The sequence below is a fragment of the Secundilactobacillus silagei JCM 19001 genome (assembly GCF_002217945.1).
Lineage (GTDB): Bacteria > Bacillota > Bacilli > Lactobacillales > Lactobacillaceae > Secundilactobacillus > Secundilactobacillus silagei.
On sequence record NZ_BCMG01000001.1, the window covers coordinates 172,418 to 230,088 of the forward strand.

Here is a 57,671-nt window from a genome sequence, read left to right on the forward strand (position 1 = left end):
TACCGGATAAGTGAGTGAGTTGTGCAAATGAAGCTTGACGTGATGTCATGCCAAGCTGTTACATATTTAAACCGTGTCATTAGTGTTAACTAGTAAGTAGAATGAGAGGTATTTTCATGGCGAAATATTTATTAAAGCGGATTTTTTATCTGCTGTTAACCTTATTCATCGTCATCACCGTGACGTTTTTTCTGATGAAGTTATTGCCTGGGACACCACTGCAAAACCAGCAAAAACTATCCCCTTCAGAACAGCACCTGATCTTGAAGCAGTATGGGTTAACTAAACCGATTTGGCAGCAATATTTGACCTACGTTGGCGGGGTGCTCCATGGTAACTTTGGGACGTCCTTCCAGTTCAGTGATCAGCCGGTCTCTTACTTGATCTCAAGTCGGATCGGACCGTCACTTTTGTTAGGGACTCAAGCAATGATTTTAGGGGTTGTTCCCGGGATCTTAGTGGGTGCCTTAGGTGCTATTAAGAAGAACACCTGGGTCGATACCACGACCACGATCGTTTCCATTCTCGGAATTTCGATCCCCAGTTTCGTGCTGGCGGTCTTATTGCAGTACTTCATTGGACTGAAATTACACCTGCTGCCAATTGCTGATTGGGGCGGGTTCGCCTACACCGTTTTGCCAACCATTGCGCTGGCCGCGTCGCCGTTCGCGGATACGGCGCGGTTTACGCGAACGGAAATGGTGGATGTGTTAAATTCTGACTACATTGAACTGGCTCGCGCTAAGGGGCTGAGTAAGTGGGGCGTGATCTATCACCATGCCTTGCGAAATAGTTTAATTCCAGTCGTCACCATCATTGGTCCATTGGCCGTTAACATCATGACCGGGTCCATGGTGATTGAAAACATCTTCTCCATTCCAGGGATTGGGGAACAATTCGTCAAGTCGATCTTGACCAACGATTATCCAACTATCATGGCCGTTACCATCGTGTATAGCGTCATGCTGATGGTCGTTCTACTGATTACCGATATCGTTTACGGCATTATCGATCCACGAATTCGAATTTCTGGTAAGAGCAATTAATTAGGAGGCAAAAAATGGCTGATGAAGTAAAACTTCCTGCAGATAGTTTTGAACCTCTTGATAAGTCAAAACATCTCGACAGTGAAAAAATTGCAGCGCCTAATCTGACTTTTATGCAAGATGCATGGCGTCGCTTAAAGAAAAATAAAAGTGCTATTATTGCGATGATCATCCTCGTGATCTTCTTCGTGTTGGCGTTTGGTTCAGCGTTTATTTCACCGCATAATCCGAATGCAGTGAACCCGCAGCTGGCAAACTTACCGCCCAAATGGCCGGGAGTTAACATTAACGGGGTCAACGGGACGCTGGTTCAAGCAGGTAGCCGGGTCAATGCGTACCAGGCTGCTGGTGCCGGTGCCGGCGTGCACTACTGGTTAGGGACCGACTATCTTGGCCGTGATATGCTTTCCCGGATCCTCTTTGGGACGCGAATTTCCCTGACTGTTGCGGTGGTCGCCACAGCGGTAGACTTACTGATCGGTGTGAGTTTCGGTCTGTTTTCCGGCTGGAAGGGCGGCTGGATCGACAACTTCATGCAACGGGTGATTGAAATTATCATGTCAATTCCAACGCTGGTTGTCGTTGTGCTGTTAATTTTGATTTTAAAGCCCGGCATGACGTCGATCACGCTGGCCATCGCGTTTTCAAGCTGGACGACCATGGCCCGGCTGATACGTGCCCAGACGATGGAACTAAAGGGACAAGAGTACGTGCTGGCGGCGCAGACGTTAGGTGAAAGCTCAATCAAAATTGCCTTCAAGCATCTGCTACCAAACCTGTCCAGTATCATTATCATTCAAACGATGTTCACCATTCCGAGTGCGATCTTCTTCGAAGCCTTCCTGTCCTTTGTCGGGATCGGGATCAGTGCACCGCAGGCTTCGTTAGGGACGTTGCTGAATGACGGGCAAAAGAACTTTCAGTTCCTGCCATATCAAATGTGGTATCCAGCAATCGTGCTGTCAGTGATCATGATTGCCTTTAACATCTTCGCTGATGGGTTGCGTGATGCCTTTGATCCGCAAACGAAAGAGTAGGTGAAGTTAAACTATGCAAAGTAAAGAAAACATTTTGGAGGTCAATCACCTCAAAATCAATTTCAAAACCTACGCGGGAACGGTCAAGGCGATCCGAGACGTTAGCTTTAATTTGAAAAAGGGTGAGACCTTAGCCATCGTTGGCGAGTCCGGTTCTGGTAAGACGGTGACGACCCGGTCCATCATGGGGTTATTAGCGAATAACGCCGTGGTTGCGGGTGGTAACGTCTTATTTCACGGTCAAGACGTTTTGAAAATGTCACAAAGAGAACTGGAAAACTTACGTGGGGCAAAAATTGCCCAGATCTTCCAAGATCCCATGACGTCGCTGGATCCCACCATGCGCATCGGCCGGCAAATTGCCGAACCGCTGATGGTGCATAAAGGGGTTAAAAAGGCTAAAGCCATGGCCCAAGCCTTGGAAATGATGAAATTGGTTGGTATTACGGATGCGGAGAACCGGATCAACGACTATCCGCACCAATTTTCAGGCGGGATGCGGCAGCGGATCGTGATTGCCATTGCGCTGATCAATTATCCAGAGATCCTGATTGCCGATGAACCAACGACTGCTTTGGATGTGACCATTCAAGCGCAGATCCTGGATTTGATGCGTGAGCTGCAGGATAAGATTGAAACTTCGATTATCTTTATTACCCATGATCTGGGCGTGGTTGCCGGCATGGCGGACCGCGTGGCTGTCATGTATGCGGGTAAGATCGTTGAATTTGGGACCGTCGATGAGATCTTCTATAATCCAAAGCACCCATACACGTGGGGACTTTTGAGCTCAATGCCTACCTTGGATACCAACGGTGATGAACTGCCATCCATTCCTGGCACGCCACCCGATTTGCTGGATCCACCAAAGGGTGATGCTTTTGCTGCGCGGAATTCGTACGCCTTGAAGATCGACACGGAAAAGGAACCGCCATTCTTCAAAGTTTCGGATACCCACTACGCGGCCACCTGGTTATTGCATCCGGACGCACCTAAAGTCACGCCACCAGAACAAATTATTGAGCGGCAAAAAAAGTTTGCTAAAATGCAGCAGCAATTAGAAGATAAAAAGTTGCACCATAAAGTTGAGGAAACGGAGGAACAGCCATAATGGAACTGGATAACGCTAAAAAAGTGCTTGAAGTCAGCCATTTGAAACAGTACTTCAACATGGGTAAAAAAGACGAAGTCAAGGCTGTTGACGATATTTCCTTCGACATTTATGAAGGTGAGACCTTTGGACTAGTCGGCGAATCCGGTTCGGGTAAGACCACTGCAGGTCGGGCGATTATTCATCTTTATCAGCCGACTAGCGGTTCGATTAAGTTTAATGGCCAAGAAATTGTTGGCCTAAAAGATCACAAAAAGATGCAGCAGTTTCGCCGGGACATGCAAATGATCTTTCAAGATCCCTATGCCTCACTGAATCCACGGATGAAAGTTAAAGACATCGTGGCTGAAGGCATCGACATTAACCATCTGGCGAAAAATGATGACGATCGCAGTAAGCAGGTGGCGGACCTCTTGGCCACTGTTGGTCTGAACCGCGACCATGCCAGCCGGTATCCTCACGAATTTTCCGGTGGGCAGCGGCAACGAATCGGCATTGCGCGAGCACTAGCGGTTCAGCCGAAGTTTATTATTGCTGATGAACCAATTTCGGCGTTGGACGTTTCGATTCAAGCACAAGTGGTCAACTTGCTGAAGAAATTACAGCGTGAGCGGAAGTTAACGTACCTGTTCATTGCCCATGATCTGTCGATGGTCAAGTACATCTCGGACCGCATCGGCGTGCTGCATTATGGCCGGATGCTGGAAGTCGGCACTTCGGATGAAGTTTATAATCACCCGTTGCATGACTATACCAGAAGTTTGCTGTCGGCGGTGCCGGTACCCGATCCAGAGTACGAGCGCACGCGGACGCAGATCAAGTATGACCCGAAGTACGAGGATGGCTCAAAGAAGCGTGAATTAGTCGAAATTGTCCCGCATCACTTTGTCCAGTGCAGTCAGGATGAGATCCCGATGTATCAGGAAAGAGCGAAAGAGATGGGACTGAGTGTTAGAGCGTAGAGCGTGAAAGAACACGGGTTGATTCCAGAGTATAAGGACACAAAAACAGGTTTCCCTGAACTGGGGGAAACCTGTTTTTGTGTCCTTATACGGCCGGAATCAGTGTTCTTGAACGCGTTTCAGCTAGATAAAAGTGAACATCCAACTATTCAAACTGTGCATCATACAGCTTCTTATAAGCCCCGTCAGCCTTCAGCAAACTCTCATGAGTGCCTTTCTCAACCACCTGTCCATTTTCCAGCACGATGATCTGATCGGCATCGTGAATCGTGGACAGCCGGTGGGCAATCACTAAGGAAGTCCGGGATTCCAGCAGATTATTCAACGCGCGCTGAATCGCCTTTTCAGATTGGTTGTCCAGACTGGCGGTGGCTTCATCTAAAATGATGATCGGCGCATTTTTCAGCAAGGCTCGGGCGATTGACAGCCGCTGTTTTTGACCGCCGGAAAGCTTGACGCCCCGTTCACCAACTTGCGTGTCTAGTTGATCAGGCAGGCCCTGGATGAAGGTGTCAAGGTCGGCGAGTTTGGCGACTTGCCAGACCTCATCGTCGGTAGCGGTGGGCCGACCGTACAAAATATTGTTGCGAATACTGCCATCAATAATGAAAATATCTTGGGAAACGATGGCGATATTTTGCCGTAACGACGCAATATCAATGGACTGAATCGGCAGGCCATCAATGGTGATGCTGCCGGATTTTAAGTCGTAGAACCGGTCGATCAGGCGGGTGATGGTCGTTTTACCAGAACCAGACCGGCCCACCAGTGCGGTAGTCTTGCCATAGGGGATCGTAAAACTAATGTCCTTTAACGTGGCGTCATGACTATCGGGATGCTTCGCCGCGTCGTAATTGAAGTTAACGTGGTCCAAAACGATACCCTGGGAGAATTGCGGAAATGGTTTCGGATCAGCAGCGTTTAACACTTGTGGTCTTTCTTGCAGGATTGATTGAATCCGCCCGTAAGAAACCAGGGACTGCTGGAGCTGATTAAGTAGCCGGGTGAAGGCCTGAATCGGGGACTGCACCATGGCAACGTAGCTCAAATAGGCGACCAGTGCCCCAACTGTGAGCTGCCCTTTGATGATAAAGTAAGCGCCTAAAGCCAGCACAATGGCGATTCCTAACGTATTGATCCCGTCAATTAAGGGCGAAAAGATCGCCTGGTTACGGCCAGCTGTGATCATATCTTTGCGGTTGGTGTCCGCGAAGTGATCGAACCGACTTGCTTCAGTATCTTCACTGTTGAAACTCTTAATGAGGTCGATCTGCGTTAACGTCTGCTGCATTTGGTTAGACATCCGCGATTGAGAACGACGAGCGTTCATGAAGGCCGTCCGGATTCGCACCCGAAAGACCCGGTAGACGATAAACATTAGTGGGAAGGTTAGGCTGACCGCCAGTGCCATTTGCCAGTTGATGTAGAAGATCAGGGCTAAAACGCCAATGAACGTGAACAGGTTGCCCACCATGTTGAGCATATTAGCGGAAATTAAGCTTTGCAGGTTATTAATATCACTGGTGAGTCGAGTCATGAGATCCCCGGTCTTGCTGGACTCGAAAAACGTGGTATCCAGTTTTAATAGATATTCATACAACTGGTTACGTAAGTCGGTGATGGCGTTTTGACTCATGATGGTCATGTAGTAGGTGGAAATGTAGTTGAACACCCCCAGCACCACCGCTGTTAGCAACAGGATGACGATGGCTAAAATCAGCCACTGAAAATTACGCTGCGGGATCACTTTATCGATAATGAACTGTTCAATCTGCGGCATGACGAACTGCAGCAGCGTGATCACTGTTAAGGCCAAGATGTTTAGGACCAGTAACCAGCGCTTTTTGAGCACTTTGCTGAACACAAAGCGAAACATTTCAAGCAGTGACCCGTCTGTTTGAGTTTTCTCAGTCTTGTTTGACATGTTACTCCCCCCCGTTATTTGTAATTAATCCGTCCGTTAATGTAGCACAGCCACACCGGTACTTGCAACCAAAAGGGTTTGGAACCAAAAAGGCGACTTTCCTAAATTGCCGGAAGTCACCTTTTATCTTTTTGAAACTCAATCTAATTGATCATCCACGCGGTTATAGTAAGCCACGGAAATGTCATCACCGCGAACTTTCAGCTTAGTGACGGAACCGTTCAGCGCAGAAACGGCGATGTTGATGTCGGGCTGGAACCGTGACACGATGCTGCGGATGGTCGTACCGTGGCTGGCCACTAAGACCTTATCGCCGTCGCTGCATTCGGCCATTAACCGGTCAAAACCCGGTTGTAACCGAGCCCAGTACGTGGCGTTATCCTCAGCGTCATGGTAGGGGTCCAAAGCGGCAATGCGGTCTTTCATGCCCTCAATGGTATAAGCCGTGATCATGGCGTTAAATGTATCGTTGCCATCGGGGCCGCCAATCATGTGCCAGGACTGCAGGTCATCGTTACCTTCAAAATAACCGAAGTTTTCTTCTCGAAAGGCTGGTTCAACAGTCGCTTCTTTAACCGTGCCGCTGTTAGCTGCCAAAATGTACTTAGCGGTCCGCTGTGCACGGAGTGAGTCGCTGGTATAAGCCTTAGTAAAGGGAATCTGTGCCAGTCGTTGTCCTGCATCCTGGGCATCGCGGACGCCCTTATCAGTGAGTGCGGAATCGATCCACCCTTGAATCCGGTGGTATTTGTTCAAAACGGTTTGCCCATGACGGACAAAGTAAACGTCAAAATTAGCCAATGGTTGTTGCCTCCGATAATAGATTATTAGTTGAGTTTACCCAGTTCTTGGCGAATCCGGGCTGAATCTTGCTTGTTACTGGTGAAGAGGATCCGGTCGTTTAATTTCAACGGGGTGTCACCGCTGGGCCGAACGAAACGCTGATCACGGTAAATTTGCGCGATGGTAATGTCGTCAATGAAGGGCAGGTTGCGCACCTGAATATCGACGTATTTGCGGTTGCGCAGCTGAACTTCGTAGACGGATGCCGTGGTCGACGTGATCAGTTCGATGGTGGATGGTGTTTCGATCAGACTTCGCAGCATACTGATCTGCACATCAGCATTACTATAAACTTCCACACCCATTTTTGATAAGGTATCTTTACGTTCATCGAGAATGTTAGGATCCTCGAATCTGGCAATCACTCGAGGCACCCCGTACTGCTTAGCCGATTTGGCCAAGCGATAATTTTCCTTCGAGTTGCTTTGACCGAGAATGATAATGTCGGTGTCGAAAACGTCTTGTTTGACCAGGTCGTCAGGGACTAGGTTTTTTAACAAATGGACGTCAACTTCACTGTTAAAGGCCCGGTAATTACGTTCCTGATCCGTGTACATATGAATATCATAGCCGTTTTCCGTCAGTTGCTGAGCCACGGGCACGGTCAGCAGGTTGGTGCCGATAAAGTGCACGGTGAGCGGTTTAGCATCAGCCGGTTCAACGCTGTAGCGGCTATTGAAGATCAGCGGGCCAATGACGCAGGTGAGAATGGCAGCTAACAGAAAGGCGCCGGACTGCTGGGCAGTAATGCGGTGTAAATGCTGTGCCACTTGCAGGATGGCTAGCACAACGGTCAATGTAGTCGTCGTCATGGCTGTTCCGGCAAAGGCGTTACCTCCTTTGAACCGGAGCCGTAAAATTGGATAGACGGCGATTTTGGCCACTAAATAAGCCAGCAAAAAGACGGGAATCAGAATCAAGGTTTTCGGATCAGCCAGTAGGGTCCGCAGGTTCAATCCCACACCACTCATAATGAAGAAGATCGGGATAAAGAAGCCGTACCCGATGGAGTCTAACCGCACTTTAGTCTCTTCGTGAGGCTGCAGTAACTTGATAACGATCCCAGCTAAAAACGCACCTAAAATGCCTTCAGCACCCACTGATTCAGCAATCGTGACTAATAACACGATGACGAAAAACGACAGCCGGACATCCAATTGAGTCGTGGATTTATTGATGCGGTCAAAGAATTTGAAGAATGGTTGAAACCGCCAAACTAATACCGCGGCGGCCAATAGAATCAGCAGTAAGAGCCACAGTGACTTAGAGGTTGGACTGTAGACCGAAGCATAGAAGGTCAGCCCCAGCATGGGTACCACTTCACCTAACGCCGAAATCAGCAGAATGGTTTGCCCAAAAGGTTTACTCAGCAATTCCTTTTCTTTTAGTGCCGCAATGACGATTCCCAGTGAAATGGTCATAAATAAGATCATGGCCAGCCACAAATCAGAGAACAGTCCCGAGAGTTTCAACAACCCAGCCAGGATGAATGCCATCACGATGATCGTGGCATAGCTCATGAACGCCAATGCTACCGGTGAATACTTGGGGGCGTTGACGGACTGCTTTTGTTCCAGCGGTGTCAGTTCATTGCGCTTGCGGCTGAACAGGCTAAAGTCAATTTCTAGTCCGCTCAGGAACAACAGCACGATCACACCGACGTCCTTTAACATACTCAACGTGGCGTTGCCATGAATAATGTTCAACAGGCTGGGCCCCAAGATCACCCCAACGATGATCTCGATGACCGCGGTAGGCAGCAGGGTTAATTTAAACCGGGCCATAACTAGCGGAATGACCAATGCCGCTAACAGAATAATCACTAATGAAAGTTGATCCATAATATTACCTCGAATTTAAAGGGTTTTAATGAAGCGTGTTTGTTTCTTATTAGATGTAATTAGTGCTATACTTGACTATCGAATTTATGACTGGAGGGCGCTATGGCAGAGACGATTAAACAGCAAGAACAAGCACATTTAAATGTGGTGATTGATAAGATTAAAATTGCTCAGGCTAAATCGCAAGAACGAATCGACAACGCAAAGTCAGATGAATCGGGTATTCGTAATAACCTGGTCAACGAATTGCGGCTAAAGACCGATTCCTACGAAGGCATCATGGAAACCGGCCTGTCCGTTCATCAGCAGCAGCAACAGTTAAATGAGCGTCAAAATAGCTGGCAGCATGCCACCGATGAATTAAATACGTTGAAGAAAATGGAGAAGACCCCCTATTTCGCGCGGATCGATTTTCATGAAGAGGGCGAACCCAAAACAGAGGCGATCTATATTGGACTGGCATCGTTTTCGGATGAACCTGATCGTTTTCTAGTATATGACTGGCGTGCGCCGATTTCTAGTGTTTATTACGATGGTGGCCTCGGCAACGTGACCTACCAGACGCCCGATGGCGAGCAAACGGTCAATCTGAAGCTGAAGCGTCAGTTCCAGATCGTAGACGGGAAGATCAAAACGGTGTTTGACACCGAAGAAGCCGTGGGTGACGCGATGCTGCTGGATGCGCTGAGTGAAAAGTCCGATACCAAGATGAAGAGTATCGTGACCACCATCCAAAAAGAGCAAAACCAGATCATTCGTGATACCAAGTCCGACCTGCTGTTCGTTCAAGGGGCGGCCGGCTCCGGGAAGACCGCGGCCGTGCTGCAGCGTGTTGCTTGGCTGCTGTACCGGTATCGCGGGAAGTTAACTTCTGGCCAAGTGATCCTGTTTTCACCGAACCAATTATTTAACGACTACATTAACCAAGTGTTACCAGAACTTGGTGAACAAAATATGGTTCAAATGACGTATTACCAATACACCGGCCACCGGGTCCCTAAGCTGTCAGTGGAAACGCTGGCGCAGCGCTTCAACGAGGATTACAGTCCGGCTGAGGAACGAATCGACTCACTGAAGGGCAGTCTGGCCTTTTACAATGCCGTTACCGCCTACGCCAACCATTTGGAAAAAGAGGACATGATTTTCCGCAATATCAACTTCAAGGGAAAACCGTTCTTTACCAAGGAAAAGATTCACGACATTTATTACAGTTTTAATGAAAATTATCGGCTATTTAACCGGCTAGACGGCACGCGCGAACAGCTGATCAAGCTGCTTAACCGGCGGATCAGTTCTGAAATGCGGGCCAAGTGGGTCGAACAAGCCGTGCAGGACCTAAGCGCGGAAGAAATGAACCAGATGAAGGGCGAAGATCCTAAAGAGATTGAAGACGCTGACAAGGAATACAAGTTCTATGCCCGTAAGATCGTCATGAAGGCCTTTGCGCCCATTCGCCAAGCAGTCGTCCGTAACCGCTTCTTGAGTATCAACGGGCAAATGATCCATATGCTGCGCAGTATTCCGGCGATCATTAATTTGGCGGACTATGACATCACCAAGGCTGACTGGAAGGCCAGCGTTGAGCGAGCGATTAAAGAACTTAAGCAGTCTAAATTAACGTTGAGCAACATTTCACCCTACCTCTATTTGTACGATAAGATGACGGGCCACAAGGGTGAAAAAGAGATGCGCTACGTCTTCATTGATGAAATTCAAGACTACACGCCATTCCAGTTAGCTTACCTGAAGTTTAGTTTTCCACGGGCTAAGTTCACCCTGTTAGGGGATCTGAACCAAGCTATCTTTACCAAGGAAAACAGCAAGACCTTGCTAAGCGAACTGAGCACCATGTTCGATCCGGAAAAGACCCGGGTCGTGCAGCTAACGCAATCTTACCGGTCAACGGAGCAGATTACCGACTTTACCCGCCATATTCTAGTCAATGGTGAAGCGGTGAAAGCCTTTGACCGTAACGGCGCGCTGCCAGTCATCAGCGTGCAGCCGGACCACCAAGCAACCTTGGACCGGCTGATCAAGCAGCTTAAAGAAAACAACCATGAAAAAGAAACGACGGCAATTATTGGCAAGACGTTAGCTGAATGCCGGAATCTCGCCAAAGCATTGCATGACGCCGGGGTCAAAGCCACTTTGATCCAGTCGGAAAATCAGCGGCTGGCACCAGGCATCATCGTCGTGCCATCCTTCCTGGCCAAAGGTTTGGAATTTGACGCGGTGATTGTCTGGGAAGCTTCTGATCAGACTTACCATGACGATGGCGAACGGCAATTGCTGTACACCATCTGTTCGCGGGCGATGCATCAGCTGACCGTGCTGGCAACGGGGACGCTATCGCCACTGTTTGACACGGTGCCAACGGATGAGTATGTCAGAGAATAGGGCTTATAAGAGGCGTTAAAATAGGTTTAAAAAGCGATTGGATCCGTTAGTGGTCCGGTCGCTTTTAAATCATCACCGGTTATTGCATTTATAATATAGCGCTTACTAGATGGCTCGTGTATAATAGGATTCAATTTAGCATTTACGGAATATAATGAGGCTGACACGAATGATGGATTTGATGAATTACGATGTATTTAGCAAACGCGAATGGCGCGACTTTTATCAGGACGCATCAGTACCATTGACTCAAGCGAGTCTGAGACAGATCAAGGCTTTTAATGACCGTATCTCGCTGCAGGATGTGCAGGATATTTACATCCCCCTGGTTCACTATCTCAGACTGCTGATCAAGCACTTTGATGAGTGGCAGGATTCTAAGGCCGGCTTTTTACGGCAGAAGCCCCGGCACGTACCCTATATTATTGGCATTGCCGGTAGTGTGGCGGTGGGGAAGAGTACCACGGCCCGGCTGCTGAAAGTGCTGCTGAATCACTTTTTCTCAGACCAGCGGATTGAAATGATCACCACTGATGGGTTCCTGTATTCCACGGCGGAATTAAAGAAGCGTGGGTTGATTACACGCAAGGGCTTTCCGGAAAGTTACGACATGAAGGCCCTGATTACCTTTTTAAACGATGTTAAATCGGGTAAGCAGCTGATGGAAGTTCCGGTCTATTCCCACAAGATCTACGATATCGTGCCCAATGAGGTACAGGAAATCGAGCGGCCGGACGTGCTGATCATTGAAGGCATCAACACGCTGCAACTGCCCAGTTCGGAACAGATTTACGTTTCGGATTTTACCGACTTTTCCATTTACGTGGATGCCCGGCCTAAATTGATTGAGGAATGGTATCTGGAGCGGTTTAAAGCCCTGCTGAAGCTGGCGGAAAACGATCCGGATAACTACTATCATTCCTATACTAAGATGCCGTTAAAAGACGCGGTGGAAGAAGCCAAGAGTATTTGGTTCAACGTGGATCTGCCGAACCTGGAAGATTATATTTTGCCGACTCGCAGCCGGGCGAACATGATCATTCATAAAGGTGAGCAGCACATTATTGATCAGGTGATGCTGCGGAAGTCATAATGGTGGCGGGAATGTCTGGTAAACGTAACCGTTAACAAGTTGAATGGGTCGCTTTGATTAAAATGTTCGTTAGAAACCGAACAATTAAAACTTGCTCATTTTGATTGACCGTTATTAGAACAATCTGTATAGTGTAACTAATGGTTTCAAACCCTGTTTGATATAAGAAAGGTGTGAATGGATTGGCAAAGGTGGATTTATCGTCCTTTGATAAGATCATTGTGCTGGACTTCGGTTCACAGTACAATCAGCTCATTACCCGTCGGATCCGTGACATGGGTGTCTATTCTGAATTGATGGCCCACACGATCACGGCAGACGAGGTTAAGGCTCTTAATCCCAAGGGTATCATCTTCTCTGGTGGTCCCAACAGTGTTTACGCTGAGGATGCATTACGAGTCGACCCTGAGATTTTTAAGTTAGGGATCCCCATTCTGGGAATTTGTTACGGAATGCAGTTAATGGCTTACACGCTCGGTGGTCAAGTGAAGTCTGATAACGGCCAATACGGTCGTGCAGCCATCACGGTGACCAGCGATGACGCCAAGTTATTTGCCAACACGCCTAAGGAACAAAATGTGTGGATGAGTCATGGTGACTTAGTAACTAAGGTGCCTGAAGGCTTTACGGATGTTGCCACCAGTCGTGACTGCCCAATTTCTGCTATGCAGGATACGGAACGTAACTTCTATGGCATTCAGTTCCACGCCGAAGTCCGTAACACAGATTACGGTAACGAAATTCTGAAGCACTTCGCCTTTGACGTATGCCACGCTGAAGCGAACTGGTCAATGGATGACTTCATTGATCTGCAGATCCAGCATATTCGCGAGACTGTTGGCGATAAGAAAGTGCTGTTAGGCCTTTCTGGCGGGGTGGATTCTTCTGTCGTCGGTGTGCTGTTACACAAAGCCATCGGTAATCAGCTGACCTCCATCTTCGTGGACCACGGTCTACTGCGGAAGAACGAAGCCTCCCAAGTGATGAACAGTTTGAAGGGTAAATTTGGTCTGAACATCGTTGAAGTCAACGCTGCTGACCGGTTCTTGTCCAAGCTGAAGGGTGTCAGTGACCCTGAAAAGAAGCGGAAAATCATCGGTAACGAGTTCATCCAAGTGTTTAACGATGAAGCTCAAAAACTGAACGGAATCGACTTCTTAGCGCAAGGCACGCTGTATACCGACGTGGTTGAATCTGGGACTGATACCGCGCAAACCATCAAGTCGCACCATAACGTTGGTGGCCTGCCAGAAGACATGCACTTCCAGTTGATCGAACCATTACGGACCTTATTCAAGGATGAAGCCCGTGAATTGGGTGAAAAACTCGGCATGCCTTCAGAGCTGGTTTGGCGTCAGCCATTCCCTGGTCCTGGTTTAGGAATCCGTGTGCTGGGTGAAATTACACCTGAAAAGTTGGAAATTGTCCGCGACAGTGATTACATTCTTCGAGATGAAATCAAAAAAGCCGGCTTAGACCGCGATATCTGGCAATACTTTACCGTCTTACCAGGTTTCCGTTCTGTCGGTGTCATGGGTGATGGCCGGACCTACGATTACACAGTCGGTATTCGGGCCGTAACCTCTATTGATGGGATGACCGCAGACTTTGCACATATTCCATATGATGTGCTGGCGAAGGTTTCTACTAGAATCGTAAACGAAGTGAAACACGTCAATAGAATTGTGTATGACGTTACGAGCAAGCCGCCGTCGACAGTTGAGTGGGAATAAGGTTCCTGCTCGGTAAATTGAATTTAAGATTGTAAAAAGCCCCGATTTATTCGGGACTTTTTGTTTACCTAAATTTTATAGTTGATTTTGACTAATAAAGAAGTGACAGGGGAAAATAATGAAAATTAAACGTATAGTTTGGATAGGTGCCATGATTGCATTTTTAGGTATTGGTTTTTCAGTAAATTCACAGACTGCACATGCTGTAAGGTATTCTTGGAGAAACAGCCATTGGGTCACAATTACGAAGGATGTTACAGTATTAAAAATTAGAACAGTTTATCCTAGATCATCAAGTTATTCAGTGGACAGTTATACAGCTCAACGTGGTGAACATTACAAGCTAGCTCATTGGGGTGTTGATTTCTCGTGGGTTTTACAATCAGGAAAGTTTAGGGGAAATTCTAAATATATTTATGTAGTAGATGCCAGTGAAAATGGTGGTTGGTTCAAAATGGGAATTCATCATTTGAAGAATTATAAACTTTTACATGGCTTTCGAATGGCAATCAATGACGATTATAGTTTCAATACTAACTATGATACAAACTCACATACGACTTTTTCGTTAAGACGACCCACTCAGAAATCTAAAGTGATGTTTGAACCGCGGACGCATGCGATACCAACTCACCATAAGTGGACAGTCTATAAGGAACATAATGATGCTGAGGTAGATTATCAATATTATAATGGTTCTTGGCATAAGGTCGCATCACGGAAGGCTACAATATGGTATTAAGAAATAATTTCTAAATTAAGTTGATTTCTGAATCAGTAAAGAATTGATATCGCATTGTTTTATTTGTTTTGGTGAGATATTTATTAAGAAGGATGTTGAACTTGCTACAGTCTCTATGTCGATGGATTTGTTAAATGATTAGCACTTTCTGTAGTGCTTTTTTAGTACTAGCTATTTTTCCCAACTTTCCATAAGTGTATGATTATTAAGTGGGAGGGCGATAATTTTGAAAAAATTAGTTCTAGTTACATTGTCTTTAATCGTAGGGTTAGTTGGTGGTTTATCAGCAGTCGGTAATACGGCTAGTGCGTCAAGCTTACAAAGGGGTTTACCACGGGCTTTACGGAATAGTAAATGGCAATCAAAGTCTCGGTACATAAAAGGATTACATGAATATCGATCAGCTACATTAGTTTTTCATAAAATGTCGATTGTTCATTATGGGCCTCAAAAGGGTGAACCGGTCGATATTTATGGTTTAAGTTACAAATATGCTGGCCATCATATTTATGAATTGCATGGTCATCTTGAGAAGCAAGCGGTAGCGTTGGGACTACATTGGGCTGGTGAAGTTAAAATTTACAGCAGCCATAAAATCAATTACGCAGATTGCAATATAACGGAAGATGGCCAGATTTTTACCAACAATCTTGCAAATACAGTCTATAACCGAAAATAACTCTTAATTTATGTACTTAATGGAGCTTTTATATGTTTTCTAATTCCGCCGAAAGATACATTCACTTCAAGATCTAAGACGATTTTAGTTCACTAAAGTATAAAAAGTTTGGGTCAGTAAGTTCATGTTGATAGAGAATGTTTTCCAGTTTTAAAATTAAAAGGAATCCTGAATTTTCAGGATTCCTTTTTATGTGGGATGATATAAACAATTCTTGTAATTTGTAAAATAAACAAGTCGTGAATAGTTGTTACTACTCTGAGTCGTGCCCAGTTACACTAATTTTTTGAGCTACAAGCGTAGGTACAGTATTTGATCCACCAGCTTGAGTATCGTAATCTTCACGATCACCCAATACACCATTAATAGTTACGTAGTCATCTTTGACTGCGTCAGTGGTATCAGGATAATAGATCATGAATAAATCATTTGAGTAGTCATCCGTATACACAAGTAAAGTGGTAGCGCCATCGCTTTCGTTGGCTTGAAGCACTTCGGCATTTGTAATGTCGTATGATTGCCCATTGTAATCATCTGATTTAAGTAGCTCACCATAAGATAACTTATTTCCGGCTGCTTCTGTAGCATCATAATCTGAAGCTGAAATACCTGCAACGGAGTCATTAGTAAAATCACCAGTGTCGTCATCATCTGAATCCTCATCGCTAGAATCCTCATCTTCATAATCTGAGTCATCATCCGAATCTTCTGTATCGTCAGAACTTGAATCGTCTGGAGTTGAATCATTAGAACTGCTGTTATCATACGATCCCGCAGCTTCAGTGGTGGAACTAGAACTATTAATAGCATCTTTTGCTAATACGAAGGCAAAAAGAAAGAGTGCGGCAATTAGAACTATTGCCAGTCCATGTTTATACCATGGCTTTTTAGGCTTGGCTTTTTCCGGAATGTAAGGCTTAAATTCATTATGAAATTCTTTTTTGGGTGTTTCAGAAGAAGGTGTAACGATGTTCTTCGCACCAGTTTCGTCTTGATTTATCTTTGTGTCATTGTTTTGAGGATAAAATACTTCGTTTGGTCGTTCGTATTGTTTCTCGAGTGTTACAGATACTTTTTTTAAGACTGGTTGCTTGAGACCACAGTACGGACAAAACTCGGCTTCGTTAGGTAACTCCTTACCGCATTTGACACAAAATTGTTTTTCCACTATATATTCCCCTTCATATAAATAAAATAAGTGCGCTTATCTTCAAACTAGTTGTAGCAGTTAATGAGCGTTTCATCTTGTCTCCCACATGAATCTAGGCTTGTAGGTAGGGTTAGATAAATTTAAGTTATTAAAACAGGATCAAATATTTTGAACACGTAGATTTAAAGTTGAATTTTTGTTATCACTCCCAAGCTTATGAAATGTACGGAAACGGTTTTTGAAATTAAAAGAAAATATTGAAGGAGTGTTGACATAAAAAGTCTGAGCTTAGCTTTCTCCAATTAAATTTAAATGTTAACCAGCCAATACTGATTGTTATGTATTTTACACATTTCATTCTTCTTTAACACATCCACAATTAACGTAAGTATAAGTATAGCAAATCTTAATCCATTTTTGGACAAGTATTTGATATTCCAGAAGTAAGTGATCTTATTTTTAGTTAAGACGAGTGTTATATCGTTAAAGAGGGAAATTAGGATACTAAATCTTATATTTTTATTTTCTGCTTATTCTTGGTAGTATTAACTAATAAAAAAGATACACAAAAATGTGTATCTGAGCAATATCATTTAATAATAGGTTGATGCATTATAAATCGAATCTTTATGTACTTAAACCTGTACCCGCAACAAACTGTGTACCCAATTATCATACAAACGGATGCTGTCATTTTGCCAGGTATTAGTTGGTTTAGATGCCGAAAAGTAGTTTTTAGGCATCTGAATTGGCAGTCCCTTCTCACGGTCACGATTAAATTCATTAAACAAAGTGTTGGTTTCGTACTCTGGGTGACCACTAAGATAGGTTGAACGTGTCTGTTTGGATGCTAAAACTACCGGACCGGCTTCTGGGTCACTAGCTAATACATCCAGTTGCGGATCGTTAATGTGACCAAGGGTGGCATGACGTGATTGTGGCATTGATAACTGATTGAACCCAGCTGTCAGTTCAGTCTGCTGGTCAATTCTGCAGCGATAAACACCGAATAATTTTTGAGAGATAATCCGCTTATTAATACCAAAATCAGCATAGATACCGGCTTGGGCGGCCCAGCATTCAAAGATTGATTCACGGACATGATCGTGACGCCAGTTGAGGAGGGTTTTGAATTCATTCCAGTAGTCAACTTGTTTATATTGAAGTTCTTCTACCGGTGCGCCGGTGACAACCATGCCATCAAAATGATGGTCGTAAACGTCAGCCAAAACGGCGTAGAATTGCTGCAGCTTAGCTTCTGGTGTGTGCTTGCTATGATGAGTTGCCATCCGCAAAAAAGTGACTTCTACGTCCATTGATAAATGGCTAAATAAGTGCACAAATTGCCGTTCAGTTTCCAGCTTATTTGGCATCAGGTTGACCACCAAAAGTTTAACTGGTTGATTGGTGCAGACTGTATTGTCTACGTGTTGTTTTAAAAAGCCATTTTTTAATTGCACTGTCATATGTCATGTCCTCCTTTGAATAGAATAAATAAAAAACGTCTCTAGCTGTTAAATGCAGCTAGGGACGTTTTTACGCGGTACCACCCATCTTTGCAGTAGTCTCACAACCACTGCCTCAAGAGTACGAATACTCAGCAGATATCGGTGCCCCGTGGCGGTAGCCTTCACGACCCCGTCAGTCTCCAAGTTCATCTTCGTCATGCCACCCGGTCCTGTTTCAGCAATATCAGGACTCTCTTTCTCTAGGTGTTATGACTACTCTTCTCATCGTTGATTTATTATTGATCTATTTTTCTAACTATTTTCTAATCTATCACAGAAACCGTTTTCGGTCAAATGTGAGAAGCAACCAATCATCCTTTCCTATTTCTAATTGACTAATTTCTATTATTCTTATTATGTTATATTTAATACAAAGTTATTTTTATGTTTATTTTGAGGGAACTGATTAAATCTATTTAATCTTGTTTCCTAGATTAGTATTAACGGATTATTATTTTTGATTTTATCAATATGACCAATAAAGAATCTTAATAAGAGGTTACTAAAATGGATTATGAAGAGATTTCTAAAGCACTTATTAAATTTCGGGATGAACGACACTGGCAAAAATATCATACTTTGCCAGCTTTAGCGAGAGCTATGTCAATTGAAGCTGCAGAGGTAAATGAACACTTTCTTTGGAAGGATAGTCAACCAGACAAAGAACTGTTTAAGAATACAGAAGATATTGAATCCTTAAAAATGGAAATAGCTGATACACTCACATATGCTTATTATATGTGTGAAAAATTGGGAGTTGATCCTAATGATATTGTGTATGAGAAATTACAAATAAATAAAAAACGGCATTGGAAATTCTAAAATTGGTTAGGAAGTATGATTATGAGCGAGGTTGCAGCACCAGTAATAAAAGAAGCTCAGTATAGTCCGTTGGGGTTAAAGGCGTTCACGGACGAGATTAAAAATACCTCATTAGGTGAACTATTACTTGACTATCCGACTGTCTATATTATTTATAAGAAAAATAAAAAAGATATGTATGATGTTTACGTCGGGGAAACGAATAACATTCGGCAAAGAACGACTCAACATTTGTTAGAAGATCCGAAAACTAGATCTGATTGGGATGCTTTTAGAGCTGATAAAAGCACTAAAATGATCGTTATTGGGCATGATAGGTTTAATAAGTCATTAACTTTAGACATTGAAAATAAAATGATGCTTTATATGTCCGGAGTTAGTAGTGTGGGAAACTTAAATAATCGCCGAGAGAACGATCAAAATAAATATTTCACGGAAAATGACCGTGACGATATCTTTTCTAAGGTTTGGCGAAAACTAAGAAAGCTTGATAATAGACTATTCCCACTAGAACAAATTATCCGTGATTCAGCATTATTTAAAGCGTCACCCTTTCATAAACTAACGCAAGAACAGTTTGATGCTAAAAATCTAGTTCAAGATCGCATCACAAAGGTTTTGTTGGCAGGTGAGGAAGATCAACTCATTTTAGTTCAAGGTGAGGCTGGTTCAGGAAAAACGGTTCTTCTCAGCACAATTTTTTACCAGATGTTTCAATATAGTAAGAGTAAAGATCATTCTCAATTTAGTGACCTTAAGATGAACCTGATTGTTAATCATGATGAACAGCTTAAGGTCTACAAAGATATTTTAATTAAGTTAGGCATCACAGATAGTAAGGATCAAGATACTGTATCAAAAGCAACACGGTTTATTAATAATCATGATTCAAAAAATAAAGTTGATATCGTATTAGTTGATGAAGCCCATTTGCTTTGGACTCAAGGAAAGCAGGCTTATCGAGGTAAAAATCAGTTAGATGATATTATGGCTAGATCAAAAGTTACTGTTGCAATTTTTGATCCCAAGCAAGTTCTAAAGACTGAAGAATATCTTGAAGAAACAGACATTGAGAATATTCGAAATAGGTCTAAAAGCCAAGGTAATTTCATTGAATTAAAAAATCAATTGCGGGTACAAGCAGATAATCAGACCATTGATTGGATTCGCGCAATAACGGATTCACGTAGACAGATATTGCCGTTTCATGCTGATTCAAAGAGGTATGATTTGAAAGTATTTGATGATGCTGCGGAAATGTATAGACAGATCAAGCAAAAAAATGCAGATCAAGAAAATAGTGGCATCTCACGACTGGTTGCAACGTTTGACTGGAAATATACTCAGAACAAACGTAAAGACGGTAAATATTGGATGGTAAATGCAGGCAATTTGAGTTTACCATGGAATCTTCAATTGAAGGCTGAGCGTTCAATTGAAAAATTAGCGTGGCCAGAACAGAGTCAAACCATTGATGAAATTGGGTCAACCTATACGATTCAAGGCTTTGATCTGAATTATTGTGGCGTGATTATTGGACCTTCTGTTACCTATCGTGATGGGCGAGTGCAGTTTGATCCTGAGAAGAGTAAAAATAAGAATGCAACTCGTCAAAGATCTCTAGCGAATGGGGAAAAGGTTGTGGTGAGTGACGAGTTGTTGGCAAATGAACTGAATGTGCTGCTAACTCGTGGGGTTAATGGCTTATATATTTATGCGGTTGATGATGCGTTGAGAAATAAGTTATTTGAAATATTTAGCGCTAAATAAACTAAGATGAATCGAAATGGAAGATAGATCTGTCCTATTTCGATTCATTTTTATTTTTCTAATTAATGTATAAAAAATTATTGTAATTCCTCTATGCATAGGGTATGATTAATTTTAAGATAAATTAATATATGTATAATGGCTTTTTAGATTAATGTAGTAGGTATTTTGTCTAAATTGTTTATTTAAAAATTAAGCTTATCGGTGTTATATGTTTTAGAAGTACGTTAAATCAATGAGGTCAATTTTTTTTGAAGAATTAAATTTATTATACTAGTGTTATATTGTAATAAATTTTTTACGTAGATAACTTAAGGGGTACACCAAGTGGATTGTCCAAATACTGATCGACATTAAAAGCTGAAAAACTTAGGGGTTGTTTTTAAAGTGGCAAAAAAGATTCAGGGTGCTGATGGCAAGATGTATAAACAAGTGAGTACATCTTCTAACGCTGGTGAAGGACGAAAGCGGACTTTAGAAGTGGTGTTAGGCGTTATTAGCTTGGTTTTATCTATAGTTTCACTAGCTTCGGGATTTGGCGTGGCAGCAGTAGCGGATTCATTTGGTGGTGGCGGTTCATATACAATGGAGCTTTTCTTTGGTATTTTACTATCCATCGCAGCTTTTATATTAATATTCTTTCTTAATAAAAAGCATACTTTAATCAGCATTGCTATTATTGTTCTTGGTATTGTGCTTTTATTCTCTTGCGGTAATTTTGGTGTTCTTGGTGGTATTTTTTTCACTATTACTGGAATTATTGCACTCTTTAGAAAGTAGGAAAAGTTAATGTCTAAAAAGCAATTCGTTGATAAAGATGGTAATAAATTTGTGGAAGTAACGCCATGGTATAAAAAATGGTGGGTATGGGTAATTGCAGTACTTGCGATTTGTATTATTATTTGGGCTATCGGTGGGTCAGGCAATGACTCAACTAATAAATCTAATACAGCTTCTAAAGTTGCAGCACATAATACGACTAGCGAAGAAAAAGGTAAATCTCAACAGGGTGCAGCTTCGTCAAAAGCATCATCATCAATTACAGTGGATGATGACCAATATGATATTTCGGATAAAAAGGCTTACAGTGTTGATTATACGAATGAAAACTGGTCTGCTGCTAAAGTTAGCGTTGATAAAGTAACTGTCTACAAGTTAACTAAGGAACACAAATATGATTCAGCTAATGATGGGAAATTTAATATTTCTGGTTTTGTTCGTTTACACTTTATTATTTCCCCAACTAGGGATATTGACGCTTATCCTACGCAAGGTACTGTAATCTATAGTAATGGCGAACAACATGAGGCTGACTCTATGGAAAGCTGGGATGGTGAGATTGCTAAAGGCGTTACAAAATCGGGTAATGTCACATTGCCAATTCAAAAATTAGAAAATGTTAAATCATTAAAGACAGTTAGATTTAAATTTGATACTGATTATGAAACTAATAATGACGACGATGATAATTCTGATCACACATATGACTTCACTATAAATCTTCAATAGTTAATTAGCTTCCTGCTTCTTGGGAGGCATACATATGTCCAAATGCTGATGACGTAAAAAGCTGATTTGATTTCATAAAGGGGATATTAGATTTGGAATATGATGCGGGTCTTGATATCGGTAGTAATTCAGTAGGTTTTGCGGCTTTAGATGAAAACGCACATTTGGTAAGAACTAAGAGTTCAGAGGTCATTGGCGTTCGCTTGTTTGGTACAGCGGCAAAGGCAGAAGAACGTCGAAGCTTTCGTACTACTCGTCGCCGCCTCAAACGTCGTAAATGGCGTCTCGGACTTTTGAATGAAATTTTTAGTCCGCATTTAGCTGAAGTAGATGAGAACTTTTTACCTCGCCTTCGCCAATCTAATCTGGTAAGCTCAGATCCTTTAAAATCGGGAACAAAAAGTTATCTTTTTGGTACAAATGATGATCATCAATTTAGAATAGATAATCCGACTATTTATCATCTTAGAAAGAAATTAATGGAGGAAAAACATCAATTTGATTTAAGAGAGGTTTACTTAGCAATTCATCATATTGTTAAGTACCGTGGTAATTTTCTATATGGTACGCCGGTATCACAATTTAAAACTGGTGAATTAGACTTACAAGGTAATTTTCGGCGGTTAAATGGTTTATTTAAGCAACTAATGCCTGAAACACCCTTTAAACTAAATCTTACTCACTTAGAAAAAGTTGAATCTATTCTTCATGATGATTCTCGACAAAAGTCAGATCGTCAACGTGAACTTTTAAAAATGGTTTATGCACAGTCAGAAGATAAAGTTGAAAATAATATTAATAAAGAAATTGCTACGAATTTATTAAAAGCAATTTTAGGACTCAAAGTAAAATTCGACGTGATTTTTCAAGTTAAATTAGATAAAGATACCAGCAAAGATTGGAGCTTTAGTTTAGCTGATGCAGACGTTGAGGATAAGCAAAATATGTTGTTTGAATCACTTGATAGCAACCAAGTTGAAATCTTTAACATTCTTTCAAGCTTATACAGCAGTTGTCTTCTCACATCAATTTTAAGTGATGGAAATGGTGGTACTTTTGAAACGGTATCGGATTCAATGATACACAGATATGAATCACACAAGGAGCATTTGGAATTACTTAAAACATTTGAGAAACAATTAAACGAAAAAGATGCTCATAAATTAAAGAATCTTTATGACGAATATATTGATGGTGTTAAAGGCAAAAAATTATCTCAAGAGGATTTCGGAAAAGCAGTTAAAAAACAACTCGATGAATCAAAAATTGCTCAAGAAATTGAAGCTGAAATTGATTTAGGTAAATTTATGCTTAAACAGCGAACTCGAGAGAATATTGTGATTCCACATCAACTTCACCAACAAGAATTGGATAAAATTATTGAAAATCAGTCTCAATATTATCCTTGGTTGGCAGAACTTAATCCAAATAAGCAACGTCGTAAAGATGCTAAATACTTACTGGATGAGTTAGTTGCTTTTAGAATCCCATATTATGTTGGTCCACTAGTAACACCTGAAGATCAAAAAAAGGGTAGTAATGCTAGCTTTGCTTGGATGGTTCGTAAAGAGCCTGGCCGAATAACACCATGGAATTTTGATCAAAAAGTTGACAGAATGGCGTCTGCTAACCAATTTATTCGGAGAATGACCTCTACCGATACATTTTTACTTGGAGAGCCAGTATTGCCCTTAAATAGTTTGCTTTATCAACGTTTTATGGTTCTTAATGAATTAAATATGATTAGAATAAATGGGCAGCGTATCACTCTTGTACAGAAGCAAAATGTGTTTGAAACATTATTTAAGAAGCATAAAAATGTGACGATGAAAATGTTACAGACTCACTTTCGAAGTGAAGGAGAATATAAAGCCAGTGAAAGCATTGAGATTACTGGTCTAGCAGATCCGCAAAAATTCAATAGTAAATTAGCAAGTTACTTAGACTTTAAGAATATTTTTGGCTCTCGAGTTGATCAAGCTAATTTACAAAATGATTTTGAAAAATTTATTGAATGGTCAACGATTTTTGAAGATGGTACGATTTATCAAGAAAAATTGAAAACTGTTGAATGGCTGACTGATGAAGAACGGCAGAAGCTTGCACGATTGCATTATAAGGGATGGGGTTCATTATCCCATAAATTGCTTGCTAAGTTAGTGAATGCACATGGCGAACGAATGATTGATGAGTTGTGGAATACAAATCAGAATTTTCAACAAATTCGAACACAAGATGATTTTCAGCAAGCAATTCAGCAAATTAATCAGGGAAATTTAACTGAAAATTCAGTAAATAACCAAATTGATGATTTAAGAACTTCTCCTGAAAATAAGCGAGCAATTCGACAAGTTATTGCAGTTGTTGAAGATTTAAAAAAGGCCATGCATGAAACAGTACCTAGACGACTTTTTGTCGAATTTTCAAGGGATGAGGAAAATCTCAATCACACTCGAACTGTTAGCCGTGCTGAACAGGTTAAACAGGCCTATCAAATAGTTGCTCAAGAAATTAGTGATCTACCAGAATTTAGGAAACAAGATGCTGATGAAAATGGGCGAATGGCAGACAAAGTCTTTTTGTATTATATGCAGATGGGCTGCGATATTTATAATGGTAAGAAAATTAATATTGATGATTTAGAAAATTATGAAATTGATCATGTCATTCCACGATCCTTTATGTGGGATAACTCATTAGACAATCGGGTATTAACAAAATCTATAATTAATAAGCAAAAAGGGGATCAGCTTCCTCAAAAGTTATATGGTCAAGCTCAACATAATTTTTGGGTTAAATTAAACCGATTACATTTAATTTCTAACAAAAAATTTTGGAATCTAACGTTAGACGATTCACGATTAACTAAATATGGTATCCAAGGATTTATTAATCGCCAACTTGTGGACACCCGTCAAATTATTAAGTATGCAGTTGAAATATTGGCAAATAAGTATCCCAATACTGAAATCGTGACAATTAAAGCAGATTTAAATCATCAATTTAGGCAGAATTATCACCTCTATAAAAATCGTGAAGTAAATGATTATCATCATGGTTTTGATGCTTATCTTTCAGGCTTTATTGGACAGTATTTGCTGAAAACGTATCCTAAACTACGTGGATACCTTGTTTACGGTGACTATTCAAAAAAAATATCAGATGATTTTCATCTTAAAAATTTATTGTCAGGTTTTTTTAAGCAATTTAAAGCTGAAGATAAATTGAAAGATCAAAAGGAACCAGTTGATTTATCAATTAATGATCAAAAAGATATTTTTGATTATTTAGTCCATGTTTATTTCTTTAAAAAAGTTTTGATATCCAAAGCGGTTCACTTTGATACAGGGGCACTTTATGGGCAAACGCTTTATAAGGCAATTGATGATACTAGCCATGGTAAAAAGGGTCAGCATAAAACTTTAATTCCTGCTAAGACAAACCGACTAACAACTCTGTATGGGGGTTACACTAAACGATTAGAAGCCTTTATGATACTGATTAAAATTGAAGACAAAAAAGGTTCAATATACCAGCTAAAAGGAATTCCTGTACTCAATCTTTCTGAAATTAAGCAAACATCTAAAACAGAGTTAAAAGCGAAAGTTAAACAGATTCTTTTAGACGTTGATCCTAGGCTTCAATCTAAATCATTTGAGGTATTACTACCTGTTATTCAGAAAAATCAATTAATTGTGGATGAAAAAAAGCGTTTCACAATGGGGAGCAGTACTGTTATTCATAACGCTCAACAACTTGTATTAAGCTGGTATAGTTTAAATATACTCCGTAAAGCACCAAAAAATTTACATGAAACTGACAGTGTAGATTTAATGAATGTCTACGATGAAATTTTAGAACAAGTCGATCATTACTATACTTTATTCGACAAAAATCGTTTTAGAGAAGGCCTGAGGAATGGCAGAGAAAAGTTTGAAAAATTACCGGTGAAATCTGTCTATAAAAAAAATAAATTAATAAAAGTAGGTAAAAGAGAAGTTTTGAGTAGCATTTTACAAGGGTTACATGCTAATGCTACTAAGCCTGATTTAAAAGTTATCGGTATAAAAACACCATTTAGTTTTTTCCAAAATAAGAAGGGATTTAAATTATCCCCCAATGCTCAAATTATTTATCAATCGCCTACAGGTTTATTTGAACGCAAACGTCGAGTAAGTGAAATTAAATAGATAATAAAAAAGAAGCTACCGAATAAACGGTAGCTTCTTGAGCATAAGCTCTTAGAAAGATAAACTTTGCTTTCGCATTGTTTGATTTTAACTTAAGTACGTCAAATCAATAAGGTCAAGATGGAGTGGTTAACTCCAAATACTATTGTATATGATTAATTAAAATAATCAAGAGGTGATTTTTAATGAGTTGGCGGACAGTTGTAATTACGCAACATTCAAAGATTTCTTATTCTGGAAGACGAATACTGGTTCAGACTGACAGTGATAATTTTGAAATTCCAATTGATGATATTCAAGTGCTTTTAATTGCGACAACTAGGGCAGTTATTACTAGTGCAGCTATGGCTGAGTTAACTAAAGAACAGGCAAAAATTATTTTTACAGATAATTCTGGTGAACCTGTGTCAGAAATGGTTCCTTTATATCCAAACAATCGAAGCAACGAAATATTGAATGCACAGATGGCATGGTCATCAAATCGCAAAGGAATTCTCTGGACAAAGATTGTTAGTGAGAAAATGAAATTGCAAACCTTTGTTTCGGAATCTTTAGGTAACAATGTAGAAGAGCTTCAAGATGAAATCTCTAAATTAGAATTAAATGATCAAAGTAATCGTGAAGCGGTTGTTGCACGAAAATACTTTAAAGAAGTGTTCGGAAACGATTTTTCAAGACATAATTTTTCACCCGTGAATTCTGCATTAAATTACGGATACTCAATTATTCTTGCGATGGTTAATCGAGAAATAGTAAAAAATGGGTATCTAACTGAGCTTGGAATTCATCATTATTCAACAGAAAATAACTTTAATTTAGGCTCAGATTTCATGGAACCTTTTCGCCCGATTATTGATTTTTGGGTGGCTAACCAAAAGTTTGAAGAATTTACACAAGATGTTAAGTTTGGATTAGTAGAACTTCCTAATTTGGAGATTAGATTTAATGGTGAGTCCATGATCCTTAGAAATGCGCTTACAAAGTATGTCTCAAATTGCTTGAAATTTCTTAGTGATAAGCTTAAGACTGTTGAAATAGGGGTGGAACTACCAAATGAGGTACAGAATAATGCGCTTAATGATCATGTTTGATTTACCAGTAGAGACCAGTGAAGATAGACGAATCTATCGTAAGTTTAGAAAAGCACTTTTGAATGAGGGATTTTTAATGATTCAGTATTCAGTTTATGCCAGAGTTTGTGTAGATAGAAATGCGGCAAATTTTTTGGAGAAGCGTATATCTTTAATCGCACCTGCAAAGGGTTTAGTTCAAACTCTAATGGTGACTGAAAAACAATATAACAGTATGCACTTCCTGACTGGTAATTTTAAGAAAGATGTGCGTAATTCTTCCGAAAGGACAATTATTATATGAAAATTACAATGTATCCTTTTAAGCCCTTTGAAGTTAATAATGGTCAAGTAACCATTATTCAAACAGCCAGTTCTAAAGTGTACGTGAATTTAGTAAAGCTATTTAAGAATGAAGATGATAGAATTGGGTTAATTACTCAAAATGATGAGGAGGTGAGTTTAGCTGCCAATACGGAATGGTACGGTGACCCACTTATGAATGATTTAGATGCTTTGTTTAAATCCAAAGTGCAACGTAAGTTAACGACTTGGATAGATAACAATAGTAGAGAGGATTTGATTCAACTAACAAATCAAATGAATGATGTCATGACAGATGTTTTGTTTGGCATGGATCTACCGATTACAGTTTCCAAAGAATGGGATTTGTTAAAATGTCTTAAGTTTTTAGGAATTCAATTTACTGAGTTAGCTCGCAACAATCCATATGATATAATTGAAGCAATTTTAAAAATATCACATGATTTAAAAGATTCACAAGTAATTTGTTTAACCAATGTATTTCACTATCTTGACATGGAGCGGTTCTCCGAATTAGCCAATTTAGGGAAGACGTTTGGCTCAAAAATATTTCTAATTGATTTCTCAGAAACTAACCAGCGTGATAAATTTAAAGATTACTGCTATTACTTTATTGATGACGACTTAGTAGAATGGCATGATTGAGTAATTATTAAAATATTATGTTGAAAATACGGTTTTAGAAGTACGTTAAATCAATGAGGTTAAGAACCCACCGCATAGTCCACAGCGCATTAGACCAGTTTTAGAAGTACGTTAAATCAATGAGGTTAAGAACAAAATGATAAGGAGAACAACAATGAAACTAGTTTTAGAAGTACGTTAAATCAATGAGGTTAAGAACTTACATACATATAAATTGAACGATAAGTCCGTTTTAGAAGTACGTTAAATCAATGAGGTTAAGAACTAGCGATATTGAGGGGTGGTTAAGTTGACGGTTTTAGAAGTACGTTAAATCAATGAGGTTAAGAACTTTGTCATACGCTATAAACGCATTCAGCGCGTTTTAGAAGTACGTTAAATCAATGAGGTTAAGAACCGGCGTGACCCTAACACCGGTAAAGCGCTTGTTTTAGAAGTACGTTAAATCAATGAGGTTAAGAACAACCAACTACGAAATGATCTTTTTGCGATTGTTTTAGAAGTACGTTAAATCAATGAGGTTAAGAACTTGAAAAACTATCAATATTGTTTACAACAGGTTTTAGAAGTACGTTAAATCAATGAGGTTAAGAACCGGAACACTACTTAGAATTAATGAATGAGGGTTTTAGAAGTACGTTAAATCAATGAGGTTAAGAACTTAATTTTTACACCAGCATTAACAGAGCGCGTTTTAGAAGTACGTTAAATCAATGAGGTTAAGAACTCTTGATTGGCATTTCTAACGCCTCCTGTAGTTTTAGAAGTACGTTAAATCAATGAGGTTAAGAACACGATCAACTGGTTACATGGTACTGATTTTGTTTTAGAAGTACGTTAAATCAATGAGGTTAAGAACTGGCTGTTAGCCCTTGAACTTGACCTTAAGGTTTTAGAAGTACGTTAAATCAATGAGGTTAAGAACTGCCATTTTTGACGGCATTGCCCTGGACCTGTTTTAGAAGTACGTTAAATCAATGAGGTTAAGAACAATGACCTTTTCTTGAACCTGTGGAGTACCGTTTTAGAAGTACGTTAAATCAATGAGGTTAAGAACAGGCAGTGGCAGCGTTTCATCAAAAAATATGTTTTAGAAGTACGTTAAATCAATGAGGTTAAGAACATTCCACAAGCATACTGGGACGGCTTAAAGGTTTTAGAAGTACGTTAAATCAATGAGGTTAAGAACATTCTAGAAGATTTATATAACTATGCTTTAGTTTTAGAAGTACGTTAAATCAATGAGGTTAAGAACCTAAACAGGATGCACCTCAACCAGTTGAAAGTTTTAGAAGTACGTTAAATCAATGAGGTTAAGAACAATTAAGTAGTTTAATGACCTGCTCAGGTCAGTTTTAGAAGTACGTTAAATCAATGAGGTTAAGAACTGATCCCTTTTAGTGCGTATTGCAAATTAGGTTTTAGAAGTACGTTAAATCAATGAGGTTAAGAACCAGATCAACTTTAGGTATGGCAGCAATTGCGTTTTAGAAGTACGTTAAATCAATGAGGTTAAGAACCAGAGAAATTGCTCGGGCCTGTTCAACTGAGTTTTAGAAGTACGTTAAATCAATGAGGTTAAGAACACTCATCAGGTTTTAGATCAGTTTGAAAAGGTTTTAGAAGTACGTTAAATCAATGAGGTTAAGAACAACAGCGCCAAGAGTTTAAGGGGCATTGATGTTTTAGAAGTACGTTAAATCAATGAGGTTAAGAACTTACAATTGGCTGATGGTACCTATATCAGTGTTTTAGAAGTACGTTAAATTAATAAGGTTAAGAACTTTGGAGAAATGACACACGACCTATTTTTTTGTTTTAAAGGTACATTAAATCAATAAAGTTAAGGATATCGATAACTTTATAACTTTTTTAAGCTATAAGCATAATTATATTTTAATGTAGGAGAGAAAAATGTTTCTATCAAGAATTAAAATAACCGACAAAAAGCTACAGCAAATCCAAGAGCATATCACCGTAGAGCCTTCTCACAACTGGGATAAACACGTTTTGCCCGGAGAACTGCAGCCGTCAGTTCCGCGGGAGCACTACTGGCAATTCGAACGGATGAACAAGCACTGGTATCTATATATGTTGAGCGAGGTTGCGCCAAAGGGTGCGAAGGTGGGACCAACTAGTATGGCAACTGGGTTAGCTTCTAAAGCAAACGAGCATTTACTAGATTCTTTACTAGCAGATCAACCCATCAGATTTCGGATTACCGCCAACCCACCGCGCACTGGTGAAAGTGATGAAAAATTAGATCCGCAGGTAATCGTTGCAGAGCAACGGGAATGGCTGCTTAATCAGCAAGCCCAAAATGGTTTCCAGATTCTGAGACAGATTTCGGTCCTCTCTAACAAGGACGAGAATGCTTATGTATCTGACGTTGCTAGTTCCAATCGACCAATTTTAGGCCGTCAGCAAAATGGACATAGCGAGGCTAGTCGTGTGACCTTTGCAGGCGACTTGGTGGTTAAAGATTTGCTGGCATTTGAAAAAATGACGCTGAACGGAATGGCCAGCAGCAAGAATTTCAACTTTGGGTTACTGACCTTAATGCCGGGAGCTTAAGATTTAAAATATACTTAATATTCAAATTCTCTTCAAAAAGACTGGCGAATTTTCCGATGAATGGTAAGATAAAAATGGCAAGTTATTTATAAGGTAACAGCAAACTTGAAATTTTTTACGTGGGCTGGTGTTATTCATTTAAATAGTGAAATACCACTAAGCTACATTACCATTCAAAGGAGACCTCATTTATGAAATACTTACTGACCGGTGCAACCGGCAACCTTGGCAGCAGAGTCATGCAGGATTTGATCAAGATGGTGGGTGCTGAATCACTCACGGCAGCGGTTCATACACCCGCTAAAGCAACTGACCTAAAAACTCAGGGGGTTAATGTCGTTGCCAGTGATTATCTGAGTGTTGACACGATGACCAAAGCTTTCACCGGCCAAGACGTTGTCATTTATATTCCTAGCCGAACCTACAGCGTTTTGCAACGGATTACTGAATTCGAGAATTCAATCGAGGCGCTGAAGGCAGCTAAAGTCGAAAACGTGATTTTCGTGAGCTTCTTTGCGGATCAAGAAAACAATCCGTTCCAGATGTCACCATATTATGGTTATGCACCACGGAAATTAGCGGGTAGCGGCCTACACTATGCGGTCATCAAGAATTCACTGTATGCTGATCCGTTAGTGCCCTATTTACCAGAACTAATTGAACGCAAGCACCTGATCTACCCGGTTGGCAAGCAAGCCATGAGTTTCATTTCATATGACGATAGTGCTGAAGCCATTGCGTCCTTGGCTGCCCGTGCTGATTTACGCGGTGCTGGTCAGACGTATACGGTCACTCAGGAGAAGAGTCTAACCATGCCAGAACTTGGTAAGATCATGACCGCAGTCACCGGTCATGAGATCGGTTATGAACCAGTAACCTTGAAAGAGTTCGGCCGCATCTACGCACCTGAAGGCGATGGCGAAGAACTGGCCAGCATGTACGCTGCTGGCGCAATGGGCTTATTCAGCCACGCAACGACTGACTTTGAGACGATTACTGGACATATGCCAGAAGATATGACGAGTTTCTTAAAGCGTAATTATATCGAGAAATAACAGATATTTAGCTAATCAAAAAGCATTCAGCTCAAAATTGAGTTGGATGCTTTTTAGCGTTGATGGACTAATTTAAATGGAGTGACACCTTTAAAATTCCGATTATGTTTGTATTGACCGTAAGTTTGAACTCTTAGCTCGTTACCTTGGCGATCATACATGTAGTCTTCTTTATAGCCAGCATGATAGGAATTGCGATTAACGTGGCCTTGAATCCGGTAATATTCACCGTACTTGTGCCACTTTAAATTATTCGCTTTAAATGCCGTGTAGCCAGATGGTGTGTAGGTGATCGAATGAGCGGTGATCAGCATTCCGCCACCGGATCGACCGGGTACTGATTCCGCAAAGTAGTTACCCTGCAGACTTCGGGGTGAGCCTAGGCCAAAGCTGGTTAATTTAACGACTAAAGCGACAGCAGCAACGAGGATCACAACTATTCCAATGATTTTTGATAATTTCATCACGCGACACACCTCTATTCAAAACCGATTATAAGATTAATTGCTGGATTCGGCAATATGATGGTGAAGACAATAAAAAATGGTATCAGCGATTGCCAATACCAAAATTATCGATCAAGTTAACTTAAAAATGACTTCTGTTGAAACTCTGGATTCGGGTAGTGATAAAAGCCTTCGCCAGATTCAGCGCCAAGCTTGTTTTCAGCAAGCCGTTCTTTGAGCTTGGCAGTAATCGTTGCCGCAATCTGACCATCTTCATCGCCCGCCTGAGCTAAGGGGACACTGATGGCAGTTCGCAGACCAATCATATCAATAATCGCAAACGGTCCCATTGGTGCGCCGGTGGCAATCATCCAGGTTTTATCGATGGTCATGGGATCAGCGACACCCTTTGCCCAAAGCGACATCCCGGCAACCATCAGTGGTGTGAGCATCGAGTTAAGGACATAACCCGGCTGTTCTTTCTTAACTTCAATCGGCACCATTTTAATATTGCGCGCAAACTGCACGATTGTTTGGTAGGTGTCAGTACTCGTTTGTTTCGTCCCCATAATTTCAGCCGTATTCATGACCCAGATATGGTTGGCAAAGTGCATGTTGAGAAATTGTGCTGGCCGACCAGTAAATTTTGCGAATTGGCTGGGGAGCATGGTTGAAGAATTGCTGGCAAAGATCGTGGCCTTAGGTGCAGCATCGGCAATGGTTTCGTAAAAGTTTTGCTTAGTGGTGAGATTTTCAGGAAGTGATTCGATTATTAGATCAGCCTTAGCGACGGCAGCATTTAAATCTGTTTCATAGCTGATATTGGCTAAACCAGCGTCAAATTGGGCGTCGCTGATCTGTAAATCATGCAGATAAGCCGGACGCAACTGTTCGATTCGTCCCTTAGCTGCCTGAATGGAACTATCGCGACGGCCATATAAGGTGACGGCAAAACCGCTGAAAGCAGTTTGATAGGCGATTTGGCTACCCAGAACTCCGCCACCAGCAACTGTAACGTTTTTGATTGTCATTTTAAAAACTCCTTTTTAATCAAGTTGACTACGAGTGAGTTGATTCTTTGATAAAACTATCACAAGACAAAATGATTTTATCAAAAATTGACGTGCTGTGGGAGAGTCAGAATTCGCAAAACTGTGTCATTTTGCCATCAGTGTATCCAGTGTGAGGTCGTAGTTAGCTAGGATACTATTGGTGAGCCGGGTCATAATGACCGCCATTTGCGCCGGTGAATGGGCATCATCTTCAGTCAGCCAGTTAATGGCGACACCAATATGCGCAGAAACGATATAGGTCGCTATTGTCTTGATTGGCGCACTTTCGTCAAGGTGTTTCGTCAGTAACCGAGAATAGTTATCGGCACCTGATACCAAGATTTCACGTTCAAAGTTTTGCCAACGCCCCTCTAAAATGAATGATTTAAAGGCTTGACGATAGTCAGCGAAGTGCTGAAAAAAACGCGTGTAATAGGAGATTGGAGTATCGTTGCTGTAATCATCTTTGAGGAATAGATTCAATAGATAGGATTTCACCCAGTCAAAGAACCTAAACTTATCCTGAAAATGGCGGTAGAAGGTCGAACGAGAAATACCAGCCGTCCGGATCAAATCTAAGGTAGTAATTTTAGTGAGCAGCTTGTCATCCAGCAAAGTGACTAAAGCAGTTAATAATTTTTGAGAGCTTTGAAGCATGTCGACTAAGTCCTTTCGTTCGCAAATGATAGCTCTATTTTACTTCAAACTGGTTTAAGTATTGGGGATAATTAAAAATGTTAAACTAAAAACTATGCAATCGCATAGAAATGTGCTACACTACTTTTGGTTTAAAAATGAAGTATCATTTCTTAGACATTAACAGGAGGTTTTATTAATGAAACTCATTACAGTTGAAGAACATTACGATACAGACGAAAATATCAAACAATTTAAGCAGTACTCAAAAGTGAAGAACAATAACCCTTACCAAGATAAACTCAAACCCAATTTAGTTGATTTTAGTAACAAGGTGGCCTACATGGACGAACATGGTATCGACTTCCAAGTCGTTTCCGATGCCGGCAATTCCGCACAGGTGCTGCCTGACCAATACGCCGTTCCGGGCGCCCACGCGCAAAACGAAACGTTGGCTGAAAAGATCAGCCAATATCCTGACCGTTTTGCCGGGTTAGCTACTTTACCAGCTAACGTGCCTGACAAGGCTGCTGAAGAACTGGAATATGCAGTGACTAAACTTGGCCTAAAGGGCGGTATTATTAGCGGCAGTATCAATGGTCAATTCTTAGATGATCCTAAGTTTGAAGCCATTTTTGCTGCCGCCGATAAGCTGGGAACGACCCTTTACTTGCATCCCGGTGTCATTTCTAATGATCAAAAAGCCATGCTGTACGACAGCAAGTCTTACTCCAAGATGGCTGCTAACATGATGGCTGGCGCAATGTGGGGCTGGCACATGGAAGCCGGCATTCAGGTCATGCGAATCATCACGGCTGGTTTGCTGGAAAAATATCCGAACGTTAAATTGGCTACTGGCCACTGGGGCGAATTTATCCCGATGTTTATGGAACGCATCGATGGCTTTAGCCCAATCGTGACCGACCTGCCGCATAAGTTCTCCGACTACTACAAGCGTCAGGTTTACCTGTCACCATCCGGGATGTTTACCGCACCACAGATGCAGATGGTTTTGACGCAAATGGGCGCCGATCACATCATGTGGTCAGAAGATTTCCCTTACGTTCAATCAGGGGACACTGTCCGGAAATTCTTGGAACAAGCTGACATCACTGACGAACAGCGTGAAGCAATTGCTCACGGAACAGCAGAGAAGCTGTTCAAGCTATAGAGGGTCGCGATGATTGCAGATAAAAACGACGCGACAATTAGTAAGCAACTGCACACCGCGTCTAACATTGCGATTCGGGTACTCGAGAAGCGCTTGAAACCGTTGGGCGTCAACAACAGCCAATTTTTCTTTATTTTAAAACTGCACGATGATCCTGGTATCACTCAAGATCAACTAGTTCGGGCAGATAGCCGCCACCAAAGTAACGTTAACCGGGAGATTGCTAAGCTGGCCGACATGGGTCTGGTTGATAAGCAAAGATTACCAACTGATGGCCGTAAATTCGTGCTCAAACTGACTGAGGCTGGCGAAGAACTATATCCCAAAGTTAAAGCTGCATTAGATGCACAAGAGGTTGCTTTGAGTGACTGTTTAAGTGTGACGGATGGCCGAGTGAGCCAAGCTGATTTCTTAGCGGTACTGGAACGAATTACAAAACTTGACTCGTAAAAGGGAGGATATCGATGACAAAAACAGTGATCATTACCGGTGCTAATTCCGGATTAGGTTTTGAAACAACTAAACAGATTGCAGAAAAGGGTATTGAATATCAGCTGATTATGGCCTGCCGGAATATGACAAAAGCACAGGCAGCCAAGCAGGAGATTCTAAAGGACATTCCTGACGCTAATATCACCTGTCTTGAGTTAGACACGTCTTCATTAGCCAAGGTGCGAGCCTTCGTTGACGCATTTAAGCAACTGAACGTGCCACTTTACGGTTTGGTCTGCAACGCCGGAATCGCCGGCAGAACGGTGCACCAAACGGATGATGGCTTTAGTGACATTTTTGAAACCAATTATCTGGGTCATTTTCTGCTCACGCAATTGTTACTGCCGCTGATGGCTGATGATGGCCGAATCGTGACCGTCAGCAGCGAGCGCCACGATACACCACTGAAGGGCGTTGCTTGGCCTGGAGTGGATGCTTTGGCTTATGGTGGTAATCCACAGGTGGATAGTATGAGCTACCCGTTCTCTAAGTTATGCATGATCTTGTTCGCTTATGAACTGGACCGCAAATTGACTGATTCTGGCAAACACATTGCGGTCAATACAGTGAACCCAGGTCTAATGATTGAAACCGGACTGGCCAAGAACAAGTCACGTTTCACACCGCAGGCACTGGCCAAATTCGCCGATATTCTTGGAACTGCCAAGGGTTCAGCAACGATGGTCACGAATTTGATCTGTGACGATAAATTTGCTGACGGACCCGTAAGATACTTTGATCGAAGCAGTGATAAACCGGTCGCATCATCTAAGCTGTCCCATGATAAGCAGGTGCAGCAAGAGCTCTGGGACTTTAGTATGAAGGCTGTTGGCTTGAGTAAATAACAAAAATGAATGGAACTAAAAAAGCCTGACACATTTTTTGTGTCAGACTTTTATTTATAAGCGGATCATTGTGCAGTATAGCCACCATCCGCAGCAATCTCCGCACCAGTCATATAACTAGATTCATCGGAAGCCAAAAAGGCCACCACGTTCGCGATTTCTTCTGGTTCACCGATGCGTTGCATTGGCACAACTTTGGCGGCCATATTTTGCTGGTCATCAGAGACGTTGGCCTTATTTTGAATTAATGGGGTGTTGATGACGCCAGGATGAACGGAGTTGACCCGAATTTTTTCGTGAGCTAACTCAAAAGAAGCATCCTTCGTCATGCCACGAATGGCAAATTTACTGGCACCATACGCGATGGATTTGGGCATACCCACAAGGCCGCCGATTGAGGAAATATTTACGATCGATCCGCCACCGGCCCGGCGCATGGACGGCAGGATGGTTTTCATACCATAAAAGACGGAATACTGATTCACTTTGATCACTTTGTCATATTCTTCTGGGGTCATCTCATCAATGGTCTTCATGATACCCATGCCGGCATTATTGACTAAAGCGTTAATGGGGCCAAATTTGGCTTCTCCATCGGCAACGACTCGTTTCCAGTCGTTAAAGCTGCCAACATCCTGTTTCAAGAATAAACTATTGGCGCCTAATTCGGCTTGAACCTGTTTCCCAGCCTTTTCGTTTAAATCAGTCATGATAACCTTGGCACCGGTTTTAATAAACTTTTTGGCGCTGGCTTTACCCATGCCACTAGCTGCACCGGTAATCAGCGCGGTAATATTACTCATATCAGCCATTTTAAAAATCTCCTTAGTTAAATTAATATTGTGAATAATGTTTCATACTCATTCTATACAAAATTTACCAAATGGAGGAGGGACAGAATTTGCCAAAAAGTCCCATTATTTGGATGAAAAGTGAATAAGCATATTTATTTGCGCACGCAACTAATTGGTGCTAGAATCATGGTGGATTTACGATCAGAACAGGAGGCTAGAGATGTCATGGTAAAACTAATCGGGGTTGAAGAACACTTTCTCAGTCCGGCAGCGCAGTCGGCGCCTAAGCCGGATCAGTCCAGCAACAAGTCAGGTATCGATGCCCGTGTTGGCCAAGCTATTGGTGGTGGTTTAGCACAGTACTCAGCTGATGAGCAACTAGCGGAATCAGTTGACAAGCGAATCACCTTTTTAGACCAGCACGGTATGCAGATGCAGGTGTTGTCAGATGACGGGTTGGAGAATACGCCAGCCAAGATAGCGGTTCCGTTGGCCCAGCAGATGAATGCCCAGCTGGCTGACATTGTGGCTGCTCACCCAACTCGGTTTGCGGGTTTTGCTGCGTTACCGCTGCAAGACGTTGATGCGTCGGTGAAAGAACTGCACCGGGCAGCTAAAAAGGGTCTGCATGGTACGATGATTCATGGCCGAGTCGGCGGTAAATGGTTGGATGATCCGGTGTTTAAGCCGTTGTGGCAGGCAGCTGCTGACCTGGATATGCCGGTATATATTCACCCGGCAATTACTAACCCGCAAGTGATGTCGACTTACTACCTCAGTGATCAATATTCGTTAGCTACTGGTGGGGCCTTAGGTTTACCAGGTTTTGGCTGGCATACTGAAACCGGTTTGGAATTTGTCCGGCTGGTCCTCGCCGGTCGGTTTGATGAATTTCCCGGGTTAAAGATTATGATGGGTCACTGGGGCGAAGTGGTTAGCTTCTTCATGCACCGCATGGATGAAACTATCATGCCAACGCATCCGAATATCAAATACGATATTTCCGATTATTTCCATCAGCACCTATACGTGTCACCCAGCGGGATGTTTGATCAAAATCAGCTGAACTGGGCGGTATCGGAATTTGGCGTGGATCACGTCATGTTTTCAACCGATTATCCCTATGAGCCAACCGATAAGATTCAAACCTTTCTCACGGATTCAGCGTTATCCGCCGCTGACCAGCAACAGATTGGCAGTCAGACGGTGACGGACCTGCTGCATTTATAAAGAAGGGGTTGATCAAGTGATCGATACCGGTGATGATTCGATCGTTAAATGGCTCATAATTGCTGGCCGTCAAGTTAGTCAGCACCTTGGCCAGCAGCTGGCTCGACTTAATGTGAGCGCCAGCCAGTATTACTATTTGCTGAAGATTCACGATAATCCAGGGCTAACGCAAAAGGATTTGATTGAAGCTGAGTTTATTAATCCCAGTAACGTCACTCGGGCAATCAAGCAGCTAGTTGAACAAGGGCTGGTAGATCGGCGCAGATCGATCAAGGATAAACGGGCGCAAGTACTGCAACTGACACCGGAAGGTCAGCGGATTTATCCGCAGATCAAGGCTATTTTAGATCGTGAAGAGGCACTATTTCGTCAAGTAACTAAAAAACAGTTCCCTAATTTTGATTCTGAGCAGTTGGCTACAATATTGCAATCATTTGCTCATCTTCATGAGGGTACTGATCAAACTAATGAATGAAAGGAAGTCGCTAAAATGAAAGCAATTGTCATTGAAAAAGCCGGCGGACCAGAAGCGTTACAGTTAAAAGAGGTACCGACACCCAAAGTTAAGCCGGGCTGGAGCTTGGTTCGGGTTAAGGGTTTTGGTATCAACCGTTCTGAAATTTACACCCGGAAAGGTGAATCACCAACCGTTAAGTTTCCACGGGTTTTAGGCATCGAATGTGTCGGTGAAATTGCCGATACCACCGATGCTAAACGGTTACCAGTTGGCCAGAAAGTAGCCAGCATCATGGGCGGCATGGGCCGTGATTTTGACGGTGGTTATGCTGAATATGCATTGCTGCCTAACAAACAGATCTACGCTGTGAATACTAATTTACCATGGGATGAATTTGCCGCCATTCCAGAAACTTATTTCACTGCTTATGGTTCACTGAAGAATGCCCATATTGATGACGCCAAGACGTTACTAGTTCGTGGCGCCACCAGTGGGGTTGGTAGTGCCGCTATCAAATTAGCTAAGGCCATTAATCCGGACATTACAGTTAGTGGCAGCACTCGTAATGATAAGAAGTTCGATAAACTTAAGTCAGTTGGCTGTGATAAGCCAGTTTTGGATAAGGATGGCAAGGTTCAGACGGATGACCATTTTGATGCCATTCTGGAATTGGTTGGGGTTGCGACCCTTAGTGATTCATTATCACATCTACAACCAGGTGGCTATTGCTGTTTGACTGGTGGTTTAGGAAATCAATGGGCCGTTAAAGAATTTGATCCCTTTGTTATCCCAACTGGTGCTAGTCTGACGGTCTTTGGTTCTGGGGCTGAAAGTAATGATGCGGCCTTTAACGATATGCTGAGTATCATTGAAAATCACCATATTGATGTGAAACCAACTAAGACGTTTGATCTCGCTCACACTGGTGATGCTCAAGCAGCCCTGGATTCAACCGATAGCTTTGGTAAAGTAGTTGTTCTTCCCTAACATAATGAAAGAAGGTTTCTAATGACAGCGTTAACGATTGCTGGTAAAACTTATCCAGATTTACAGATTCCAGATGGTTATAAAATCGTGGTCAATAAACTCGTCCCACGTAACGATGAAAAGGTGCATCTGCTGCGCTACCAGCCGGCAGATTTACCAGAAGAAGCACTTGGTCGAGAACACGTGACGGTTATTTACAAAGACGATGGCGGTATTTATTCGTATAATGCCCTTACTCAGCCATTAACAGGTGCGGTACCCAGTGAAAAACAGGCCTTTGCGCTTGCGGAAAAACTGTGGCAGGAAGTCGCACCTAAATACCGGGAACAGCTTGAACCGCTTAGAAGCTTAGCTGGTCAAGAACGGACTTACACGGACGCGGATGGCAAGGCCGTTACGATCCCATTGATCTGGGCAAAGTATGCTAATATGCTGGTTGAAGGCAGTTACGAATGGGTCGGTTTCGGCCCGAATGGCCATCTCGTGGAGTTCGAACGGTATAACTTCTGGGACTATGAAGCTGGCCGCCAAAAGACGGAGATGTGGTACGGTGACGATTGGATCCGTGCTCGTCGTGGTCTAGGCCCGCAGTTGGACGCACCGTTGCCGTTAGCTTAAATTTAAATACTAAAAGGGTTCGCAGTTTGCGAGCCCTTTTTGTTGTTTAAAATGCGGAATTACTATTTCAATTAGGCGGTGATTGACCTATTCTATGGGTGAGAATTGACTGTCAGAATTGGTGATAATAAAGGAGAAAAAATCCATGCCAGAAACTTATCGATTGCAGCTTGGTCCACTTGTCCGTCGTTTACCGATTATGAAATTACCTAATGACGTGACGATTGCTTCGTTTGTGTTATTAGGGGACGCGGAGCTGACGCACTACGCTGCTGAAAGACTGATTGAGCGGGTTAAAAACGTCACTTTTGATTATTTTGTTACGGTAGAAAGTAAGGGGATCCCGTTAGCCCAGGAAATGACGTGGTTAAGCGGGCGCAAGCAGTATTTTGTCTTGCGGAAGGCGGTGAAAGACTACATGGTCTCACCGCTGAGTGTACCGGTTGAAGCCATTACGACTTCGGCTGATCAGCGACTGGTCTTGGATGGGACGGATGCAGCTAGATTGAAAGGCAAAAAAGTGATTATTGTGGATGATGTCATCAGTTCTGGCGGTTCACTGCAGGCAGCCGAACGGTTACTTCAGCAGGCTGGTGCAAAGGTGATTAATCGGTTAGCAGTTTTGGCAGAAGGTTCCGCCAAGAATCGGCAAGATATTAGTTATTTAGGAACATTGCCGTTATTTTAGAATGTAAAAGCTGGGATTGAATTCAATCCCAGCTTTTTTGTCTCTAATTTAAAGGTTTAGGTGCAACGTTTGGAACCGTCGACTTTTCTCGTGAAGCGAAGAAGCCGAAGACGGCACACCAGACGATGCCTAGAATTGCGGGAATCTGGTTATTGGCGTCTAAGAATAAGCTCAGATAAACGATCCCGAAGAAAACGATCAGCAGCGGATCAATAATTTTATAGGCCGGCATCAGGAAACCGTTTGGCAAAAAGTCAGCGGATTGACGGTAACGATAATGAGCTGCAATGGTCAGCGCGTAAACGATCAAGTAAAGGTCACTGCAAGCGGCCGCAATCAAGGCGAAAACGTTTGAAATTCCTGGTAACAGACTGAGAAGCGGTGCTAATAAGCAGAGGGTGACCGAAATTAGAATGCCACGGGCTGGCACACCATGACTGGAAATGTGGTTGAAATGTTGCATAAATGAGCCATTGGAATCAAGTGACAGCTGGTAAAAATGGCGCCCAGCTGAATAGATCACGCTGTTAATCGAAGAAGCGGCTGAAGTTAACACAACGAAGTTAACTACCGCAGCGGCAGCGCGTAGGCCAATCAATGAAAAGACCTGCACGAATGGACTTTGACTAGTCGAAAGACTGCGCCATGGATAAATCAACATGATGACGAAGAGGGCACCAACGTAAAAGATCAGGATCCGGAAGATAATTTCATTGATGGCTTTCGGTAGGACCTTACGGGGGTTCTTAGTTTCAGCGGTTGTGATCCCGACAAATTCCATGCCGCAAAAAGCAAAGAAAACCATTGGAAAGGCGCTAATAAAGTTTTTGATCCCATTGGGAAATAGGGTGAATCCTGAAGTGATGTTGGTTAAACTCACAGCACCACTGGACGTTTTAAAGTGAGTGAATAACAGGAAGAAGCCGGTGGCAATCATCGCTAAAATGGCGATAATTTTAATCAAAGCGAACCAGAATTCCGCTTCACCAAAGAGGCGAACGGCAATGAGATTAACACTGGCAAGCAGGGCTAAGAAGATGATTTGAATCAGCCAGCTGGGGGCGTGCGGCAGCCAAAACTGAACGTAATTGGCAATCGCAGTCAATTCGGCCATGCCAACACAGATGAGGTTGATCCAATAGGTCCACCCAGCAAAGTAACCCGTGCGTTTGCCCAAGTAACGACTGATAAAGGCGATGAACGTGTGCTGAGAGGGATCTGCATACAGCATTTCACCCATGCCACGCATCATTAAGAAGAAAAAGATACCAGTAATCATATATACAAAAATAATCGATGGTCCGGTTTTTTTAATGGAAGTACTTGCCCCTAAAAACAGTGCGGTACCAATCGTACCACCCAGTGCAATCATTTGAACATGTCGGTTAGATAAGGCCCTTTTCGTGCCGTCAGCGTTAATATCTGTTTGTTTGTCCATAGACTCACTCCTTTTATCATTAGTTCGTATTTAATCACTAAATGATAGAAAATTCAAGCAATTGATTAAATTTTGATTTGAATCAGCTAAAATATGGTTATTAATATTCATTAAATGTGCTGTAATACCGGTAAAAGAAAATAATTATTCATATACTAATTAAATTTTAATTTTAAATATGGACGTGCATACTTGAATAAATAGTTACATGATGATGTGAGCTTAATCATCTCAATTGGGCCTGCTGGTGTTATCTTTACGCTGTTTCTGAAGGATTCGGCATTGGCTGAATTAAATTTAATATCAAACTTAAAAGCAGCCTTCGAAAGTTTAATTTCGAAGGCTGCTTTTGAGTGGATCAATAGTAATTAATTGTTTGCTGGAACACCGCTATTTAGGCGATCCATGATGACTGAAACGGGTTCAATTTTGGTGATCTGGGAGATACCTAATCCAAATGATGCGTAGCCATGTTTCAGATCTCCCTCTAACATGCCGATGCGCATGCCTTCATAACCAGAGGCCGCTTTGTAGATGTCTTGACGGCTGGCTCCAACCTGATCTAAGCTGACCAATTTATCCGGTAATTTACCAGGAAGGGAGCGGTAGTAGGCCGGCACTGTGCGATACATCACTAAATCATCGGCATCAGCAGTTAGCGCAGCTTCTTTAATATTTTGAGCCATGCGGCTTTCTTTTGACATCATGAAGGCCGTGCCGACGTAAAGGCCTTCTGCGCCTAACGCGAAGACTGCTTTGGCTGTCCGGCCATCAACGATGCCACCGGCTGCCATAACGGGCATCTCACCAGCAGCATCGACGATCATTGGCACGACTGATAAAGTACCAATGACTTTGGTTGGCACGGTACCGCCTTCGTCAAAGCCGGTCGCAACAAAGATATCGACACCGGCTGCGGCAGCTTGTTTTGTGATTTCAACAGTTGGCGTCAATGGCCGGAAGACGACCTTGATACCGGCTGCCTTTAATTGCTGGATGCGGTCAGAAACCAGTTCGCCAGCACACACCGCCACCGGCACTTTTTCGTCGATCATTAATTGCAGGGTGGGGCCGAAGAAAGGATCCTTATCCCCTGATTGCAGGCCAACGTTTAATCCAAAAGGTTTGTCAGTTAAGGCTTTAACTTGATGAATTTCATTTCTCATACGGTCGATGGTTTCATCTAGTGAGCGGGTCACCGTAGTTTGACCGGCGTTAAACCCCAGTACCCCTAGGCCACCAGCATTGCTGACTGCGGCGACTAATTTAGCGTCAGTCAACCACAATAAGGGTCCCTGAATGATGGGCTTTTCAACGTTTAGAATTTGTGCGACACGATTAGTCATAAATTATTCGCTCCCGTTATAATTTTATTAGTGATACTATTCACTTACAAGTGCTATTATAGTGGCACAAGCGGAAACTGGCTATTAACTATTAAATTTAAAATTATAACTAAAACGATATGATTTTTCCATGGAGGTTTAGGATGAGTACCCATCGAACGTTACTGAATATTTTGAAGACAGTTGAATATTCGCAGACACTGTCAGACGTTGCTGAGCGACTTTATATCAGTCAGCCGTACATCAGCAAGTTACTAAAGGAAACGGAAAATAATTATCACGTAACGCTGGTAACGCGCACGAAGCCAGTCAAACTAACTAGTGCTGGTATGACGATGATCAATGGCCTCCAATCAATTGTCGATGAGGAAAATCAGCTCAAAGACACCCTAGTTACCAATTCCGAGCTGCATCACCAGCCCATCCACATTGCCATGACCGATCCCTTTTTGAGCAGCATTGTGAGTGGTGCTATGACGAAGTACTATGCGCAGCACTCCGAACGGAAGCTCGATATTAAACTGATCAACGATCTGTCCGTCGTCAATGAGGCCGATATGAGTAACGTGGACATTTTAATCGGTAAACGAATTCGTGATCCGCACTTTAGTCAGATTGAATTACCCAGTCGGCAGCTGAGTTTATTTATCTCTAGTCACTGTCAGACTTTTGATCCCAAGCTGCTGTACCAGCGGTTTCAGAATGGGTCGCTTGAGGCCTTAAATGACTATTCGTACGTTGGTTTTGCAGGCTATGATATTTTCCAGCGGTACGTCGATTTAAGCTTTAAGAAGGAAAGCATTAATCTCGCAACTTCAATTACGGTTCCAACTGCAGCTGACGCACTGGAAGCAGTGAATAATATTCCGCATGCAACGACGATAACGACCTTGGCAACGGCTCAAAGGGTCTTTCCGGATCACAACTTTAACTTAATGCCATTACCGGCTAACTTCATTAGTTTGGAAACGACGATTAGCTATCGGGATATGACAAATGATAGTGAAATTATTGAGATTGCTAGATATCTATATGGTGAGCTGCAAAAAAGCGATAATTCCGTTGCGGTATGAAAGCCTAATTGTTTATAGGTTCACAGCTTTTGATTAATCACCTAATGATAAAAAATCACAGATTAAATTAAAATTCAATTTGAAATGGGACTAGAATTTTTTGGAGAATACTGCTATATTTAGTTTACTAACAGCGATTACTATGATTATATCCATTAATCAAAACTTAATAATTGGTATATCTATTATTGAATTGAATAAATAATGAATTTACTATGTTAATTCAAATACATAGGTGATTACTGTCATGATTAATCATTCACTTGGAGGTACTTACTTTATGGAAATCAATCAATTAAATCCCGATATTGTGTCAGTCGCACCATCCGCGCTACGGGTGTTCGACCATGAGATCAGTGCAGACCCTGATATCGTAAAATTAACGCTGGGCGAACCCGATTTTAACGTGCCGGAACACATCAAGCAGGCAGCGATTGCGTCCATCAATGCTGATCAGTCGCATTATCCGTACTACTGGGGCATTCAGGAGTTACGGGATGCTGCCTCAACGTATTACCGGGAAAAATTCGGCTATCAGTATACGGCTGACCAAATCGTCTGCACGGTTGGTGCCACGGAAGGGTTATCGGCGACTTTTAAGACGTTATTTCAGCCTGGCGATGGCGTGCTGATCCCAATGCCGGCTTATCCGGTTTATAAGGCGATGGCATTAGTTAATCATTTGAAGCCGATCATGATCGATACCACCGCAAACGGCTGTGTGCTTAAGCCACAGCAGGTGACGGATGCCATCAAAGCTAATCCGGATGTGACCATCAGAGGCGTGGTGATCACTGATCCGTCCAATCCAACTGGTGTGGTCTATTCTGAAGACCAGTTAGCCGCCTTAGTGCCAGTATTGCGCGATAACAAGATTTGGGTGATCAGCGATGAAATCTATGGTGAACTGACCTATGGTGTCCAGCATTACTCATTGTCGCGGTGGTTGCCAGATCAGACCATTATCATTAATGGACTATCGAAATCTCACGCCATGACCGGCTGGCGCATCGGCTTTGCGTTTGGCCCAACTGGCGTGATCGACCAAATTGCTAAAGCCCATCAATTCCAAGTCACAACGCCAACGTCAATCGTGCAATACGCCGCCGTTGAGGCATTGACGCATGGTCAAAATGACGCTGCAGCAATGCGAAAAGTCTATGAAAAACGCTGTGATTATCTCAAACAGGAACTGACGAAATTAGGCGTGACTTACGTTGAGCCTCAAGGTGCGTTCTACATTTTCATGAAGATTCCAGAACAGTGCCAGCTCGATAGCTTTGCCTTTGCCCGTCAACTGGCGAAGGACTACCACGTTGGTTTGATGCCCGGCGCACCGTTTGGCGATCCCCAGGCACTACGGATCAGTTATGCTTCCAGCAATGAAAACCTGCACGCTGCGGTGGATGCACTGACTAAGGAATTAACGAAACTGGGCGTATTGGCTTAAGCTTAATTAGTAGAAGATTATTAAATTGATATTTAAAGCCACACAGATTTTCCGTTGAGGGAAATCTGTGTGGCTTTCGTTTGCTGTAAATTAAGATTGACTAATTAATTGAACATAGTTATTATAGACTCTTATTATCTATGATTATTAATCATTGTGAATTAAAAGGGGATAAAGCATATGCCAGCAAAACGTAACGCGGAGATTCAGCAACCGGATGAACCGATTGATTTTATTACATTATTAGAGGTTAGGGCCGATGAGCTAGAAACTTTCATCGAGGACTGGAAACGACGATCGGTGATTATGGAAAAGGCGGATGGCTTCATTTCGGATACCTTGGAAAAATCTCAACTTAGTGACAGCGCCTACCAGATCATTAATATTTCCCACTGGTCGTCTTACAATAAGTGGTTAGCAGCTACGAATAATCCAACGTACGCTGCTCAACTGGCGGCTGACCATAGTCGGGCAACACACGTAAAAGTTACGCGCGGTTTTTATCGGCCGGTAGCGGGCGGGATGCATTTTTATGATTAGGAAAGATGGCGTAGGTGAGAGCAAATCCTAGAGATGGGGATGCTCTTTTGTTTTAGGATTAACATTTAATTAAAACTAAAAAGTGATGGAAAACGAAGAAAATATCATGTAAGATTGTTGTAGTGACGGGATTTGTTTAGTGTATTCCCCGCGTATGCGGGGGTGATCCTAACAGTAGTTTTACATGCAGGGGTATTATTAAGTATTCCCCGCGTATGCGGGGGTGATCCCATGAGCCGGTTTGCTACGGTCTACGCCGTGGAGTATTCCCCGCGTATGCGGGGGTGATCCCACGACAACCAGACGAATAACTGCACCCGAACTGTATTCCCCGCGTATGCGGGGGTGATCCCAAAATTGTCACGCTGCTAAAAGATGAAACCATGTATTCCCCGCGTATGCGGGGGTGATCCCTAAACTGCCAGGCGCTATGCTTTCCCGCGGGCGTATTCCCCGCGTATGCGGGGGTGATCCCTTGCGTGGTGGTTATCGTTGGGTCAGCCAGTGGTATTCCCCGCGTATGCGGGGGTGATCCCGGCGCTGGGACGATTGGGTAGTCTTACTCGAAGTATTCCCCGCGTATGCGGGGGTGATCCCCGTTTTTAACTTGGTTGAGGTCTATTGCTGTGGTATTCCCCGCGTATGCGGGGGTGATCCCTACTACGAAGACTGGGAGTATGCCCTGTTAGCGTATTCCCCGCGTATGCGGGGGTGATCCCTTGATTTGATGTTGAGCGACTTTTCCGTTCAGGTATTCCCCGCGTATGCGGGGGTGATCCCTCAAACCGGTATCATCGGCATACTCAAGGTAGGTATTCCCCGCGTATGCGGGGGTGATCCTGAAGTGAGACTAAAATAGAAAGTGAGATCTTGGTATTCCCCGCGTATGCGGGGGTGATCCTGTAAAACGAAACAAAGCGGCTGTAAAAAGCGCGTATTCCCCGCGTATGCGGGGGTGATCCCATTTGGGCTAAAGCAGTCCATCTGAATTGTCCGTATTCCCCGCGTATGCGGGGGTGATCCCACAGCCCATATGCTCACCAGCAACGCCCATCCGTATTCCCCGCGTATGCGGGGGTGATCCTGAATTTATAAGTAATGAAAGTGACGGGGCTTAGTATTCCCCGCGTATGCGGGGGTGATCCTCGCCTACAAGCTCACCGGATGCCAAATTGTACGTATTCCCCGCGTATGCGGGGGTGATCCCTTGTCAATTTCCTTTTGCATTTGTTTGACCGTGTATTCCCCGCGTATGCGGGGGTGATCCTTCTTACGCGATGGCCGAAAGCCAAACTCATGAGTATTCCCCGCGTATGCGGGGGTGATCCCAAGGGACAAGAGTACGCGACTTTCACAGAGACGTATTCCCCGCGTATGCGGGGGTGATCCCGATCAGGATGTGCCGATCACTACGGTTGATAAGTATTCCCCGCGTATGCGGGGGTGATCCTAAGTAACGTTAGTAGCGCACATGATTGTAATGGTATTCCCCGCGTATGCGGGGGTGATCCCGCCGGGAAGCCTTTAGACTTTTCCAAGGATGTGTATTCCCCGCGTATGCGCGGGGGTGATCCTATTGGCGAGGGCAGAACCATGAACCTTTACAAGTATTCCCCGCGTAGCAGGGTTGATTTCTTTAGTACACTATGTACTTATTCAGAATTAATGTATTTCTTGCATATTTAGGGGCGATATTCCATACATAGTATTATAATAAGAAAATAACCGAGAAGATGAAACGATTAAGGGCTTTTCAAATGATAAAAAGATTTGTGAAAAGTAGATTTGTATAATCTGTTTTACAACTACGTTTACAACGCTTTGAAAACATAAAAAAGAATTTGATCATTTTGTTGTATGTTTTACCAAGTGCTTGATTATGACCGCATAGGTATGGGTCACTGTATGTATTATAGGTTGAAAGAATTAAGTAGTTGGATAATTAGCTAACAGTCGGAATGTAAGAAAACTTATGAGTATCTTGTGTTTTAAGCGAGTGGTAATGTTCACGATAGTCTATGTTATCAGCACCGTTTACTGTTGGAGATACACCTTTTTATTACTGCTATTAGCTATAATGGGGTTATTTTGTTTGTTCGTGGGCAACTGATGGATTATGGGAACCAAAGGAGGCACTATTAAAGTGGCAAGAATGACGATGAGGCCGCAGGAATTTGCAAATAAATTGGGTGTGACTAAAAAGCAGCTCAGCGAGTGGCAAGATAGTGGAAAATTAAAACCGAGAATGACTTCGACAGCCGGCCGGAAGTACTATACCACAAGGGATATTAGTCGTGCAGAAAGCCTAATTAATCCCGAAAAGTCTAAAAAACAGTACCGACTTAATGCGATAATGACGGAAGCACGAATGTTTATTTCACGAGCAACTAGTACCGATTTAGCGAGGTACAAGCAAAAACTGATTGACCGGAAAGAGGAGCTAAAGAATGGACAATGAAGATCGGCGGAAACAGTATAAAAGTTTGTGGATGCAGATGAAACGAGCATCTAAACAGCCCGGATTTAATGAAGAAGCATGGCAAGACCGACTAGATGAGTACCGGTTACGGCCACGTGGCACCGTAGCACCCTCGAAAACTAAGCAATACCGGCGCGAGCAGTCTCAGAAGTGGCGTGACCGGTTAAAAGGTGGTGCAGAGTACAAACGGCTACAGTATAATGCTAACGGTCTATTAAAGCGTGATGACGTTGCTGTGGACAATATCAATGAACTACTGAACTTGGTGGAAGACCGCGAGATGGAAGTATCCCCGTATATGCAAGGGTGATTCCATCAATTAAAAAATATCACATTGGTTAATTAGTTATTCTCTGCATATGAAAGTCACTTTATTTCTGTGCTTTTTATATGACATATACAGCGGATGATTTTGTACGTTACCGATGATACTTGTTATGCGGATCTTATTTTTCTGTATAGAAAGTGGGTAATGATTTTTGCAATAGCAGTACACATTAAAATTTTTGATGGACAAGAACCATGATATAATGAACTAGTTATTTGAGTTCAAGGTTCAAATTAAAGCTTTTATTCCCAGCTGAAGCGGGTTGATCCAATTGAATTGTTGGACAATAGGATAATAAATTAGTATTCCCCGCATGTGCGGGGGTGAATCATTTTAAAAGTACAGCTTTAAATAATAAAATATAAACATTGAATTGTTTGAAACTATATTAATTTAAAAGGAATTATGATATTATGAAAAATGTAAAAGAATGGAGGTGAATTTATTGAGCATAGAATTAGAAAATTTAAGTCAAAAAACACTTGATTTATGGGCAAAAAAGAAAACAGTGGAAGGAAAACAACTATGGCTACCGCTACTGGCACATTTAATTGACACTGAAAAGACAATTAACTTTTTATTTAATACATGGTTAAGCTCTGGTACAAAAAAATTTTTAACAACGTCCATGTCTGAGGAAAAGCTGCAAAAATTGGTTAAATTTTTGGGCTTCTTTCACGATGTGGGAAAAAGTATTCCGGCATTCCAGGTAAAGCCATCCTTCGATGGTGGGAAAGAATTAGACGGAGCTTTGGTTGAAAAATTAATTCGTGATGGATTCTCCAATTTAGATGAAGACAAAGAGAAAATTTTACTTTCTGATTATAAAAAATCGCCGCACGCCTTGGCTGGAGCAGAACTGCTTAAAATTCATAAAGTTCCTAAGTCAGTTAGATCAATTATTGCTGGGCATCATGGTGATGCAGGAAATGAGACTAATTATAGTCAGATTGAAGAATTTACTTCTAATTACCTTCAAAATGACAATGATTTAGGTGTCCAAAAAAATTGGAAAGAAGTTCAAAATCAGCTATTTGACTATGGAATGAGTCGTATCGGTTATCAGGCGGTGACGGATATTCCAACGGTTACTCAACCTCAAGCAGTTATTCTGGAAGGGTTGCTAATTACTGCTGATTGGTTAGCATCAAGTGAATTTCTTGGTTATGATCAAACAAAACCATTGTTTTCTTTGATTTCAATTGATGAATCTTTAAATGATATTGATTTGGAATCACGATTTGAGTCCGCGATGAATACTTGGGATTTAGGTGGACATTGGTATCCCCCAAAAGTTCAAAGTGATGCTGATCTTTATGAGCGGCGTTGGGGATTTAAACCTCGACCAGTACAAGCAGCCTTGATTGATGCAGTTAGTGAAGCAAAAGATCTTGGAATGATGATTATTGAAGCACCAACTGGAGTAGGTAAGACAGAAATGGCCTTGCTTTCAACTGAACAATTAGCCTATAAGACTCAACATCCTGGATTATTTATTGGGTTGCCAACTCAGGCAACTTCAAACGCGATGTTTGATCGCGTGCAGGACTGGCTAAATGAGCTGGCAAAAGATCAGGATGAACATTTTCCCATCAAATTGATGCACGGTAAAGCCCAATTTAATGAGTCGTTTAAAGATTTACCTAACGCTTCTAACGTTGATGATTCAGGTGGCGTGGTTGTTAATGACTGGTTTAGTGGGAAAAAGTCAATATTATCGAAATTCGTAGTTGGTACAATAGATAATCTTTTATTGATGGGATTGAAACAAAAGCATCTTTTCTTACGACATTTAGGCTTTAGTGAAAAAGTGGTTGTCATTGACGAAGTTCATGCCTACGATTCCTACATGAATCAGTATTTGTACAAGGCCATTGAATGGCTAGGTGTTTATCATGTCCCAATTATTATTCTGTCAGCAACACTTCCAAAACAAAAAAGGAAAGACTTAATAAACGCTTATTATCATGGTAAATACGGTAAAAAAATGAAAGCGCTAAAAACTTCATACGATTTATTGCCTGATTGGGTCAAAACGCAAGCGTATCCATTGGTAACTATGTTGGATGGTGATCAAGTCGAGCAAATCTCTAAATTTCCTGGTGTATCAGATCAAAAGCCTCTTCAAATTCAAGTTACCAGAATTAATGAGGATGACAGTACACTCATTGAAACGGTTTTAAATTCGATAAAAGATGGTGGAATCGCCGGGGTAATTGTTAATACGGTTGGTAGAGCACAGGAGCTTGCCAATCTTGTTCCAAAAGAAATTAAGTTAATGGTTTTACATTCGGCATTTTTAGCACCAGATAGAGCTGCTAAAGAAACTGAATTGCAGAATGCTATTGGGAAGAATGGTAAGCGTCCAGATAAAATGATTATCATTGGAACTCAAGTTTTGGAGCAATCACTTGATATTGATTTTGATATTCTCTTTACAGATATAGCCCCGATGGATTTGATATTACAGCGTGCAGGGCGACTCCATCGACACAATATTTCTCGACCGGAAGCTTTACAGATACCCAGACTTTACATAATGGGTATTGAGTCTATGGGTGAATATGAAGATGGTAGTGAAACAGTTTATGGTAAGTACTTGTTGATGAAGACGGATTATTTCTTAAAAGAAACGATTGAAGAACCCAAGGATGTGTCTAATCTTGTTCAGGCTGTCTATGATGATCAATTAGATCCCCAAATTAAGGGTATCGAAAAGGCCAAGGCAAAGTTTGAACAGAATTTAGCAAAAGAGAAGGTTAAAGCACGTGCTTTTCAAATTGCGGATCCTAAATCTGATGCACACCATACTTTATATAAGTGGTTAAATCGTTCTACTTCAGATGTGAGTGGCAGTGATCAAAAAGCTGCAGCGGCAGTTAGAGATATTAAAGAATCATTGGAAGTTATATTGCTGCAACATACTAATAATGGAATATTTCTGTTGGATGGTCGCTCAATTGAAGACTGTCAGTCAAGAGAAGTTGCGGAACAATTAATTCGATTGCCTTCAGGACGAACTCAACCAATTAATACCTATATCGAGTTATTAGAAAAATTTACAGCTAAAAAATTTCCGGGGTGGCAACAAGATAAGTGGCTTAAAGGCGCACTTGCACTAACGGTAGATGAAAATTTTTGCGGATATTTGGGAGATAATCAGTTTAATTATTCTTCGATATATGGCCTGCACTTTAAAGAGGAGGACGATGATGTCAAAAAAACAGTTTAATTTGGTAGCAGATCCATGGATTAATGTAATTGAAACTAAGACAGATTCATTGAAAACAGTATCGCTGATTGAATGTTTCAATAACGCACATCAATATCGGCAATTAGCTGGGGATATGCGAGCCCAAGATTTAGCAATAATGCGATTTTTACTGGCAATTTTGCATACTGTATATTCACGTTTTGATATGAATGGTGAACCTTATGAATGGGTAAACATTGATTCGGAAACATTTCATGTGAATACACCGGTAGACGAGGATGATTTTGATGTAGAAGATTTATTTCAGACTTGGGGAAATTTGTATAAGTCTGGTAAATTTTCGAAAATTATTACGCAATATTTGGATAAAAATCAAAGTCGATTCAATTTATTTGGTGATCAAGCATTTTATCAGGTGACTGAAGAAGAATACGATAGTTTTGTCCCTAAAAAAAAGTATGTTGCCACTGGGACTGGGACAGTTGCTGTAAAGCAATTGAATCGACAAATTTCCGAAAGTGGTAATACACCAGCTATTTTTACGCCAAAATCAGATACATTTAAGAATCGTCTGAGTTTGTCGGAATTAACAAGATGGTTGATTACCTATCAAAATTTTACCGGTGTTACAGATAAAACTAAAGTTCAAACAGAAGAAAAATTTTCTAATCCAGCAGGATGGGTTTATCGGTTAAATCCAGTTTTTGCGAAGGGTAAATCATTATTTGAAACCTTAATGTTGAATTTGGTTCTTGCTGATGAAGAACACTATCAAGCACAGAAACCGGTTTGGGAATATAAAAGTGTTACTGCTTATGTAGAAGAACGAAAAAAAGAAATAGCGCCAGATAATTTGGCTTTTCTATATACGGCGTGGTCCAGAATTTTGCACATTAAATGGGATGAAAATGATGAACCAACCATTTTTAGTGCTGGTATACCGATGTTTAGTAATGAAAATATGTGGCTTGAACCAATGACTGTGTGGAAAAAAGATATCAAGGCTTCTAAAGGCGGTGACGATGTTTTTAAGCCAGCTGTTAAGGGGACTCGTTCACTTGGTATTGCAATGTGGCGTCATTTTGGTGATTATATTAACGCTGACCAAGCAAATGATCATCATGAACCAGGAATTGTTTCATGGCTCAATACACTTAAAGAAGCCGAATGCATTGACCCTGATAGGCTAATTACATTAACTTCGGTGGCACTTATTAGTGATGGCAATGCAACGTCTCAAGCACCTGTGGCGGAAGTGTATGATGATATGTCGATTAATGCGGATGTTTTATTTGATACTAATGAAAATTCACGCTGGCCACTGAGAATTGAATCCGTTATTAGTTTCACACAAGCTATTGCCAAAGACTATTGGCGATTTGCAGCTGATGTTGCTCAAATTAGAGGAATTGATTCAAAAATTTTTGCTAACAAAATGGGTGCACAATTTTATGATCGTTTAAATGAACCCTTTAAAGATTGGTTAGTTTCGTTAACTAATCAGGATAATCGTGATGACAAGATAATTGAATGGAAAGACCAACTAAAGTCGCTTGTCTTCTCATCAGCAAATGAATTGGCGCAGAATAGCTCACCACGGGATAAAGGTGGCATTGTAACCGAGAAAGGGCCACTGAATATTTTTATTGCTAAAAATCGACTCGTATACAACATTCATAAACACTAATTTAAAGAAGGGGTGACTGACGAATGACCTATGAAATAGCGAGTGCAACTAAAGGAATTATCCTAGATTTATATGGTAATGGGAACCTTAATAAAGCAGTTTTAGCGGATTTTCAGAATTCTAGGGACATTACTAGTTTGAGAGCGAGAGGTACTTGGCCTGTAATAATGAGTCATTTAAATCAAAAATATTTGAGCCCAACTGGTAAAACAACAAAGTCTGAAACGGCTATTTTTGCCGCAGTACGATTATTTGCAATTCAACAGCGAGGAGAAGATCAACTCGTTTATGCTGCTTCCTATCCTCGTGATCAAGCAGAGGGTGTAACTATTTTTGATGTTTTAGCAGACATGAGGAAAAATCCTGATGATCGAACTCGAATAGATGGACGGGTGAAGCCGCTGCTTGAAACAACCAATATTAATACAGTAATTAATTCACTTAACCATTTAGTTAGTATGATTAAAGGCACTAAAAGAAAAGTAAAAATTGATTATGCACAGCTAGCACAGGAATTATTTTGGTTTCAGGTTAGTTTCGAGCAAGCCAGCCAGGTTCAAATGGCATGGGGACAAAAATACTTTAAAGCTATTCCACAAAAAGCAAATTCCGAAGGGACGAATAAATAATGACAAAACAAAATTTATACATCGACATTCACGCATTACAGTCAGTTCCAGTATCAAACATTAATCGAGATGATAATGGTGAACCTAAATCAGCAATGTATGGTGGTGCAATGCGTGCCCGTGTTTCATCTCAAAGTTGGAAGCATGCTATGAGAGATGGTTTTAAACATACTGATATTACTTCAGCTAATAGAACCAAGATGGCAGCTAAATTATTGGCAGATAACATTCAAAAAGTTGATTCTTCTTTGGATGATGAAGCTGCAATGAAAAAGTCAGAAGAAGCTTTTAAATTAGCAGGGGTAAAAGTAGATAAAGAAGGCAATACTGGTGCCTTATTAATGGTTAGCCCTGGTCAGATCACTAAATTAGCTCAATATGTCGTTTCTAATGATGAACTTGATAAAAAGGCGATTAAAGCAGTATTAAAAGGCGACCAATCGCTAGATTTAGCGTTATTTGGACGAATGGTAGCTGACAATCCGGAATTAAATGTAGATGCCTCAGCACAGGTGGCGCATGCAATTTCAACACACAGAGTAGAACCGGATTATGATTACTTTACTGCTTTAGATGATTTACAGCCGAAGGATACTGCTGGTGCCGCAATGCTGGGTTCAATTCAATATAATTCTTCAACGCTATACCGTTATGCAAACTTGAACATGCATGAATTAATCCATAATCTTGGCACTGAAGATGCATTTAATGGCGCAAGTGAATTTGTGAAGCAATTTTTGCTTTCAATGCCAACGGGAAAGCAAAACACGTTCGCCAATAAAACCTTGCCTAACTACGTCATGGTAGTCGTACGAACGGATACTCCGGTAAACTTGGTATCAGCATTTGAAAAGCCGGTCCCATCGACTGAAGATGGGTACGTAACAGCTTCAATTACAAAACTTGAAAAAGAATATACTTCAACGCTTTCGATGGTTGAAAAGCCAATTTTGAAAGTTGTTTTGAATCGTGAAGATTCTACATCTGATGGTCAAGTGGAGAATTTAACCGAACTATTAAATAAAGTCACTGAAAGCTTAAAAGAGGCGGTGCAGGATGAAGACACTGACGATTAGATTAACTGCACCTTTGCAGTCGTATGGTAATGAAGCAACTTTTGCTAGAAGGACTACAAGTGATCATCCCTCTAAAAGCGCGGTAATAGGAATGGTGGCGGCTGCTTTAGGATATCGTCGGGATGATCAGCGAATATCTGATTTGAATAAATTAACCTTTGCAGTTAGAGTGGATCAACCTGGCAGGATTCTGGAAGATTTTCAAACTGTTGAATGGAAAAAGGATAAGCGAAAAGTTACTTATCGTGATTATTTACAAGATGCAGTTTTTGTTGTAGCGCTTGGTAGCAATGATGAAGCTTTGATCAATCAAATTGATGAAGCACTTCGGTATCCTAGATTTCAATTATTTTTAGGACGGCGATCTAATGTTCCCGCTGGCCCATTGAAAATTGAAACTTTTTCTGATAGTAATCCTGTTGATGCTTTATCTACACTTAAGTGGCAGGCGTCTGAGTGGTATCAAAAGAAGAAAGCAGCGCATTCAAGTTTTAAAGCAGAATTATTTGCTGATGCAGCATTAATTCCAAATGGGCGAGAAATGATGGTTAAAGATCGAGCTGAGTCTTTTGATCAGCGAAACAGACGGTTTAGTTTCAGAGCTGTTACAAAAAAATACGTTGAGTTTAAAACAAAAACAAATATCGATGTTTCACATAGTGAGGGTGGCCACGATGCTATGGGTGCAGTATAGAAGGGAGAACAAATGTATTTATCAAGGATTGAAGTTGACTTAAATAATCGTCAAAGGATTAAAGATTTAACGCATTTAGGTGCTTATCATAATTGGGTTGAAAATAGTTTTCCTGAAGAGATTCAAAATAATAGTCATAAGCGGCATTTATGGCGATTAGATCCATTATCTGGAAAGCAATATTTACTAATTTTAAGTGAAAATCGACCTGATATTAAATTGCTTTCTCGCTATGGCGTACCTGAGACAGCACTTACTAAACCGTATGATCACTTT

Annotated in this window: 50 protein-coding genes and 2 CRISPR repeat arrays (1 of these 52 cut by a window edge); of the genes, 38 read left to right on the forward strand and 12 right to left on the reverse strand. The window is 41.7% G+C overall.

From position 1 onward, the window contains the following. Window positions 1–116: 116 nt before the first annotated feature. Genes opp3b through CES79_RS00850 form a run of 4 tightly spaced genes read left to right on the forward strand, consistent with a single transcriptional unit; the run spans window position 117 to window position 4,156 of the window. The gene (opp3b, locus tag CES79_RS00835; protein ID WP_089136030.1) at window positions 117–1,046 is read left to right on the forward strand and encodes an oligopeptide ABC transporter permease; all 930 of its coding nucleotides are present in this window, start codon (window positions 117–119) and stop codon (window positions 1,044–1,046) included. A gap of 14 nt (window positions 1,047–1,060) precedes the next feature. Next, window positions 1,061–2,083 (forward strand): ABC transporter permease, encoded by a 1,023-nt coding sequence (locus CES79_RS00840; protein WP_089136031.1) that lies wholly within the window; start codon window positions 1,061–1,063, stop codon window positions 2,081–2,083. Between the two features lie 13 nt (window positions 2,084–2,096). After that, entirely contained in the window at window positions 2,097–3,194 is a 1,098-nt protein-coding gene (locus tag CES79_RS00845) for an ABC transporter ATP-binding protein (protein ID WP_089136032.1), read from the forward strand. Next, the gene (locus CES79_RS00850; RefSeq protein WP_089136033.1) at window positions 3,194–4,156 is read left to right on the forward strand and encodes an ABC transporter ATP-binding protein; all 963 of its coding nucleotides are present in this window, start codon (window positions 3,194–3,196) and stop codon (window positions 4,154–4,156) included. Before CES79_RS00845 ends, CES79_RS00850 begins: the two co-directional genes overlap by 1 nt. A gap of 145 nt (window positions 4,157–4,301) precedes the next feature. On the opposite strand, the gene CES79_RS00855 is transcribed toward CES79_RS00850, so the two are convergent. The 3 genes from CES79_RS00855 to CES79_RS00865 all read right to left on the reverse strand — a co-directional run bounded on the left by CES79_RS00855 (window position 4,302) and on the right by CES79_RS00865 (window position 8,764). Continuing rightward, window positions 4,302–6,080, reverse strand: a complete 1,779-nt coding sequence (locus CES79_RS00855) for an ABC transporter ATP-binding protein (protein WP_089136034.1) — start codon at window positions 6,078–6,080, stop codon at window positions 4,302–4,304. Window positions 6,081–6,218: 138 nt separating this feature from the next. Then, entirely contained in the window at window positions 6,219–6,881 is a 663-nt protein-coding gene (locus tag CES79_RS00860) for a histidine phosphatase family protein (RefSeq protein ID WP_054653761.1), read from the reverse strand. 26 nt (window positions 6,882–6,907) lie between these two features. After that, the gene (locus tag CES79_RS00865) at window positions 6,908–8,764 is read right to left on the reverse strand and encodes a cation:proton antiporter family protein (RefSeq protein WP_054653763.1); all 1,857 of its coding nucleotides are present in this window, start codon (window positions 8,762–8,764) and stop codon (window positions 6,908–6,910) included. Window positions 8,765–8,866: 102 nt separating this feature from the next. On the opposite strand from CES79_RS00865, the gene helD reads away from it, so the two are divergent. The 5 genes from helD to CES79_RS00890 all read left to right on the forward strand — a co-directional run bounded on the left by helD (window position 8,867) and on the right by CES79_RS00890 (window position 15,408). Beyond that, window positions 8,867–11,161 carry an RNA polymerase recycling motor HelD gene (helD, locus tag CES79_RS00870; RefSeq protein WP_054653765.1) on the forward strand — a complete coding sequence of 765 codons (2,295 nt, stop codon included), beginning with the start codon at window positions 8,867–8,869 and terminating at the stop codon, window positions 11,159–11,161. A gap of 169 nt (window positions 11,162–11,330) precedes the next feature. Then, entirely contained in the window at window positions 11,331–12,254 is a 924-nt protein-coding gene (gene coaA, locus CES79_RS00875; protein ID WP_054653767.1) for a type I pantothenate kinase, read from the forward strand. A 182-nt stretch (window positions 12,255–12,436) separates the two neighbouring features. Next, on the forward strand, window positions 12,437–13,987 hold the full coding sequence (gene guaA / locus CES79_RS00880) for a glutamine-hydrolyzing GMP synthase (RefSeq protein WP_089136035.1): 1,551 nt from the start codon (window positions 12,437–12,439) through the stop codon (window positions 13,985–13,987). Between the two features lie 118 nt (window positions 13,988–14,105). Then, window positions 14,106–14,729 (forward strand): hypothetical protein, encoded by a 624-nt coding sequence (locus CES79_RS00885; protein ID WP_089136036.1) that lies wholly within the window; start codon window positions 14,106–14,108, stop codon window positions 14,727–14,729. Window positions 14,730–14,955: 226 nt separating this feature from the next. Beyond that, entirely contained in the window at window positions 14,956–15,408 is a 453-nt protein-coding gene (locus CES79_RS00890; protein ID WP_089136037.1) for a hypothetical protein, read from the forward strand. Between the two features lie 253 nt (window positions 15,409–15,661). Here the strand turns inward: CES79_RS00890 and CES79_RS00895 are convergent, their stop codons facing one another. From CES79_RS00895 to CES79_RS12795, 3 genes are all read right to left on the reverse strand, one after another. Beyond that, a complete protein-coding gene (locus CES79_RS00895; protein ID WP_159459432.1) occupies window positions 15,662–16,576 on the reverse strand; it encodes a zinc ribbon domain-containing protein in 915 nt (304 codons plus the stop codon). Window positions 16,577–17,193: 617 nt separating this feature from the next. After that, window positions 17,194–18,024 (reverse strand): homoserine O-acetyltransferase/O-succinyltransferase family protein, encoded by an 831-nt coding sequence (locus CES79_RS00900; RefSeq protein WP_089136039.1) that lies wholly within the window; start codon window positions 18,022–18,024, stop codon window positions 17,194–17,196. A gap of 48 nt (window positions 18,025–18,072) precedes the next feature. Further along, on the reverse strand, window positions 18,073–18,225 hold the full coding sequence (locus tag CES79_RS12795; RefSeq protein WP_159459433.1) for a hypothetical protein: 153 nt from the start codon (window positions 18,223–18,225) through the stop codon (window positions 18,073–18,075). 348 nt (window positions 18,226–18,573) lie between these two features. Here CES79_RS12795 and CES79_RS00905 point away from each other — a divergent pair, with 348 nt between their 5' ends. From CES79_RS00905 to CES79_RS00950, 10 genes are all read left to right on the forward strand, one after another. Continuing rightward, the gene (locus tag CES79_RS00905; RefSeq protein WP_089136040.1) at window positions 18,574–18,888 is read left to right on the forward strand and encodes a nucleotide pyrophosphohydrolase; all 315 of its coding nucleotides are present in this window, start codon (window positions 18,574–18,576) and stop codon (window positions 18,886–18,888) included. 21 nt (window positions 18,889–18,909) lie between these two features. Next, window positions 18,910–20,658: a DUF2075 domain-containing protein gene (locus CES79_RS00910; RefSeq protein WP_089136041.1), complete on the forward strand. Its 1,749-nt coding sequence runs from the start codon at window positions 18,910–18,912 to the stop codon at window positions 20,656–20,658. Window positions 20,659–21,045: 387 nt separating this feature from the next. Then, complete coding sequence (locus CES79_RS00915) at window positions 21,046–21,438, forward strand: hypothetical protein (protein ID WP_089136042.1); 393 nt, start codon at window positions 21,046–21,048, stop codon at window positions 21,436–21,438. A gap of 9 nt (window positions 21,439–21,447) precedes the next feature. After that, window positions 21,448–22,167: a hypothetical protein gene (locus tag CES79_RS00920; protein WP_089136043.1), complete on the forward strand. Its 720-nt coding sequence runs from the start codon at window positions 21,448–21,450 to the stop codon at window positions 22,165–22,167. A gap of 92 nt (window positions 22,168–22,259) precedes the next feature. Beyond that, window positions 22,260–26,357, forward strand: coding sequence for a type II CRISPR RNA-guided endonuclease Cas9 (gene cas9 / locus CES79_RS00925; RefSeq protein ID WP_089136044.1), 4,098 nt, complete (start codon window positions 22,260–22,262; stop codon window positions 26,355–26,357). Window positions 26,358–26,542: 185 nt separating this feature from the next. Continuing rightward, window positions 26,543–27,448, forward strand: a complete 906-nt coding sequence (gene cas1 / locus CES79_RS00930; protein ID WP_089136045.1) for a type II CRISPR-associated endonuclease Cas1 — start codon at window positions 26,543–26,545, stop codon at window positions 27,446–27,448. Then, on the forward strand, window positions 27,426–27,731 hold the full coding sequence (gene cas2 / locus CES79_RS00935; protein WP_225362273.1) for a CRISPR-associated endonuclease Cas2: 306 nt from the start codon (window positions 27,426–27,428) through the stop codon (window positions 27,729–27,731). Before cas1 ends, cas2 begins: the two co-directional genes overlap by 23 nt. After that, window positions 27,728–28,396: a type II-A CRISPR-associated protein Csn2 gene (gene csn2, locus CES79_RS00940; protein ID WP_054653793.1), complete on the forward strand. Its 669-nt coding sequence runs from the start codon at window positions 27,728–27,730 to the stop codon at window positions 28,394–28,396. Before cas2 ends, csn2 begins: the two co-directional genes overlap by 4 nt. Window positions 28,397–28,427: 31 nt before the next feature. After that, window positions 28,428–30,247: direct repeats of the CRISPR family, unit length 36 nt; unit sequence GTTTTAGAAGTACGTTAAATCAATGAGGTTAAGAAC. Window positions 30,248–30,310: 63 nt separating this feature from the next. Then, complete coding sequence (locus CES79_RS00945) at window positions 30,311–30,970, forward strand: type I-E CRISPR-associated protein Cas6/Cse3/CasE (protein ID WP_089136047.1); 660 nt, start codon at window positions 30,311–30,313, stop codon at window positions 30,968–30,970. A 191-nt stretch (window positions 30,971–31,161) separates the two neighbouring features. Beyond that, on the forward strand, window positions 31,162–32,025 hold the full coding sequence (locus CES79_RS00950) for an NAD(P)H-binding protein (RefSeq protein WP_089136048.1): 864 nt from the start codon (window positions 31,162–31,164) through the stop codon (window positions 32,023–32,025). A gap of 53 nt (window positions 32,026–32,078) precedes the next feature. On the opposite strand, the gene CES79_RS00955 is transcribed toward CES79_RS00950, so the two are convergent. From CES79_RS00955 to CES79_RS00965, 3 genes are all read right to left on the reverse strand, one after another. Next, entirely contained in the window at window positions 32,079–32,489 is a 411-nt protein-coding gene (locus tag CES79_RS00955; protein WP_089136049.1) for a hypothetical protein, read from the reverse strand. A gap of 119 nt (window positions 32,490–32,608) precedes the next feature. Then, window positions 32,609–33,502 (reverse strand): 3-hydroxyacyl-CoA dehydrogenase, encoded by an 894-nt coding sequence (locus CES79_RS00960; protein WP_054653799.1) that lies wholly within the window; start codon window positions 33,500–33,502, stop codon window positions 32,609–32,611. A gap of 126 nt (window positions 33,503–33,628) precedes the next feature. Next, on the reverse strand, window positions 33,629–34,180 hold the full coding sequence (locus tag CES79_RS00965) for a TetR/AcrR family transcriptional regulator C-terminal domain-containing protein (RefSeq protein WP_089136050.1): 552 nt from the start codon (window positions 34,178–34,180) through the stop codon (window positions 33,629–33,631). Between the two features lie 178 nt (window positions 34,181–34,358). Between CES79_RS00965 and CES79_RS00970 the strand changes: the two genes are divergently transcribed. The 3 genes from CES79_RS00970 to CES79_RS00980 are packed head-to-tail and all read left to right on the forward strand — an operon-like array spanning window position 34,359 to window position 36,667. Then, a complete protein-coding gene (locus tag CES79_RS00970) occupies window positions 34,359–35,330 on the forward strand; it encodes an amidohydrolase family protein (protein WP_054653803.1) in 972 nt (323 codons plus the stop codon). Window positions 35,331–35,339: 9 nt separating this feature from the next. Further along, window positions 35,340–35,780 (forward strand): MarR family winged helix-turn-helix transcriptional regulator, encoded by a 441-nt coding sequence (locus CES79_RS00975; RefSeq protein ID WP_054653805.1) that lies wholly within the window; start codon window positions 35,340–35,342, stop codon window positions 35,778–35,780. A 14-nt stretch (window positions 35,781–35,794) separates the two neighbouring features. Continuing rightward, window positions 35,795–36,667, forward strand: coding sequence for an SDR family NAD(P)-dependent oxidoreductase (locus CES79_RS00980; RefSeq protein WP_054653807.1), 873 nt, complete (start codon window positions 35,795–35,797; stop codon window positions 36,665–36,667). A gap of 65 nt (window positions 36,668–36,732) precedes the next feature. Here CES79_RS00980 and CES79_RS00985 read toward each other — a convergent pair whose 3' ends face one another. Then, the gene (locus CES79_RS00985; protein WP_089136051.1) at window positions 36,733–37,479 is read right to left on the reverse strand and encodes an SDR family NAD(P)-dependent oxidoreductase; all 747 of its coding nucleotides are present in this window, start codon (window positions 37,477–37,479) and stop codon (window positions 36,733–36,735) included. A gap of 207 nt (window positions 37,480–37,686) precedes the next feature. On the opposite strand from CES79_RS00985, the gene CES79_RS00990 reads away from it, so the two are divergent. From CES79_RS00990 to CES79_RS01010, 5 genes are all read left to right on the forward strand, one after another. Beyond that, the gene (locus CES79_RS00990) at window positions 37,687–38,691 is read left to right on the forward strand and encodes an amidohydrolase family protein (protein ID WP_159459434.1); all 1,005 of its coding nucleotides are present in this window, start codon (window positions 37,687–37,689) and stop codon (window positions 38,689–38,691) included. A 16-nt stretch (window positions 38,692–38,707) separates the two neighbouring features. Further along, the gene (locus CES79_RS00995; protein WP_159459435.1) at window positions 38,708–39,166 is read left to right on the forward strand and encodes a MarR family winged helix-turn-helix transcriptional regulator; all 459 of its coding nucleotides are present in this window, start codon (window positions 38,708–38,710) and stop codon (window positions 39,164–39,166) included. A 15-nt stretch (window positions 39,167–39,181) separates the two neighbouring features. Then, window positions 39,182–40,135, forward strand: a complete 954-nt coding sequence (locus CES79_RS01000; protein WP_054653813.1) for an alcohol dehydrogenase catalytic domain-containing protein — start codon at window positions 39,182–39,184, stop codon at window positions 40,133–40,135. Between the two features lie 21 nt (window positions 40,136–40,156). Then, window positions 40,157–40,753 carry a hypothetical protein gene (locus CES79_RS01005; protein ID WP_054653815.1) on the forward strand — a complete coding sequence of 199 codons (597 nt, stop codon included), beginning with the start codon at window positions 40,157–40,159 and terminating at the stop codon, window positions 40,751–40,753. 145 nt (window positions 40,754–40,898) lie between these two features. Continuing rightward, window positions 40,899–41,441 (forward strand): phosphoribosyltransferase family protein, encoded by a 543-nt coding sequence (locus CES79_RS01010; protein WP_089136054.1) that lies wholly within the window; start codon window positions 40,899–40,901, stop codon window positions 41,439–41,441. Between the two features lie 43 nt (window positions 41,442–41,484). On the opposite strand, the gene CES79_RS01015 is transcribed toward CES79_RS01010, so the two are convergent. Both CES79_RS01015 and CES79_RS01020 read right to left on the reverse strand, forming a co-directional pair. After that, complete coding sequence (locus CES79_RS01015) at window positions 41,485–42,879, reverse strand: amino acid permease (protein WP_089136055.1); 1,395 nt, start codon at window positions 42,877–42,879, stop codon at window positions 41,485–41,487. A 368-nt stretch (window positions 42,880–43,247) separates the two neighbouring features. Next, window positions 43,248–44,225: an NAD(P)H-dependent flavin oxidoreductase gene (locus CES79_RS01020; RefSeq protein WP_089136056.1), complete on the reverse strand. Its 978-nt coding sequence runs from the start codon at window positions 44,223–44,225 to the stop codon at window positions 43,248–43,250. Between the two features lie 143 nt (window positions 44,226–44,368). Between CES79_RS01020 and CES79_RS01025 the strand changes: the two genes are divergently transcribed. From CES79_RS01025 to cas6e, 11 genes are all read left to right on the forward strand, one after another. After that, the gene (locus CES79_RS01025; RefSeq protein WP_159459436.1) at window positions 44,369–45,298 is read left to right on the forward strand and encodes a LysR family transcriptional regulator; all 930 of its coding nucleotides are present in this window, start codon (window positions 44,369–44,371) and stop codon (window positions 45,296–45,298) included. Between the two features lie 280 nt (window positions 45,299–45,578). Further along, window positions 45,579–46,748 carry an aminotransferase class I/II-fold pyridoxal phosphate-dependent enzyme gene (locus CES79_RS01030; RefSeq protein WP_054653821.1) on the forward strand — a complete coding sequence of 390 codons (1,170 nt, stop codon included), beginning with the start codon at window positions 45,579–45,581 and terminating at the stop codon, window positions 46,746–46,748. Window positions 46,749–46,928: 180 nt separating this feature from the next. Next, window positions 46,929–47,288, forward strand: a complete 360-nt coding sequence (locus CES79_RS01035; RefSeq protein ID WP_054653823.1) for an antibiotic biosynthesis monooxygenase family protein — start codon at window positions 46,929–46,931, stop codon at window positions 47,286–47,288. 141 nt (window positions 47,289–47,429) lie between these two features. Continuing rightward, window positions 47,430–48,799: direct repeats of the CRISPR family, unit length 28 nt; unit sequence GTATTCCCCGCGTATGCGGGGGTGATCC. A 641-nt stretch (window positions 48,800–49,440) separates the two neighbouring features. Then, a complete protein-coding gene (locus CES79_RS01040; protein ID WP_225362278.1) occupies window positions 49,441–49,746 on the forward strand; it encodes a MerR family transcriptional regulator in 306 nt (101 codons plus the stop codon). Next, window positions 49,736–50,077 carry a hypothetical protein gene (locus tag CES79_RS01045; protein ID WP_054653827.1) on the forward strand — a complete coding sequence of 114 codons (342 nt, stop codon included), beginning with the start codon at window positions 49,736–49,738 and terminating at the stop codon, window positions 50,075–50,077. The genes CES79_RS01040 and CES79_RS01045 overlap by 11 nt, the downstream gene beginning before the upstream one ends. Before the next feature lie 463 nt (window positions 50,078–50,540). Continuing rightward, window positions 50,541–53,327 (forward strand): CRISPR-associated helicase Cas3', encoded by a 2,787-nt coding sequence (gene cas3 / locus CES79_RS01050; RefSeq protein ID WP_225362274.1) that lies wholly within the window; start codon window positions 50,541–50,543, stop codon window positions 53,325–53,327. Beyond that, window positions 53,308–54,996: a type I-E CRISPR-associated protein Cse1/CasA gene (locus CES79_RS01055; RefSeq protein ID WP_089136060.1), complete on the forward strand. Its 1,689-nt coding sequence runs from the start codon at window positions 53,308–53,310 to the stop codon at window positions 54,994–54,996. Before cas3 ends, CES79_RS01055 begins: the two co-directional genes overlap by 20 nt. 23 nt (window positions 54,997–55,019) lie before the next feature. Further along, on the forward strand, window positions 55,020–55,625 hold the full coding sequence (gene casB, locus CES79_RS01060) for a type I-E CRISPR-associated protein Cse2/CasB (RefSeq protein ID WP_054653829.1): 606 nt from the start codon (window positions 55,020–55,022) through the stop codon (window positions 55,623–55,625). Then, the gene (cas7e, locus tag CES79_RS01065; protein ID WP_054653831.1) at window positions 55,625–56,701 is read left to right on the forward strand and encodes a type I-E CRISPR-associated protein Cas7/Cse4/CasC; all 1,077 of its coding nucleotides are present in this window, start codon (window positions 55,625–55,627) and stop codon (window positions 56,699–56,701) included. Before casB ends, cas7e begins: the two co-directional genes overlap by 1 nt. After that, window positions 56,682–57,395 (forward strand): type I-E CRISPR-associated protein Cas5/CasD, encoded by a 714-nt coding sequence (gene cas5e / locus CES79_RS01070; protein WP_089136061.1) that lies wholly within the window; start codon window positions 56,682–56,684, stop codon window positions 57,393–57,395. Before cas7e ends, cas5e begins: the two co-directional genes overlap by 20 nt. 12 nt (window positions 57,396–57,407) lie before the next feature. Further along, window positions 57,408–57,671 carry the 5' end (the start) of a type I-E CRISPR-associated protein Cas6/Cse3/CasE gene (gene cas6e / locus CES79_RS01075; RefSeq protein ID WP_089136062.1) on the forward strand. It continues 411 nt past the right edge of the window, so 264 of the gene's 675 nt are visible here — the first part of the coding sequence; the start codon lies at window positions 57,408–57,410; the stop codon falls past the right edge of the window.

Excerpts from the sequence above, each read along its gene's own strand:
- opp3b (WP_089136030.1), top strand. The coding sequence starts at position 117 with ATGGCGAAATATTTATTAAAGCGGATTTTTTATCTGCTGTTAACCTTA.
- CES79_RS00840 (WP_089136031.1), top strand. The coding sequence starts at position 1,061 with ATGGCTGATGAAGTAAAACTTCCTGCAGATAGTTTTGAACCTCTTGAT.
- CES79_RS00845 (WP_089136032.1), top strand. The coding sequence starts at position 2,097 with ATGCAAAGTAAAGAAAACATTTTGGAGGTCAATCACCTCAAAATCAAT.
- CES79_RS00850 (WP_089136033.1), top strand. The coding sequence starts at position 3,194 with ATGGAACTGGATAACGCTAAAAAAGTGCTTGAAGTCAGCCATTTGAAA.
- CES79_RS00855 (WP_089136034.1), bottom strand. The coding sequence starts at position 6,080 with ATGTCAAACAAGACTGAGAAAACTCAAACAGACGGGTCACTGCTTGAA.
- CES79_RS00865 (WP_054653763.1), bottom strand. The coding sequence starts at position 8,764 with ATGGATCAACTTTCATTAGTGATTATTCTGTTAGCGGCATTGGTCATT.
- helD (WP_054653765.1), top strand. The coding sequence starts at position 8,867 with ATGGCAGAGACGATTAAACAGCAAGAACAAGCACATTTAAATGTGGTG.
- coaA (WP_054653767.1), top strand. The coding sequence starts at position 11,331 with ATGATGGATTTGATGAATTACGATGTATTTAGCAAACGCGAATGGCGC.
- CES79_RS00885 (WP_089136036.1), top strand. The coding sequence starts at position 14,106 with ATGAAAATTAAACGTATAGTTTGGATAGGTGCCATGATTGCATTTTTA.
- CES79_RS00900 (WP_089136039.1), bottom strand. The coding sequence starts at position 18,024 with ATGACAGTGCAATTAAAAAATGGCTTTTTAAAACAACACGTAGACAAT.
- CES79_RS12795 (WP_159459433.1), bottom strand. The coding sequence starts at position 18,225 with ATGACGAAGATGAACTTGGAGACTGACGGGGTCGTGAAGGCTACCGCC.
- CES79_RS00905 (WP_089136040.1), top strand. The coding sequence starts at position 18,574 with ATGGATTATGAAGAGATTTCTAAAGCACTTATTAAATTTCGGGATGAA.
- CES79_RS00910 (WP_089136041.1), top strand. The coding sequence starts at position 18,910 with ATGAGCGAGGTTGCAGCACCAGTAATAAAAGAAGCTCAGTATAGTCCG.
- CES79_RS00920 (WP_089136043.1), top strand. The coding sequence starts at position 21,448 with ATGTCTAAAAAGCAATTCGTTGATAAAGATGGTAATAAATTTGTGGAA.
- cas1 (WP_089136045.1), top strand. The coding sequence starts at position 26,543 with ATGAGTTGGCGGACAGTTGTAATTACGCAACATTCAAAGATTTCTTAT.
- cas2 (WP_225362273.1), top strand. The coding sequence starts at position 27,426 with ATGCGCTTAATGATCATGTTTGATTTACCAGTAGAGACCAGTGAAGAT.
- csn2 (WP_054653793.1), top strand. The coding sequence starts at position 27,728 with ATGAAAATTACAATGTATCCTTTTAAGCCCTTTGAAGTTAATAATGGT.
- CES79_RS00945 (WP_089136047.1), top strand. The coding sequence starts at position 30,311 with ATGTTTCTATCAAGAATTAAAATAACCGACAAAAAGCTACAGCAAATC.
- CES79_RS00950 (WP_089136048.1), top strand. The coding sequence starts at position 31,162 with ATGAAATACTTACTGACCGGTGCAACCGGCAACCTTGGCAGCAGAGTC.
- CES79_RS00955 (WP_089136049.1), bottom strand. The coding sequence starts at position 32,489 with ATGAAATTATCAAAAATCATTGGAATAGTTGTGATCCTCGTTGCTGCT.
- CES79_RS00960 (WP_054653799.1), bottom strand. The coding sequence starts at position 33,502 with ATGACAATCAAAAACGTTACAGTTGCTGGTGGCGGAGTTCTGGGTAGC.
- CES79_RS00965 (WP_089136050.1), bottom strand. The coding sequence starts at position 34,180 with ATGCTTCAAAGCTCTCAAAAATTATTAACTGCTTTAGTCACTTTGCTG.
- CES79_RS00970 (WP_054653803.1), top strand. The coding sequence starts at position 34,359 with ATGAAACTCATTACAGTTGAAGAACATTACGATACAGACGAAAATATC.
- CES79_RS00975 (WP_054653805.1), top strand. The coding sequence starts at position 35,340 with ATGATTGCAGATAAAAACGACGCGACAATTAGTAAGCAACTGCACACC.
- CES79_RS00980 (WP_054653807.1), top strand. The coding sequence starts at position 35,795 with ATGACAAAAACAGTGATCATTACCGGTGCTAATTCCGGATTAGGTTTT.
- CES79_RS00985 (WP_089136051.1), bottom strand. The coding sequence starts at position 37,479 with ATGGCTGATATGAGTAATATTACCGCGCTGATTACCGGTGCAGCTAGT.
- CES79_RS00990 (WP_159459434.1), top strand. The coding sequence starts at position 37,687 with ATGGTAAAACTAATCGGGGTTGAAGAACACTTTCTCAGTCCGGCAGCG.
- CES79_RS01000 (WP_054653813.1), top strand. The coding sequence starts at position 39,182 with ATGAAAGCAATTGTCATTGAAAAAGCCGGCGGACCAGAAGCGTTACAG.
- CES79_RS01005 (WP_054653815.1), top strand. The coding sequence starts at position 40,157 with ATGACAGCGTTAACGATTGCTGGTAAAACTTATCCAGATTTACAGATT.
- CES79_RS01010 (WP_089136054.1), top strand. The coding sequence starts at position 40,899 with ATGCCAGAAACTTATCGATTGCAGCTTGGTCCACTTGTCCGTCGTTTA.
- CES79_RS01015 (WP_089136055.1), bottom strand. The coding sequence starts at position 42,879 with ATGGACAAACAAACAGATATTAACGCTGACGGCACGAAAAGGGCCTTA.
- CES79_RS01020 (WP_089136056.1), bottom strand. The coding sequence starts at position 44,225 with ATGACTAATCGTGTCGCACAAATTCTAAACGTTGAAAAGCCCATCATT.
- CES79_RS01025 (WP_159459436.1), top strand. The coding sequence starts at position 44,369 with ATGAGTACCCATCGAACGTTACTGAATATTTTGAAGACAGTTGAATAT.
- CES79_RS01030 (WP_054653821.1), top strand. The coding sequence starts at position 45,579 with ATGGAAATCAATCAATTAAATCCCGATATTGTGTCAGTCGCACCATCC.
- CES79_RS01035 (WP_054653823.1), top strand. The coding sequence starts at position 46,929 with ATGCCAGCAAAACGTAACGCGGAGATTCAGCAACCGGATGAACCGATT.
- CES79_RS01040 (WP_225362278.1), top strand. The coding sequence starts at position 49,441 with ATGACGATGAGGCCGCAGGAATTTGCAAATAAATTGGGTGTGACTAAA.
- CES79_RS01045 (WP_054653827.1), top strand. The coding sequence starts at position 49,736 with ATGGACAATGAAGATCGGCGGAAACAGTATAAAAGTTTGTGGATGCAG.
- CES79_RS01055 (WP_089136060.1), top strand. The coding sequence starts at position 53,308 with ATGTCAAAAAAACAGTTTAATTTGGTAGCAGATCCATGGATTAATGTA.
- casB (WP_054653829.1), top strand. The coding sequence starts at position 55,020 with ATGACCTATGAAATAGCGAGTGCAACTAAAGGAATTATCCTAGATTTA.
- cas7e (WP_054653831.1), top strand. The coding sequence starts at position 55,625 with ATGACAAAACAAAATTTATACATCGACATTCACGCATTACAGTCAGTT.
- cas5e (WP_089136061.1), top strand. The coding sequence starts at position 56,682 with ATGAAGACACTGACGATTAGATTAACTGCACCTTTGCAGTCGTATGGT.